The organism is Bradyrhizobium sp. GW821-FHT12B03, from assembly GCF_058807535.1.
The window spans coordinates 1-56,235 of the sequence record NZ_JBXAQU010000025.1 but is presented as its reverse complement, the minus strand read 5'-3'; the positions used below and the strand labels follow the sequence as shown (position 1 = coordinate 56,235).

The 56,235-nt window shown below is 64.7% G+C and carries 51 protein-coding genes (1 of these 51 only partly in view); 19 read left to right on the top strand and 32 right to left on the bottom strand.

The window, feature by feature from the left end; all coding sequences use genetic code 11:
* The 6 genes in view from phnL to phnG are tightly spaced (at most 8 nt apart) and all read right to left on the bottom strand, a layout consistent with a single transcriptional unit that may run on beyond the window.
* A protein-coding gene (phnL, locus tag AC1RUR_RS34045; protein WP_492852250.1) for a phosphonate C-P lyase system protein PhnL crosses the window boundary here: on the bottom strand, positions 1 to 567 show its 5' portion. It extends 132 nt beyond the left edge of the window; the window shows 567 of its 699 coding nt (coding positions 1–567); it begins with the start codon at positions 565 to 567; its stop codon lies beyond the left edge, outside the window.
* 8 nt (positions 568 to 575) lie between these two features.
* Positions 576 to 1,373 (bottom strand): phosphonate C-P lyase system protein PhnK, encoded by a 798-nt coding sequence (gene phnK, locus AC1RUR_RS34040; protein WP_492852248.1) that lies wholly within the window; start codon positions 1,371 to 1,373, stop codon positions 576 to 578.
* A complete protein-coding gene (locus AC1RUR_RS34035) occupies positions 1,366 to 2,262 on the bottom strand; it encodes an alpha-D-ribose 1-methylphosphonate 5-phosphate C-P-lyase PhnJ (RefSeq protein ID WP_492852246.1) in 897 nt (298 codons plus the stop codon). Before AC1RUR_RS34035 ends, phnK begins: the two co-directional genes overlap by 8 nt.
* On the bottom strand, positions 2,259 to 3,362 hold the full coding sequence (locus AC1RUR_RS34030) for a carbon-phosphorus lyase complex subunit (protein ID WP_492852244.1): 1,104 nt from the start codon (positions 3,360 to 3,362) through the stop codon (positions 2,259 to 2,261). Before AC1RUR_RS34030 ends, AC1RUR_RS34035 begins: the two co-directional genes overlap by 4 nt.
* 3 nt (positions 3,363 to 3,365) lie before the next feature.
* The gene (phnH, locus tag AC1RUR_RS34025) at positions 3,366 to 3,974 is read right to left on the bottom strand and encodes a phosphonate C-P lyase system protein PhnH (protein ID WP_492852242.1); all 609 of its coding nucleotides are present in this window, start codon (positions 3,972 to 3,974) and stop codon (positions 3,366 to 3,368) included.
* A gap of 4 nt (positions 3,975 to 3,978) precedes the next feature.
* A complete protein-coding gene (gene phnG / locus AC1RUR_RS34020; RefSeq protein ID WP_492852240.1) occupies positions 3,979 to 4,443 on the bottom strand; it encodes a phosphonate C-P lyase system protein PhnG in 465 nt (154 codons plus the stop codon).
* A 118-nt stretch (positions 4,444 to 4,561) separates the two neighbouring features.
* Between phnG and phnF the strand changes: the two genes are divergently transcribed.
* A complete protein-coding gene (gene phnF, locus AC1RUR_RS34015) occupies positions 4,562 to 5,293 on the top strand; it encodes a phosphonate metabolism transcriptional regulator PhnF (RefSeq protein ID WP_492852238.1) in 732 nt (243 codons plus the stop codon).
* Positions 5,294 to 5,452: 159 nt separating this feature from the next.
* Here the strand turns inward: phnF and phnE (AC1RUR_RS34010) are convergent, their stop codons facing one another.
* From phnE (AC1RUR_RS34010) to phnC, 4 genes are all read right to left on the bottom strand, one after another.
* Positions 5,453 to 6,301: a phosphonate ABC transporter, permease protein PhnE gene (gene phnE, locus AC1RUR_RS34010; RefSeq protein WP_492852236.1), complete on the bottom strand. Its 849-nt coding sequence runs from the start codon at positions 6,299 to 6,301 to the stop codon at positions 5,453 to 5,455.
* The gene (gene phnE, locus AC1RUR_RS34005; protein WP_492852234.1) at positions 6,298 to 7,182 is read right to left on the bottom strand and encodes a phosphonate ABC transporter, permease protein PhnE; all 885 of its coding nucleotides are present in this window, start codon (positions 7,180 to 7,182) and stop codon (positions 6,298 to 6,300) included. The genes phnE (AC1RUR_RS34010) and phnE (AC1RUR_RS34005) overlap by 4 nt, the downstream gene beginning before the upstream one ends.
* A 77-nt stretch (positions 7,183 to 7,259) precedes the next feature.
* Positions 7,260 to 8,195, bottom strand: coding sequence for a phosphonate ABC transporter substrate-binding protein (gene phnD, locus AC1RUR_RS34000; protein ID WP_492852232.1), 936 nt, complete (start codon positions 8,193 to 8,195; stop codon positions 7,260 to 7,262).
* A gap of 63 nt (positions 8,196 to 8,258) precedes the next feature.
* Complete coding sequence (gene phnC / locus AC1RUR_RS33995; RefSeq protein ID WP_492852230.1) at positions 8,259 to 9,068, bottom strand: phosphonate ABC transporter ATP-binding protein; 810 nt, start codon at positions 9,066 to 9,068, stop codon at positions 8,259 to 8,261.
* Positions 9,069 to 9,252: 184 nt separating this feature from the next.
* Between phnC and AC1RUR_RS33990 the strand changes: the two genes are divergently transcribed.
* The 3 genes from AC1RUR_RS33990 to AC1RUR_RS33980 are packed head-to-tail and all read left to right on the top strand — an operon-like array spanning position 9,253 to position 11,822.
* Complete coding sequence (locus AC1RUR_RS33990) at positions 9,253 to 9,915, top strand: transferase hexapeptide repeat family protein (RefSeq protein WP_492852228.1); 663 nt, start codon at positions 9,253 to 9,255, stop codon at positions 9,913 to 9,915.
* Positions 9,912 to 11,105, top strand: coding sequence for an alpha-D-ribose 1-methylphosphonate 5-triphosphate diphosphatase (locus AC1RUR_RS33985; RefSeq protein WP_492852226.1), 1,194 nt, complete (start codon positions 9,912 to 9,914; stop codon positions 11,103 to 11,105). The genes AC1RUR_RS33990 and AC1RUR_RS33985 overlap by 4 nt, the downstream gene beginning before the upstream one ends.
* A gap of 18 nt (positions 11,106 to 11,123) precedes the next feature.
* The gene (locus AC1RUR_RS33980) at positions 11,124 to 11,822 is read left to right on the top strand and encodes a DUF1045 domain-containing protein (RefSeq protein ID WP_492852224.1); all 699 of its coding nucleotides are present in this window, start codon (positions 11,124 to 11,126) and stop codon (positions 11,820 to 11,822) included.
* Positions 11,823 to 12,000: 178 nt separating this feature from the next.
* On the opposite strand, the gene AC1RUR_RS33975 is transcribed toward AC1RUR_RS33980, so the two are convergent.
* From AC1RUR_RS33975 to AC1RUR_RS33955, 5 genes are all read right to left on the bottom strand, one after another.
* Positions 12,001 to 12,942 carry a dihydrodipicolinate synthase family protein gene (locus AC1RUR_RS33975; RefSeq protein ID WP_492852222.1) on the bottom strand — a complete coding sequence of 314 codons (942 nt, stop codon included), beginning with the start codon at positions 12,940 to 12,942 and terminating at the stop codon, positions 12,001 to 12,003.
* 126 nt (positions 12,943 to 13,068) lie between these two features.
* A complete protein-coding gene (locus AC1RUR_RS33970) occupies positions 13,069 to 15,150 on the bottom strand; it encodes a methyl-accepting chemotaxis protein (protein ID WP_492852220.1) in 2,082 nt (693 codons plus the stop codon).
* A 125-nt stretch (positions 15,151 to 15,275) separates the two neighbouring features.
* A complete protein-coding gene (locus tag AC1RUR_RS33965) occupies positions 15,276 to 16,046 on the bottom strand; it encodes an enoyl-CoA hydratase (RefSeq protein WP_492852218.1) in 771 nt (256 codons plus the stop codon).
* Positions 16,047 to 16,057: 11 nt separating this feature from the next.
* Complete coding sequence (locus tag AC1RUR_RS33960; protein WP_492852216.1) at positions 16,058 to 16,540, bottom strand: MarR family winged helix-turn-helix transcriptional regulator; 483 nt, start codon at positions 16,538 to 16,540, stop codon at positions 16,058 to 16,060.
* A gap of 45 nt (positions 16,541 to 16,585) precedes the next feature.
* Positions 16,586 to 17,194, bottom strand: a complete 609-nt coding sequence (locus AC1RUR_RS33955; protein ID WP_492852214.1) for a TetR/AcrR family transcriptional regulator — start codon at positions 17,192 to 17,194, stop codon at positions 16,586 to 16,588.
* 157 nt (positions 17,195 to 17,351) lie between these two features.
* Between AC1RUR_RS33955 and AC1RUR_RS33950 the strand changes: the two genes are divergently transcribed.
* The 3 genes from AC1RUR_RS33950 to AC1RUR_RS33940 all read left to right on the top strand — a co-directional run bounded on the left by AC1RUR_RS33950 (position 17,352) and on the right by AC1RUR_RS33940 (position 21,990).
* Positions 17,352 to 18,599, top strand: a complete 1,248-nt coding sequence (locus tag AC1RUR_RS33950; RefSeq protein WP_492852212.1) for an HlyD family secretion protein — start codon at positions 17,352 to 17,354, stop codon at positions 18,597 to 18,599.
* The gene (locus AC1RUR_RS33945) at positions 18,547 to 20,160 is read left to right on the top strand and encodes an MDR family MFS transporter (RefSeq protein WP_492852210.1); all 1,614 of its coding nucleotides are present in this window, start codon (positions 18,547 to 18,549) and stop codon (positions 20,158 to 20,160) included. The genes AC1RUR_RS33950 and AC1RUR_RS33945 overlap by 53 nt, the downstream gene beginning before the upstream one ends.
* 111 nt (positions 20,161 to 20,271) lie before the next feature.
* Positions 20,272 to 21,990 carry an ATP-dependent Clp protease adaptor ClpS gene (locus AC1RUR_RS33940; protein ID WP_492852363.1) on the top strand — a complete coding sequence of 573 codons (1,719 nt, stop codon included), beginning with the start codon at positions 20,272 to 20,274 and terminating at the stop codon, positions 21,988 to 21,990.
* Between the two features lie 32 nt (positions 21,991 to 22,022).
* On the opposite strand, the gene AC1RUR_RS33935 is transcribed toward AC1RUR_RS33940, so the two are convergent.
* The 6 genes from AC1RUR_RS33935 to AC1RUR_RS33910 form a co-directional block, all read right to left on the bottom strand.
* Positions 22,023 to 23,687 carry a tannase/feruloyl esterase family alpha/beta hydrolase gene (locus tag AC1RUR_RS33935; protein ID WP_492852208.1) on the bottom strand — a complete coding sequence of 555 codons (1,665 nt, stop codon included), beginning with the start codon at positions 23,685 to 23,687 and terminating at the stop codon, positions 22,023 to 22,025.
* An 83-nt stretch (positions 23,688 to 23,770) separates the two neighbouring features.
* On the bottom strand, positions 23,771 to 25,015 hold the full coding sequence (serA, locus tag AC1RUR_RS33930; RefSeq protein WP_492852206.1) for a phosphoglycerate dehydrogenase: 1,245 nt from the start codon (positions 25,013 to 25,015) through the stop codon (positions 23,771 to 23,773).
* Positions 25,016 to 25,137: 122 nt separating this feature from the next.
* Positions 25,138 to 26,370, bottom strand: coding sequence for a rhodanese-like domain-containing protein (locus AC1RUR_RS33925; RefSeq protein ID WP_492852204.1), 1,233 nt, complete (start codon positions 26,368 to 26,370; stop codon positions 25,138 to 25,140).
* 101 nt (positions 26,371 to 26,471) lie between these two features.
* Positions 26,472 to 27,761: a DUF1963 domain-containing protein gene (locus tag AC1RUR_RS33920; protein WP_492852202.1), complete on the bottom strand. Its 1,290-nt coding sequence runs from the start codon at positions 27,759 to 27,761 to the stop codon at positions 26,472 to 26,474.
* 150 nt (positions 27,762 to 27,911) lie between these two features.
* A complete protein-coding gene (locus tag AC1RUR_RS33915) occupies positions 27,912 to 29,105 on the bottom strand; it encodes a PepSY-associated TM helix domain-containing protein (protein ID WP_492852200.1) in 1,194 nt (397 codons plus the stop codon).
* A gap of 63 nt (positions 29,106 to 29,168) precedes the next feature.
* Complete coding sequence (locus AC1RUR_RS33910; RefSeq protein WP_492852361.1) at positions 29,169 to 31,484, bottom strand: TonB-dependent siderophore receptor; 2,316 nt, start codon at positions 31,482 to 31,484, stop codon at positions 29,169 to 29,171.
* Positions 31,485 to 31,936: 452 nt separating this feature from the next.
* Here AC1RUR_RS33910 and AC1RUR_RS33905 point away from each other — a divergent pair, with 452 nt between their 5' ends.
* From AC1RUR_RS33905 to AC1RUR_RS33890, 4 genes are read left to right on the top strand one after another with little or no spacing between them, the layout of a single operon-like run.
* Positions 31,937 to 32,389 (top strand): MarR family winged helix-turn-helix transcriptional regulator, encoded by a 453-nt coding sequence (locus AC1RUR_RS33905; protein ID WP_492852198.1) that lies wholly within the window; start codon positions 31,937 to 31,939, stop codon positions 32,387 to 32,389.
* A 55-nt stretch (positions 32,390 to 32,444) separates the two neighbouring features.
* The gene (locus tag AC1RUR_RS33900; protein WP_492825859.1) at positions 32,445 to 33,014 is read left to right on the top strand and encodes an isochorismatase family protein; all 570 of its coding nucleotides are present in this window, start codon (positions 32,445 to 32,447) and stop codon (positions 33,012 to 33,014) included.
* The gene (locus AC1RUR_RS33895) at positions 33,011 to 33,340 is read left to right on the top strand and encodes a hypothetical protein (RefSeq protein ID WP_492852196.1); all 330 of its coding nucleotides are present in this window, start codon (positions 33,011 to 33,013) and stop codon (positions 33,338 to 33,340) included. Before AC1RUR_RS33900 ends, AC1RUR_RS33895 begins: the two co-directional genes overlap by 4 nt.
* Positions 33,337 to 34,566: an MFS transporter gene (locus AC1RUR_RS33890; RefSeq protein WP_492852194.1), complete on the top strand. Its 1,230-nt coding sequence runs from the start codon at positions 33,337 to 33,339 to the stop codon at positions 34,564 to 34,566. The genes AC1RUR_RS33895 and AC1RUR_RS33890 overlap by 4 nt, the downstream gene beginning before the upstream one ends.
* A gap of 8 nt (positions 34,567 to 34,574) precedes the next feature.
* Here the strand turns inward: AC1RUR_RS33890 and AC1RUR_RS33885 are convergent, their stop codons facing one another.
* The gene (locus AC1RUR_RS33885; protein WP_492852192.1) at positions 34,575 to 35,459 is read right to left on the bottom strand and encodes a dihydrodipicolinate synthase family protein; all 885 of its coding nucleotides are present in this window, start codon (positions 35,457 to 35,459) and stop codon (positions 34,575 to 34,577) included.
* Positions 35,460 to 35,636: 177 nt separating this feature from the next.
* Between AC1RUR_RS33885 and AC1RUR_RS33880 the strand changes: the two genes are divergently transcribed.
* Together AC1RUR_RS33880 and AC1RUR_RS33875 are read left to right on the top strand one after the other, a co-directional pair.
* Positions 35,637 to 37,049, top strand: a complete 1,413-nt coding sequence (locus AC1RUR_RS33880) for an FAD-binding oxidoreductase (RefSeq protein WP_492852190.1) — start codon at positions 35,637 to 35,639, stop codon at positions 37,047 to 37,049.
* Between the two features lie 8 nt (positions 37,050 to 37,057).
* Complete coding sequence (locus tag AC1RUR_RS33875; protein ID WP_492852188.1) at positions 37,058 to 37,735, top strand: GntR family transcriptional regulator; 678 nt, start codon at positions 37,058 to 37,060, stop codon at positions 37,733 to 37,735.
* A gap of 6 nt (positions 37,736 to 37,741) precedes the next feature.
* Here AC1RUR_RS33875 and AC1RUR_RS33870 read toward each other — a convergent pair whose 3' ends face one another.
* Positions 37,742 to 37,906, bottom strand: a complete 165-nt coding sequence (locus AC1RUR_RS33870; RefSeq protein WP_492852186.1) for a hypothetical protein — start codon at positions 37,904 to 37,906, stop codon at positions 37,742 to 37,744.
* 190 nt (positions 37,907 to 38,096) lie between these two features.
* Positions 38,097 to 38,384, bottom strand: a complete 288-nt coding sequence (locus AC1RUR_RS33865) for a hypothetical protein (RefSeq protein ID WP_492852184.1) — start codon at positions 38,382 to 38,384, stop codon at positions 38,097 to 38,099.
* A 194-nt stretch (positions 38,385 to 38,578) separates the two neighbouring features.
* Here AC1RUR_RS33865 and AC1RUR_RS33860 point away from each other — a divergent pair, with 194 nt between their 5' ends.
* Positions 38,579 to 40,600, top strand: coding sequence for a YgiQ family radical SAM protein (locus AC1RUR_RS33860; protein ID WP_492852359.1), 2,022 nt, complete (start codon positions 38,579 to 38,581; stop codon positions 40,598 to 40,600).
* Between the two features lie 15 nt (positions 40,601 to 40,615).
* Here the strand turns inward: AC1RUR_RS33860 and AC1RUR_RS33855 are convergent, their stop codons facing one another.
* Positions 40,616 to 40,909, bottom strand: coding sequence for an antibiotic biosynthesis monooxygenase family protein (locus AC1RUR_RS33855; protein ID WP_492852182.1), 294 nt, complete (start codon positions 40,907 to 40,909; stop codon positions 40,616 to 40,618).
* Between the two features lie 381 nt (positions 40,910 to 41,290).
* Positions 41,291 to 41,545 carry a type II toxin-antitoxin system Phd/YefM family antitoxin gene (locus tag AC1RUR_RS33850; protein WP_492852180.1) on the bottom strand — a complete coding sequence of 85 codons (255 nt, stop codon included), beginning with the start codon at positions 41,543 to 41,545 and terminating at the stop codon, positions 41,291 to 41,293.
* A gap of 111 nt (positions 41,546 to 41,656) precedes the next feature.
* Here AC1RUR_RS33850 and AC1RUR_RS33845 point away from each other — a divergent pair, with 111 nt between their 5' ends.
* Together AC1RUR_RS33845 and AC1RUR_RS33840 are read left to right on the top strand one after the other, a co-directional pair.
* Complete coding sequence (locus tag AC1RUR_RS33845) at positions 41,657 to 42,679, top strand: LLM class flavin-dependent oxidoreductase (protein ID WP_492852178.1); 1,023 nt, start codon at positions 41,657 to 41,659, stop codon at positions 42,677 to 42,679.
* Between the two features lie 271 nt (positions 42,680 to 42,950).
* Positions 42,951 to 43,232, top strand: coding sequence for a helix-turn-helix domain-containing protein (locus AC1RUR_RS33840; RefSeq protein ID WP_492852176.1), 282 nt, complete (start codon positions 42,951 to 42,953; stop codon positions 43,230 to 43,232).
* An 18-nt stretch (positions 43,233 to 43,250) separates the two neighbouring features.
* Here the strand turns inward: AC1RUR_RS33840 and AC1RUR_RS33835 are convergent, their stop codons facing one another.
* The gene (locus AC1RUR_RS33835; protein ID WP_492852174.1) at positions 43,251 to 43,847 is read right to left on the bottom strand and encodes a TetR/AcrR family transcriptional regulator; all 597 of its coding nucleotides are present in this window, start codon (positions 43,845 to 43,847) and stop codon (positions 43,251 to 43,253) included.
* 86 nt (positions 43,848 to 43,933) lie between these two features.
* Between AC1RUR_RS33835 and AC1RUR_RS33830 the strand changes: the two genes are divergently transcribed.
* Positions 43,934 to 45,244, top strand: coding sequence for an MFS transporter (locus tag AC1RUR_RS33830; RefSeq protein ID WP_492852172.1), 1,311 nt, complete (start codon positions 43,934 to 43,936; stop codon positions 45,242 to 45,244).
* A gap of 50 nt (positions 45,245 to 45,294) precedes the next feature.
* On the opposite strand, the gene AC1RUR_RS33825 is transcribed toward AC1RUR_RS33830, so the two are convergent.
* The 4 genes from AC1RUR_RS33825 to AC1RUR_RS33810 all read right to left on the bottom strand — a co-directional run bounded on the left by AC1RUR_RS33825 (position 45,295) and on the right by AC1RUR_RS33810 (position 50,159).
* The gene (locus tag AC1RUR_RS33825; RefSeq protein ID WP_492852170.1) at positions 45,295 to 47,325 is read right to left on the bottom strand and encodes a methyl-accepting chemotaxis protein; all 2,031 of its coding nucleotides are present in this window, start codon (positions 47,323 to 47,325) and stop codon (positions 45,295 to 45,297) included.
* Between the two features lie 306 nt (positions 47,326 to 47,631).
* Positions 47,632 to 48,675 (bottom strand): zinc-binding dehydrogenase, encoded by a 1,044-nt coding sequence (locus AC1RUR_RS33820; protein ID WP_492852168.1) that lies wholly within the window; start codon positions 48,673 to 48,675, stop codon positions 47,632 to 47,634.
* Positions 48,676 to 48,688: 13 nt separating this feature from the next.
* Positions 48,689 to 49,375, bottom strand: a complete 687-nt coding sequence (locus AC1RUR_RS33815) for a class I SAM-dependent methyltransferase (protein ID WP_492852166.1) — start codon at positions 49,373 to 49,375, stop codon at positions 48,689 to 48,691.
* Positions 49,376 to 49,502: 127 nt separating this feature from the next.
* Positions 49,503 to 50,159, bottom strand: coding sequence for a glutathione S-transferase (locus AC1RUR_RS33810; protein ID WP_492852164.1), 657 nt, complete (start codon positions 50,157 to 50,159; stop codon positions 49,503 to 49,505).
* A gap of 114 nt (positions 50,160 to 50,273) precedes the next feature.
* Here AC1RUR_RS33810 and AC1RUR_RS33805 point away from each other — a divergent pair, with 114 nt between their 5' ends.
* Complete coding sequence (locus AC1RUR_RS33805; RefSeq protein ID WP_492852162.1) at positions 50,274 to 50,837, top strand: TetR/AcrR family transcriptional regulator; 564 nt, start codon at positions 50,274 to 50,276, stop codon at positions 50,835 to 50,837.
* 204 nt (positions 50,838 to 51,041) lie between these two features.
* Positions 51,042 to 53,336, top strand: coding sequence for an MHYT domain-containing protein (locus AC1RUR_RS33800; protein ID WP_492852160.1), 2,295 nt, complete (start codon positions 51,042 to 51,044; stop codon positions 53,334 to 53,336).
* 132 nt (positions 53,337 to 53,468) lie between these two features.
* Here AC1RUR_RS33800 and AC1RUR_RS33795 read toward each other — a convergent pair whose 3' ends face one another.
* Entirely contained in the window at positions 53,469 to 56,174 is a 2,706-nt protein-coding gene (locus tag AC1RUR_RS33795) for an ATP-binding protein (RefSeq protein ID WP_492852158.1), read from the bottom strand.
* Positions 56,175 to 56,235: the final 61 nt, after the last annotated feature.

Below are 56,235 nucleotides of genomic sequence, written 5' to 3'. Positions count from 1 at the left end.
GGCGCGGTTGGCGGCGTCAAGCGATGCGGTCGGCTCGTCGAGCAGCAGGATCGGCAGGTCCGAGATGAAGCCGCGCGCGATGTTGACCCGCTGTTGCTCACCGCCGGAGAAGGTCGCGGGCGGCAGCTGCCATAGACGTTCGGGGATGTTGAGGCGATGCAGCAGGGTACCCGCGCGCTGCTGCGCCTCGGCTCGGGCCATGCCGTTCACGATCAGCGGCTCGGCGACGACGTCGATGGTCGCAACCCGCGGCACCGCACGCAGGAACTGGCTGACATAGCCGATGGTCGCGCGGCGCACGTTGAGGACCTGCCGCGGCTCGGCGGTGGCAAGGTCGATCAGCGCGCCGCGATGGCGGATGCCGATGCGGCCACTATCGCAGCGATAATTGCCGAAGATCATCTTCAGGATCGACGACTTGCCGGCGCCTGATGGCCCTGACAGCACGACGCATTCGCCCGGGTTGACGTGAAAGGTCACGCCGCTCACGACCGGCAATTCGATGCCGCCCTGCAGGTGCATCGTAAAGGTCTTCCGGGCGTCAGTGATGTCGATCATGGCGGTCATCGGTGGACTCATGGCGGCAGAATCGAGGAGACGAGGAGTTGGGTATAGGGCTCGCGGGGATCATCGAGCACCTGGTCGGTGAGACCGGTCTCGATGACGCGGCCGCCCTTCATCACCATCACGCGGTGCGACAATAGCCTGGCGACCGCAAGATCGTGGGTGACGATGACGACGGCGAGGTTCAGCTCGGCGACGAGGCTGCGCAGGAGATCGAGCAGGCGGGCCTGCACGGAGACGTCGAGGCCGCCGGTCGGCTCGTCCATGAACACCAGCCGCGGCTCGGTGACGAGGTTGCGGGCGATCTGGAGACGCTGGCGCATGCCGCCGGAATAGGTTCGCGGCGCATCGTCGATGCGCGCGACATCGATTTCCACACGCGTCAGCCAGTCGGAAGCGGTGTCGCGGATGCGGCCGTAGTGATTCCAGCCCACCGCCATCAACCGCTCGCCGACATTGGCGCCGGCCGAGACCGCCATGCGCAGGCCCTGCGCGGGATCCTGATGCACAAATCCCCAATCGGTGCGGAACAGAAAGCGCCGCTCGGCTTCGCCCAGCGTGGCGAGATCGCGGGTGACGCCGTCGCGCATGCGGTAGGACACCTGACCAGCGCTGGCCGCGAGCTGGCCCGACAAGAGCTGGAGCAGCGTCGACTTGCCCGAACCGGATTCGCCGACGATCGCCAGCACCTCGCCGGGATAGAGCGCGAACGACACGTCGCGGCAGGCGGCGATGCGGCCGTAGGACTTGCTGAGCGACTCCGCGACCAGCAGCGGCTCATCGTTTTCCAGCATGTCTCGATCAGCCATTTGCTTCCCCTTGCGCCTTCTCCTTGTACGGCGCAGCGCTGAGGCTGCCGTGATGGCCGGCGGCCTGACGACCCTCGCAATAGTCGGTATCGGAGCAGACGAACATCCGTCCGCCCTTGTCGTCGGTGACGATCTCGTCGAGGTAGGAATTCTCGGCGCCGCACAGCGCGCAGGGCGCGTTGAAGCGGTAGGGCTCGAACGGATGATCCTCGAAGTCGAGCGACACCACCTGCGTGTAGGGCGGGATCGCATAGATGCGCTTCTCGCGGCCGGCGCCGAACAATTGCAGCGCCGGGCAATTGTCCATCTTGGGATTGTCGAATTTCGGCGTCGGCGACGGGTCCATGACGTAGCGCGCGTTCACCTTCACCGGATAGGCGTAGGCGGTCGCGATGTGGCCGAAGCGCGCGATGTCCTCGTAGAGCTTCACATGCATCAGTCCGTATTCGGCGAGCGCATGCATGCGCCGCGTTTCGGTCTCGCGCGGTTCCAGGAAGCGCAGCGGCTCCGGGATCGGCACCTGATAGACCAGCACCTGGCTTTCGTTGAGCGCCGCCTCGGGGATACGGTGACGGGTCTGAATCACCGTCGCCTGCTCCGTCGCCGTCGTGGTGGCGACGCCCGCTGTCTTGGCAAAGAATTTTCGGATCGAGATCGCGTTGGTGGTGTCGTCGGAGCCCTGGTCGATCACCTTCAGCACGTCCGCGGGGCCGAGGATCGCGGCGGTGACCTGCACGCCGCCGGTGCCCCAGCCGTAGGGCATCGGCATTTCGCGGCTGGCGAACGGCACCTGATAGCCGGGGATCGCGATCGCCTTCAGGATCGCGCGGCGGATCATCCGCTTGGTCTGCTCGTCGAGATAGGCGAAATTGTAGGCGGGCGCGTTCATTCCGCGGCCTCCTTCATGGCATCGGGCGCATTGGCCTCGGCAAACTCCTTGCGCAGCTTGCGCAGCAGGCCGAGCTCGGACTGGAAGTCGACATAGTGCGGCAGCTTCAAATGCTCGACGAAGCCGGTCGCCTGAACGTTGTCCGAATGCGACATCACGAATTCTTCATCTTGCGCCGGCGCGAGTGCCTCCTCACCCAGCTCGCGGGCACGCAGCGCGCGGTCGACCAGCGCCATCGACATGGTCTTGCGCTCGCTCTGGCCGAAGGCAAGGCCATAGCCGCGGGTGAAGCACGGCGCTTCGGTCGCGGAGCCCTTGAACTGGTTGACCATCTGGCACTCGGTGAGCTCGATCGAGCCGAGCGGCACGGCGAAGCCGACCTCCTCGGCGAAAAACTCGACCTCGACCTCGCCGAAGCGGATCTCGCCGGCGAAGGGATGGTTACGGCCATAGCCGCGCTGGGTCGAATAGCCCATCGCCAAAAGGAAGCCTTCGTCACCGCGTGCGAGATTTTGCAGGCGCAGATCGCGGTCGGCCGGGAAATTCAGCGGCTCGCGGGTGAGATCGCCGACACTGGCGCCGTCCTCGGCCTGCGGCGAGGATTCGATCAACCCGTCGCGACCCAGAATATCCGTCACGCGCGGCGTCGGCGCCGCCTCGGCTTCGGCCGTCGCCGGCGCTTCCGGCACGAAGCCTTCGGCGAGCGCGGGATCGAGCAGGCGATGCGTATAGTCGAAGGTCGGCCCGAGAATCTGGCCGCCGGGAATGTCCTTGAAGGTCGACGAGACCCGCCGCTGCACGCGCATCGCACCGGTGTCGACCGGCTCGCTGGCGCCAAAACGCGGCAGCGTGGCGCGGAAGGCGCGAACCAGGAAGATCGCCTCTATCAGGTCGCCGCGCGCCTGCTTGATCGCCAGCGCCGCAAGCTCACGATCGTAGAGCGAGCCCTCGCTCATGACGCGGTCCACGGCAAGGCCGAGCTGTTCCGAGATCTGGTCGAGGGTGATTTCCGCAACGCCTTGATCGCCGCGCCGCGCATTGGCGAGCAGGCGATGGGCATTCTCGATGGCGCGTTCGCCGCCCTTGACTGCGACATACATGCTTCAGCTTCCCTTGCTCACGACGCGCGTGGTGCGGGGGATCGCGACCACGGCATCATCGGCGACCAGCACCACGTCGATGCCGCGCGGAAACAGCGTTTCGTTGACACGCAGGCGCTCGAACAGGTCAAAAGGCTTGATCGACGCATTGAGCGTGGCGACGCCGTCGATGCCGGGGCCACGCAGCTCGAAGCAGCGTCCGCCGTTCAGGCTCTCGACCTGAAGGATCAATGTGGTCGAACGATCCGGATATTCGTTCGTGCCCAGCGCGAAGCCTTCGAGCGCCGGCAGCAAGCCACCGTCGCTGATCAGCGCAAAGCTGGCGATCGAGGAATCCTGCACCACCGGCGCGCCGGTGTGGAACTTGAGCCATTTCACGACGTCGGAACTCTCCGCCATCCGCGCATCCAGCCAAAGCGGCGTGTCGTGATCGAACAGCGTCAGGGCGATCGCGGCGGTGCCGCGCATCATCGTATCTGGCGCTCCCGCCATCGGCACGATGCGCTGGACCGAGCCCGGCCGCGCCATCGCGTCCATGACCGAACGAAAGGTCGATTGCGCCGACAATACCTTGTCGACGAACCCCGGCGGCAGTTCCGCAATCGTGGTCATGATCTCACCCCTCACCGCGCACCATGGTGTAGAAATCAACCTTCGTCGCGGCGGTCTCTTCCGCCGCCTGCTTGCGCCTGACCATAAGCTGCTCGCGCAACGGTGCGATAACGTCACGCTCCACCGTTCCGCCAAAATCACGGGACTGCACCAACGCATCGCACAGGGCGATCAGCCGGGCCTTCTCATCGTTGCGTCCGAGCGTATAGCCGAAGCCGACCTCGCCGCTCGCAAGCCGCACCGCGGCCCGCGACACCGTGGCTTCGCCGAGGTTGAACGGCGCGCCGTCGCCGCCGACCCGGCCGCGCAGCATGACGAGGCCGTGTTCCGGCGCGCGCAGATCCTGATGGCCGGGCAGGGCGAGAGCGCGGAGGCGAGCGGCGATCTCGCCCGCCTCCGCGTGCGCCAGCACGGCCATCGCGGCCTTGCGCTGGGCTTGCTGGGTATTGTGCTGGGTCACCAAATTCACCGAACTTCCGACAGACCTTGCAGAATTGAAGTTGTCTATGATACTAGACAACTTGATACGCAAGCGCCATGACTGTTTCGTGACAAAGGTGTGATTTCCGGAGTAGGTTGCCGGCGATATGAGCATGCAGGACACCGCCTCCTCGGGCGTCGCGCTGTGGCGCCTCGTTGCCGACGGCATCGAGCGCGGCATCGCCGACGGCCGCTTTGCCGCCGGCGACAAATTGCCGGGCGAGATGGAAATCGCCGAAACCTATCGGGTGAACCGCCATACCGTGCGGCGCGCGCTGGCAGCGCTTGCCGAGCGCGGCATCGTGCGTGCCGAGCGCGGCAGCGGAACCTATGTCGAGGCGCAGCGCCTCGCTTATCCCTTGCGCTCGCGCACGCGGTTCTCCGAGATCGTCGGCGCGGATGGCCGCGAACCGCATGGCCGGCTGATCGAGGCGTCCGATGACGTCGCGACCCGTGAGCTCGCGCGCGAGCTGCGGCTGAAGGCCGGCGCGCCGCTGGTGCGGATCGAGGCGATCCGCCTCGCCGACCGCACGCCGATCTGCGTCTCCACCACCTGGCTGTCGGCGGAGTTGTTTCCCGGTGCCGGCGACGTGTTTGCCGCGACGCGCTCGATGACGAAGCTGCTCGGGCATTATGGTGTCCGCGACTATCGCCGCGGCGCGACCCGGATCACCGCCGGCATCGTCGACGCAACCGACGCCGCGCGGCTCGATCTGCCGCTGGGACGGCCGATTCTGGTGGTCGATGCGACCGATCACGATCTCGACGGTAGGCCGCTGATGACGAAGCACTCGCGGTTTGCAGCCGAGCGTGTGGAGTTTCTGGTGGAGAACGGGTGAGCGGGCGACCACGCAGGGCTCGTAGGGTGGGCAAAGGCGCACTTGCGCCGTGCCCACCATCTCACCGAGATATCTAAACAGCAGTGGTGGGCACGCTTCCGCCTTCGCTCTTCGAGCTACGGCGGACAAGTCGCTTTACCCACCCTACGGCAGTTGCGATCAGGCGACAGCCCGCCTTCCAATAATGGCAAACCGCAGCTTGCCGGAAACAAAATCGATCGCGGCGACCGCGACCAAAATCATCAGGATCAGGAACGACACCCGCTGCCATTCCAGCACGCGGATCTGCTCGGCGAGTTGGAGGCCGATGCCGCCGGCGCCGACGATGCCGATGATGGTGGCCGAGCGCGTGTTGGACTCGATGAAATAGAGCACCTGGCCGGCGATCACGGGCAGGACCTGCGGCAGCAGGCCGAAGCGGATTTCATGCAGCGGGCTGCCGCCGGAGGCGCGAATGCCCTCGACCTGCTTCTGGTCGGCGCCCTCGATCGCCTCCGAGAACAGCTTGCCGAAGGCACCGAAATCCGACACGGCGATGGCGAGCACCCCGGCGAACGGCCCGAGCCCGACGACGTTGATCCACACCAGCGCCCAGATCAGCGTGTCGACGCCGCGGATCGAATCGAGGAAGCGCCTGATGGGAAAGCGCAGGATCTGCGAGGGGATGACGTTGCGCGCGGCCAGCAGGCTGACCGGAAGCGCGAACACCGCCGCCAGCGTCGTGCCGAGCAGCGCGATCGACAGCGTCTCGCCGAGCGCCTTCAGATAGACCGGCAGCGAGGTGCCGGGATCCGGTGGAATCATCATCATGCTGATCCAGCCGAGCTGGCTGAGGCCGGCGACGAAGCGCGACGGCGAGAAATCGAGATCGACGAGGCCGTAGACCAGGATCGCGAGCGCCGCGGCGATCGTCGCCGGCATCGCGAGCCGCGCCGAGGCGGGTCGGTTGAACACTTCGGGGTAGCGCGCGCGAAGCTGCGCCGTATCGACGTCCTGCAGCCGCGTCACGTCCGCGCCTCCTTGCCGAACAGGCGGCCGCGCAGCCAGCCGGTGCTGATGTCGATGATGAAGACGGTGACGATGATGGTGAGCAGGATGGCGCTGACGTCGGAGTAATAGAATTTTCGAATGGCGACGACGAGCTCCTGGCCGATGCCGCCGGCGCCGACGAAGCCCATCACCGAGGCTTCGCGGACGTTGATCTCGAAGCGCAGCAGCGCGTAGCTGGCATAGCCCGCGGTCACCTGCGGCAGGACGGCAAAGCGCATGCAGGCGAGCCAGCTCGCGCCGGTCGAGCGGATGCCTTCGACCGGCTTCATGTCGGCATTCTCGACGATCTCCGAGAACAGCTTTCCGAGCGCGCCGGTGGAATGGATCGCGATCGCCAGCACGCCGGCCATCGGCCCGAGCCCGAAAGCGATGACGAAGATCAGCGCGAAGACGATGCCCGGAACGGTGCGGGCGAATTCGAGCAGGCGCCGCACGGTGAAGCGCAGCCAGGGCGCGGGCGAGGTATTTTCCGCCGCGAAGAAGTTCAGGACAAAGGCGAGGACCGCGCCGATCAGCGTGCCGACATAGGAGATCAGCAGCGTCTCACCCAGCATCTTCAGCCATTTGCGCCAGCCCCACAGCCACTCGCCGACATCGGTCCAGACCCGCTGGCCGTTGTCGAGCGTGAGGATGCGATCGAAATAGCTGATGAAGTTGCCGAAATAGGTGAACAGCGTGCGCAAATTCACTTCGGCGCCGATCGCGGCAAGAACCAGCGCCGCCGCGAATATCGCAACTGATAACAGCAGGCGCAGCCGCTTGCGCGCGACCGCTTTGTCATAAGCGGCGTTCAGCGCGGCCAATTGCTGCTCGGGAAGGATCGAAACCGCGACGGTCATCTGGTCAGGAGAAGTGGCCGGTCATAAAGAGAAAGAGCCGGGTCCATCGACCCGGCTCCAGTGACGTCGCCCTGAGATCAGGACGCCTTCTTTTTGCGCAGCGCGTCGACGAACTTGATCAGCTCGATCGTGCCATCCCAGTCCTTGGTGGTGGCGTGATTAAAACCCTTCTTCTGGCCGTCCTGGAGGCGATCGAATGCCGCCTTGTCCTTGGCCGGCGCGTCGAAGAAGGCCTTCGCGATGGCCGCCTTGGCGTCGTCCGGCAGGTCGGAGTTGTAGGCGTAGGGACCGTTGATGATCGGTGCCGACTTGTGGATGATGCGGAAGTCGTCCTTCTTCATCGCCGAGCCGTCGGCATTCTTCAGCATGCCCTTGGTCAGCATCTGCGCCAGCGTCGAATCGTCGTCGGTGGTCCACTGGTTGGCCGCGACGTCGACCGTGCCCTGCGCCAGCGCCAGCATCGCGTTCTCGTGGCTGCCGGTGAAGACGACCTTGCTGAAATAGCCGTCGGCATCGGGGATGCCCATCTTGTCGAGCTCGAAGCGCGGCACGTTGTTGCCGGACGTCGAGTTGGGATCGACCAGGCCGAGGTTCTTGCCCTTGAGGTCGTCGATCTTCTTGTAGGCGCTGTTCGCCTTGACGAAGAACACCGAATAATAGCCGGTCGAGCCGTCGGCATTGATGTCGTTGGCGAAGGCGTCGGTCTTGACGCCGGTCAGGCGGGCGCGGGCAAACGACGCCGAGCCGTAGCTGGCGATGTGGATGTTGCCGGCGCGCTGGCCTTCGATGACGGCGGCGTAGTCGTTGGCGATGCGCAGCGTGACCTTCACGCCCAATTCCTTGGAGAGATAGCTCATGAACGGTGCCCAGCGCTCGGTGACGCCCGAGGCGTTCTCGGCCGGAACGACCGCAAAGGTCAGCTCGGGATATTTGGTTTTCCAGTCTTCGGCGAAAGCCGACGAGGTGAACGCGAGCGCGGCGGCGCCGGCGAGAACTAATCTGCGAGTAATCATGATACCCTCTTCATCGGTTGGGGTCGGTTGACGCAAAACTGGCAACAAAACAGATGGCCGCGCTCAGGCGGCGGCCGCCGTTCCGAGCGCCGGAATGCCCTCGGGCGCGGGGACAGGCGTTCCGCCCATCACGTCGGTGGCTTCGAGATCGTAGAGCTCGCGCGCGACACGATCGGTCAACTCGGCCGGCGCGCCGTCGAACACCACGCGGCCCTGCGCCATGCCGATCAGGCGATCGCAATAGCTGCGCGCCAGGTCGAGCGAATGCAGGTTACAGAGCACGGTGATGCCGAAATGCTTGTTGATGCGCAGCAGCGCGTCCATGACGATCTTGGTGTTGCGCGGGTCGAGCGAGGCGATCGGCTCGTCGGCGAGAATGATGTCGGGCTGCTGCACCAGCGCACGCGCGATCGCGACGCGCTGCTGCTGGCCGCCGGAGAGCTGGTCGGCGCGCTGGGCGGCGAGCGCTGCGATGTCGAACTGCTCGAGCGCGGACATCGCCAGCGCCTTGTCCTGCTCGGGCCAGACCTGCGACAGCGAGCGCCAGGCCGGCATCGTCGCAAGACGCCCCATCAGGACATTGGTGAGAACGTCGAGCCGGCCGACCAGATTGAACTGCTGAAAGATCATGGCCGAGCGCGCGCGCCACTGCCGCAATTCCCTGCCGCGCAGCGCGGTAACGTCGAGGCCGTCGAACAGGATGCGGCCCTGCGTCGGCGTCGCGAGGCGGTTGATCATGCGCAGCATGGTCGACTTACCGGCGCCGGAGCGCCCGATCACACCGACGAAGCCGCCGGGGGAGATTTGAAAAGAAGCGTCGTCCACCGCGGCTTTTGCGCCAAAGCGGCACGTCAGACCTTCAACCACCAGCATGCAGGGCTCCAGAGTAGCTGGGACCCACCGCTAACGCCGACGCTTGACACTTGTGTGACAAGCTCGCTGCGGTGCGGCGATCCAACACACCTCGTCCCCTGCTCATCCCCTGTCATCGCCGCGTCATGATGATGTCATCAAGCCGCTCGAAGAGGAGCGCCTGCCCTCACGCTTCGGATGCAACATGGCCGCCAAAATTCTTTCGGTCCAGCCGACCATAGATCCCTCGGCCAAGCTGCATGAGACCAGGCTCGGCGCCTATACCGAGGTCGGTGCGCGCACGATCTTGCATGAAGTTACGATGGGCGATTACTCCTATGTCGTGAACGATTCACAGATCACCTACGCGACGATCGGGAAGTTCTGCTCGATCGCGGCGATGACGCGCATCAATCCGGGCAATCATCCGATGCAGCGCGCGACGCAGGCGCATTTCACTTATCGTTCGAGTGCCTACTTCCCGGGCGAGAGCGACGACACCGACTTCTTCGACTGGCGGCGCCAGCATCACGTTCATATCGGCCATGACGTCTGGATCGGCCATGGCGCGATCGTGCTGCCGGGCCGCAACATCGGCACCGGCGCGGTGATCGCGGCCGGCGCCATCGTCACCAAGGACGTGCCGGCCTACAGCATCGTCGCCGGCAATCCGGCGCGCATCGTGCGGCGGCGTTTCTCCGAAGAGGTCGCCGGACGACTTGCAAGGCTCGCCTGGTGGGACTGGGATCACGACAAATTGCGTGAAGCCCTGCCCGATTTCCGCAAGCTCGGGATTGAAGATTTTCTCGCGACATATGAAGCACGGACAGGCTCCCCTCGCAGCAACAAACGAAACGAGGTCGCGTGACAGAGATCTTTCTTGAAGGCGGCCGTGCCCTGATCGGCTCGGAGATCGTCGAGACTTCACTGAGCGTATCAGGAACAGACATTGCGCAGGTCGATGCGTCTCGCGACCGCGCGCGGCTGGCGATCGATGCGCGCAATCTGCTGGTGCTGCCCGGCATCGTCGATCTGCATGGCGATGCCTTCGAGCGGCAGATGATGCCCCGCGCCGGCGTCGACTTCCCGATCGACGTCGCGCTCGCCGACAGCGACCGCCAGGCGATCAGCAACGGCATCACCACCGTGTTCCACGCCACGACCTGTTCGTGGGAGCCGGGCCTGCGCAGCGCCGACAATGCGCGCGGCCTGATGGAAGCGATCGAGCGGCAGCGTCCGCAATTCGCCGCCGACACCCGCTTCCATCTGCGGCACGAGACCTACAATCTCGACGCCGAGGCCGAGATCAGCCAGTGGCTCTCTGAGGGCCGCGTCGACCTGTTCGCCTTCAACGACCACATGGACGGTACCGTCGCCGACATGACCAAGCCGCGCAAGCGCAACCGCATGGTGGAGCGCACCGGCCTGTCGAGCGAAGAGTTCGACAGACTGGTCGCGCATATCGTTTCGCGCGCCGCTGAAGTCCCGGCGTCCGTGTCGCGGCTGGCTGCGGTGGCGCGCACGGCCGAGGTCCGCATGCTCTCGCATGACGACGCCACGCCGACGATGCGCCAGGAGTTCCGCGAGCTGGGCGCCTTGATTGCCGAGTTTCCGATCAACGAGGAGACGGCGCGGGCGGCGGCAAGCCATGGCGATGCCATCGTCTACGGCGCGCCCAACGTCGTGCGCGGCGGCAGCCACACCGGCTGGACCAGGGCGTCCGACATGATCGCCAAGGGGCTCTGCTCGGTGCTGGCCTCGGACTATTACTATCCCGCGCAGCTGCTCGCCGCGTTCCGCCTCGCCGCCGACGGCGTGCTGCCGCTGGCAAAGGCCTGGGATCTGGTCTCCGCCGGACCCGCGCGCGCAACCGGCCTTGCCGATCGCGGCATCCTTGCTACGGGGCGCCGTGCCGATATTCTGCTGGTCGACGACACCGCGCCGCTGCGGCCGCGGCTGATTGCCGTGATATCAGGTGGCAAGCTCGTGCATCTCACCGATGCAACGCGGCTGCTCAGCGCGGCGGCGGCGCCGCGCGAGGCTGTCGTTGCGGCATGAATTGGCTATGCTGACGCGATGACAGGCTTTCCCCGCTACGCGATCTATTTTGCCGCAGGCGGCAACAGCGTCCTCTCCCGCTTCGGCGCCGCACTGCTCGGCTACGACGCCTACACAGGAAACGAAGTGCCGTTTCCGCGTGAAGCTCTGGATGTCGCGCCGGACTGGCGCGATATCAGCGCCGATCCCCGCAAATACGGCTTTCACGGCACGCTGAAGGCGCCGATGGCGCTCGCGCCCGGCAGGACCGAGGCAGAGCTGATCGCTGCCTGCGCCGCGTTCGCCGGCAAGGCGCGGCCTGTCCCGATAATCCGCCCCGTCGTCGATGCCATCAGCGGCTTCATTGCCGTCATCCCGGCCGAACCGGTCGATGCGCTTCGAGAGCTCGCTGCCGATTGCGTCCGCGACTTCGACCCTTTCCGCGCTGCGCTGACCGCCGAAGATCGCGCCCGCCGCAAGCCCGAAAAACTCACCGAACGGCAGCGCGATTATCTCGACCGCTGGGGCTATCCTTACGTCATGGAAGAATTCCGCTTCCACATGACGCTGACGGGGCGGCTGGATGCGGAGCGGCGTGGGCCGATCCTGGAGATGCTGCGGGCGCGGTTTGCGGCGCTCGGTCTCGACACGCTCGCGATCGATCGCATCGCGCTGTTCAGGCAGGATGATGGCAAAGCGAGATTTCGCATTGTCGGCGAGTGGATGCTGGCGAGTTAAGCGAGCGCTGCCCCCTCAATGTCGTCCCGGCGAAGGCCGGCACCCATAGCCACAGGACGTAGTCTGGCGAAGACTCGGAGTTACAAGCTCGCCCCATAACCACTCCCTGGGGTTATGGGTCCCGGCCTTCGCCGGGACGACGACGGAGATGGTTAGTTGGTAGCGAGCAAGCGCCGCCCTACTTCCCCCACCGCAGCGCCAGCGCATCGCGCTCCTTGGCGAGTTCCAAGAGCCCCGCCCGCGTCGCCGGATGCAGCGGCTGCAAGGGATGGCGCACGGCGTCCGATTTGATCACGCCGCCGGCCTGCATCATGACCTTGCAGGCGATCAGGCCGCATTGGCGGTTCTCGTAATTGATCAGCGGCAGCCAGCGCTCATAGGCGGCTTTCGCCTCCTCGCGCTTGCCGGCGAAATAGGGATCGATGATCTGGCGGATGCCGTCGGGATAGCCGCCACCGGTCATGGCGCCGGTGGCGCCGGCGTCGAGATCGGCGAGCAGCGTGATCGCCTCCTCGCCATCCCACGGCCCTTCGATATCCCTGCCGCCCGCCTCGATCAGGCTGCGGAGCTTTGCAGCGGCGCCCGGCACCTCGATCTTGAAATAGCGGACGTTGGAGAACTCGCGTGACAGCCGCGCCAGCAACTCGACCGACAGCGGCGTACCCGCGACCGGCGCATCCTGGATCATGATGGGAATGTCGATCGCGCCGGAGAGCACCTTGAAGAATTCGACGATGCCTTTCTCGGGGACGCGGAACGTCGCGCCGTGATAGGGCGGCATCACCATCACCATGGCGGCACCGGCCGCTTCGGCCTGCTTGCTGCGCGCGGCGCACACGGCCGAGCTGAAATGCGTCGTGGTGACGATGACGGGAACCCGGCCTGCGACATGTTCCAGCACCGCATGCATCACGGTCTCGCGCTCGGCGTCGGTGAGTACGAACTGCTCGGAAAAATTAGCGAGGATGCAGAGGCCGTGCGAGCCGGCGTCGATCATGAAATCGATGCAGCGGCGCTGGCCCTCGAGGTCGAGCTCGCCGCGCTCGTCGAAGATGGTGGGCGCGACCGGGAACACGCCGCGATAGGGGCGCTGGGCCTTGTGGTGTGGCGTGACCGGCATCGAACTCTCCATCCCTGATGTGTCTTACGTCTGTTGCCGCATATTTGCACGGCGCGACAGATGTAGCCGTCGCGCGGACCGGCGGCAATGCCGATCGCGCGACGTCGGGATGGAGAATGCGCGAAGCTACGCGGTCTTCACGGCGCCGAGGAAACCTTCGACCGCGGTGCGGAGACGATCGGCGTCGGCCGACATCTTCTTGACGGACTCCGACAGCACCGTGCCGGCATTGCCGGTCTCCTGGTTGAGCTTGGCGACGCTGCCGATGGTGTCGGTGACTTCGCGCGTGCCTTGGGCTGCCTGCTGGAAGTTGCGCGAGATCTCGGTGGTGGCCGCGCGCTGCTGTTCGACGGCCGCGGCAATCGCGGTCATCTTCTCGTCGATGCCGCCGATCGAACCGCCGATCGAGCGGATGGCGGCGACGGCCTGGCCCGTGGCGGCCTGGATCTCCTCGACCTGGCGCGAGATTTCTTCCGTTGCGGTTGCGGTCTGTGCCGCGAGGTTCTTGACCTCGCCGGCGACCACCGCAAAGCCGCGGCCCGCTTCTCCGGCGCGCGCGGCTTCGATGGTGGCATTCAGCGCCAACAGGTTGGTCTGACCGGCGATCGCATTGATCATCTTCACGACCTCGCCGATGCGGCTCGCGGTCTGGTCGAGGATCTCGACCGTGGCGTTGGTCTGCTCGGCCTGCGCCACGGCTTCGCGCGCCTCACGCGCGCTCGACTGCACCTGCGCGGAAATCTCGCCGACGGACGCGGAAAGCTCCTCGGTCGCGGCCGCGATGGTCTCGAGATTGTTGGTGGCCTGTTCGGCAGAGGAGGCGACCGCCGCGGTCTGGCTGCTGGATTCCGAGACCAACGTGCGCACGTCGGTCGCCGTCGCGTCGAGCTCCCTCGCCGACGCAGCAACGCTCTGAATGACGGCCTGCACGGTGTCGTCGAAGCTGCGGCAGGCGGCATCGACGGTGCCGGAGCGGGCAAGCTGCAGCGCCTGCTGCGATTCACGCTCCTGACCGAGACGCTCCGCCGTCGCCGCACTTTCGCGGAGGCTTTCGAGTGCGGCCGCCATGGTGCCAAACTCGTCGGGATAGCGGGATTGCGGAACCGGCGTCGCATAGTCGCGCGCACCGATGCGGGCGATGGCATCCAGAATGGCGCGCACCGGGCGCATGAGGCGATTGCGTACCACATAGACGCCTGCAAGGGTCACGGCGAGCGCCAGCAGGAACGCGAGCGACTGCACCACCAGATTGGTGAGCGCCTTTTCCTGAACGGTCTCCGCGCGTGCGATCGACTGGTCCAGGGCCTTGTTCGCGACCGCGACGATGGACGCGAACGGCGACTGGCACAGCACGTTCCACTCCGAAGCAGCCATCGCGGGCTTGCCGCTGCCGTCAAAATTCTTGGTGAGATCGCCGATCTGCTTGAGGACGCCGTCGGTCTTGGCGCGCGCGTCCTTCGCGGCATTGACCATCTCAGCAGCCACGTCAGGCGCGGCCAGCAATTCGCCCATGCCGGCCCAACCGGCGGCGATGGAGCCGTTCCAGCTTGCAATGGTCTGCTTCTGGGTCTCGTCGAGCGGCTTGCTGGCGTTGACGTTCGGACGCAAGGTCGAGCACTGGATGCCGTAGCGGTCGCGCACCTGCCAGGCGAAGCGGCGGACCTGGATCATGCGGGCGATGAAGGGATCGTTCATCCAGGCACGATTCGACACCGCGGTCGACGCCAGATTGGCGGTGTCGATGACCTTGGTGACGGCATCGTACCAGGCATTGGTACGCTCCATCTTGCGATCGGCGCGCGGAAGCTTGGCCTCGTCATAGAACAATTGGAACTGCGGCGCGGCTTCGTTCCAGCGCTGCTTCAGCGTATTCGCAAGCTCGTCGCGCCGGTCGAATTCGATCGTGGAGAGCGCCGAGGTAATGGATTCATAGCCGGCCTGTTCGGCCTTCTCGGCGGCACCGAGCTTGGTGCGCGGCTCATCCTCGCCGAGCAGCGCGCTCTGGGCATCGCCGCGATTGTTGCGCAGCGACAGCACGCCATGGAAGATCGTCTTGTCGGCGGCGGCAAGTCGCGCGGTTTCAAGACTGTCGCTGTAGCGGCCGAAGGCCCCGACCATCTGGATCGCCGTGGAGGCCAGCGCGCCGGCCGCCAGCAGGGCCATCAAGGTCAGGAGAAGCGAGCTTACCGATTTCTTAAACATTACCATGGGGTCAAGGGGCCTACTCTGCACGAGAGGCCACCTTGCCCTGTGACATGCCAAGGATCGGTTAAGGTTTTAGTCAAATTGCCGGGAACTCACGGCCTGCCAAGGCTTTGAGCGGACTGCGGATGTCACGCAACCCTGGTGAAATCCGGCGGGCGGCGTTCTGCAAACGCCGTAAACGCCTCGCGCGCTTCCGCCGTGCGCAGGCGCTGGGCAAATTGCTCGCCTTCGGCCTGCATCTGCGCGACCAGCGCCTCGCCATTACGCATCAGCTTCTTGGTGGCGGTGAGCGCGCCGGCCGGCTGGCGAGCCAGCCGCTGCGCCAGCGCAAGGGCCTCGGCGTCGAGCTCGTCGAGCGGCACGACGCGGTTGGCGAGGCCCCATTCCAGCGCGGATTTGGCCGGCACGATCTCACCGAGCGCGAACATCTCGTAGGCGCGGGCATAGCCGATGCGCGCCGGCATCAACAGGCTGGAAGCGGCTTCCGGCACCAAGGCGAGGCTGACGAAGGGCGTCGAGAGCTGGGCGTTGTCGGCGAGCACGACGAGGTCGCAATGCAGCAGCATCGTCGTGCCGACGCCGACGGCACGGCCCTGCACCGCCGCCACCAGCGGCCGGGTGCAGCGCGCCAGCGACTGGATGAAGCGTATGACGTTACGGCTTCCTTCCGACTTGCCGCTCGCGACGGCTGCGAACTCGCCGACATCGTTGCCGGCGGTGAACATGTCGCCCTCGCCGCGGATCAGGATCACGCGGGCAGACGGATCGAGCTCGGCGGATTCGATGCTGTCGGCGAGCTTGCCGTACATCGCATCGGTCAGCGCGTTCTTCTTGTCGGGGCGCGCCAGCGTAAGCGTCAGAATTCCACCGTTGTTCTCGATCCGGACATGCTCGGTCATTGCTCTGCTCCCTATTGTTCGTCTGAGGGTCTCGAATCTGAAAGTCTTGAATCAGAAAGTCTTGGAAACTTGTCCTGAATGCTCGTCAGCCAGCGCGCGACGATGTCGATCTCCGCGCTGGTAAAGCCGTCCGTCAGCGCCGCGTTGATCTCCGCGGCCGAGATTTTCGCCTGCGCCAGCGCGCTACGCCCCTTCGGCGTCAGCCACACCCGCCAGGCGCGCCCGTCCTCGCGATCGGCCCGCCGCTCGATCAGCCTTGCGGCGGCGGTGCGGTCGACGAGGCCGGAAATGCCGGCCGGCCCCATATCCAGCGCCGCGCCCGCCTCTCCCATCAGAACGCCATCCTGCCGACCGAGGATGAACAACAGCCCGGCCTGCGCCGGTGTCACCTCGCTCTCGGGCTGCGCCGCCATCCAGCGCTGCAACCGGCGTTGTGCGGCGCTCAGCAGGTAGATCAGCCGGTGATGCCTCGCTGCGGGGGCATTATTTCGCATGCGAAGTATCTAGTCTAACGGAAGCGGTTTGTCAAAGGACGGTGGCTAGGTCGATGTGCCGCGGCAGCCGTCCAGGAACAGGGCCGCGCAGGTCTGCACGCGACGCTCGATCTGCTTGCGCGTCGGTAGCGGCATGCCGCCATAGATCGCCGCACGTTGCGGCGCCGATGCGACCATGCCGATCAGCATGCCGGCAACTTCCTCCGCATCGTCGATCACGATGCGCTTGCGCCTGACTTGGACGCGCAGCCAGCCGGCGAGTGCCGTCACGGTGCGGGAGATGCCGTTGTTGTAGAAGTTCGCGGCAAGCTCGGGGAATGCGGCGGACTCCTGCAGCACCATGCGCTGCAACGCGACGACCTCCGGATCGAGCCCAAGATCGGCGCAAGCCATCAATGCGGCGCGCAGGCCCGTCTCGATATCGACGTCGTCACTACCTTGCAGATCGACCGCGGAGAGCAGCCGCTCGAGCCTGTCGGCACACATCGCCTCGAACAACGCGGCCTTACCCGGGAACAGACGATAGAGCGTCTTGGTCGAGATGCCGGCGCGGCGCGCCAGCTCTTCGGTGCTGGTCGCGGCAAAGCCCTCGCCGGCAAAGGCGTGCCGCGCGGTTTCGAGGACGATCCGCTTCGTCTCCTCGTCGCTGCGCACCGGCGGCCGCCCGCGCGGACGGCATTCCGCCGAAGATCCTGCACTTTCCGATTTCGCCCGAGCCATGACTTTAAATGATGCCTGTCATTCCATTGACAATTCCAAAGCTAATCACATTTTGGAAATTATCAAGTTTCCTAATTCAGGGGAGCCGGCCATGACCGTCCACACCACCCCATCCGCAGCCGCCCAGACCGCCGTTGCAGCAACCGCGCTGGAAGGCGTCCTGCCCGCGGCCCCGGCCCGGGTCAGCCGGCAAAAACTCAATCTTCGCAAGCTGTTGCTGATGGGGGCTGCGGCCGTCGTGCTGGCTGGCGCGAGCTGGTACGGCTACGATTACTGGACCGTCGGGCAGTACCTCGTCTCCACCGATGACGCCTATGTGAAGGCCGACAACACCACCATCGCGCCGAAGGTCAGCGGCTATCTCAACCGGGTGCTGGTCGCAGATAACGAGCATGTGAAAGCCGGCCAGGTGCTGGCTGGGATCGACGACCGCGATTTCCGCGTCGCGCTCGACCAGGCCAGGGCCGATGTCGCTGCCGCAAATGCCACGGTGGCCAGCAAGCAGGCGCAGCTCGAGGTTCAGCAGGCGGTGATCGCCGCGGCCAAGGCGACCATCGACGTCGACACCGCCGCGAAGACCTTCGCAAGCCAGGAGAACGCGCGCTACACCAACCTTGCCGCAACCGGTTATGGCAGCGTGCAGAATGCGCAGCAGGCGCAGGCGCGCGACGCCGGCGCGGACGCCGCGATCGCACGCGACAACGCCAACCTCATCTCCGCACAGAAGCAGGTCGACCTCCTGAAGGCCGAGATCGTGCAAGCCAAGGCCGCCGCCGCGCGCGCCGCGGCGATCCAGCAGCAGGCAGAGCTCAATCTCGGCTACACCACGATCGTCTCGCCGATCGACGGCGTCGTCGGCAACCGCTCCTTGCGCATTGGCCAGTTCGTGCAGGCGGGCACGCAGCTGATGTCGATCGTGCCGGCCGAGGGCGCCTATGTCGTCGCCAATTTCAAGGAGACGCAGCTCACCCACGTGCAGGCCGGACAGGCCGTCGACATCGAGGTCGACATGTTCCCGGGCCAGATCGTGCACGGCCGCGTCGATTCCATCGCGCCGGCCAGCGGCCAGGAATTCGCGCTGCTGCCGCCCGACAACGCCACCGGCAATTTCACCAAGGTGGTGCAGCGCATCCCGGTCAAGATCGCACTCGATGCCGCGCATGGACCTGCGATCGCGCTGCGGCCCGGCATGTCCGTGATCCCGACCATTGCAACACGTTCGGCCGCACCTGCCGCGAATGCGGCCGTGACGCCCAAAGCGAAGCTCGTCTCCGGAGGATCGTGCCATGTCAAACAGCCTGTCACTTTCGACGTCAGCAACACCGGCCGCGACGCCTGAGCGCGCCGCCAGCGATCCCAACCAGGCGAGCCTCGCGACCTGGATCGCCGTGCTCGCGGCCATGATCGGCTCGTTCATGGCGATCCTGAACATCCAGATCACCAACGCCTCGCTGCTCAACATCGAGGGCGGCATCGGCACCGGTGCCGACAACGGCTCCTGGATCTCGACGTCCTATCTGATCGGCGAGATCATCGTGATCCCGCTGACCGATTACCTCAGCCGCGTGTTCTCGTTCCGCCGCTACATGCTGGCGAGCGCGACGCTGTTCGCTGCGTTCTCGGTCGCCTGCGCCTTCACCCATGATCTGCCGTCGATGATCGCGATGCGCGGCCTGCAAGGCTTTGCCGGCGGCGTGCTGATCCCGATGGCGTTCACGTTGGTGCTGACCAAGCTGCCGAAGCCGCAGCAGCCGGTGGGGCTCGCGATCTTTGCACTGTCCGTGACGTTTGCCCCCGCGATCGGCCCGACCATCGGCGGCTATCTCACCGAGACCTACGGCTGGCGCACGATCTTTTTCGTCAACGTGATCCCGACCGCCGCCATGGTGGCCGCGCTTTACCTCACGCTGGAGAAACAGAAGATGCAGCTCGGCCTTTTGAAGGAGGGCGACTGGGCCGGCATCTTCACCATGGCGATCGGGCTGTCGGCGCTTCAGGCCGTGCTCGAGGAAGGCAACAAGGACGACTGGTTCTCCTCGCCCTTCATCGTCAAGCTGGCCGTCATCGCGGCCGTCAGCCTGACGCTGTTCGTCGCGATCGAGCTCAGAATCGAGAAGCCCTTGATCCGCTTGCGCCTGCTGACGCAGCGCAATTTCGGCTTCGGCACCGTCGCGATGACCATGGTCGGCTTTGCGCTGTTCGGCTCTGTCTACATCCTGCCCGCCTATCTCGGCCAGGCCCAGGGCTACAACGCCGAGCAGATCGGCAACGTGCTGGCCTGGACCGGCCTGCCGCAACTCGTGCTGATCCCGCTGATCCCGAAGCTGATGCAGCGCTTCGACACGCGGTATATCGCCATCACCGGCCTGCTGATCTTCGCCTATAGCTGCTTCATGAACACGGCGATGTCACCGGACTATGCCGGCGACCAGCTCTGGATCCCGAACATCGTCCGCGCCGTGGGACAGGCCATGGTGCTGACACCGCTGACCTCGGTGCTGTCAGGCGGCATCGCGCCGCAGGACGCGGCCGCGGCCTCCGGCATCAGCAACATGTTCCGCAACCTCGGCGGCGCCATCGGCACGGCAACGCTTGCGACCATCATGACCAAGCGCGAGCAGTTCCACTCCAACATCATCGGCCAGTCGGTCACGCTCGGCCGCGAGGAGGTCCGCAGCCGCATCGCGCAGATGACGGACTACTTCATCGCGCACGGCGTGCCCGACCCCAACGCCGCGCGCGAGCAGGCCATCATCGCGCTCGGCAAGACGGTGAAACGCCAGGCGCTGGTGATGGGCTATTCCGACACCTTCGCGGTGATCGGCGCAGTGCTGGTGCTCGCCGCGATCGCGGTGCTGCTGACGCGGCGGGTGAGGGCGGCGAGCGGGCCGGCGCATTAGGATCTCGCCCATCGATTGAAATTTGTCGCAGCCGTCACGCTTGACGGCCGCGTTCTTTTATGTTCCTTATTTGTTCTATTCAATCATAGATTGTTCCGGAGACCTTTCGTGATGAATAGTATGCGTAGCGAAAACCAGCCGGCTCAGCTCGTCATTCATAATGACGACGATACGCCGGACCAATTCGTGGTGGATCTGCTCCGTCAGGTTTTCGGCAAATCGGAGCGTGAAGCGACCGCGCTGATCACTCAGATCGAGCAGAAGGAAAAGGCAGTTTGCGGACCTTATCCGCAATCCGTCGCCGAAGCCCTTTTCAAATCTGCGCAACAATCCATCGGCTCGGCCGGCCACCGATTGCAGGTCACGCTTGAGGCGATCAAGACGTCTTGCGAACTCTGTGGCAAGCCCGAGGGACAGACGGCCGTTCGGATTGGCAATCGCACCGTCTGGCTGTGCAGCGAATGCATGCGTGCATCGGACGAGCCCCCAAGCGGACAGGAAGAAGATTTCGACTTTGCTTGCGACGTTCTGGATTGGCACTTTGCCAGCACCTCACGCAGCAAACTCGTGACCACGATCCGCCAATTTCCCGGCCACATGCGGGTCGATGTCCAGGCAGCGGTCGATCGGCTCTTCGGCAAGGCCATCCGGTTGTTCGGACTGAACGAAGAGCAGCGCTACGAAACGCTGTCGATTTCGCGGCTCCTCAAGGAGGGCCGCTATGCGGTCGCGATTGCCCCGCTGCAGTATTCCGACGTCGACGTCGGCGAGAAGAGCCCGGTCAAGTGTCTGGATAACGGACTATGGCTGTGCGAGCAGGATGGTCTCCGCTATGCGGTTCTGCTGTGCGCACACCGTGAGTACAGCCGCGAGCCCGGAATTCGGATCGAGATCCTGGTGCCGTCAGGCACCGCGGGCGCAGCGCTCGTCCAGCAATGCTTCGGTGAACTGGAAGAGGCCGTGCAAACCGCGCGGACCTATCGCGGCAGGATCCTGTCGCTCGATGCCGACTCCGACTATCGCGGACGCTCGCGCGGCATCACCGTGCATCGATTGCCTGAAGTCGCGCGCAACGAGGTGATCCTGCCGGAGCAGACCCTGCGGCTGCTCGATCGCAACGTGCTGAATTTCGTGGGCATTCGCGATCAATTGCGGCGGCTTGGCCAGTCGACCCGCAAGGGCATCTTGCTTTACGGACCGCCCGGAACCGGCAAGACCCACACGATCCGCTATCTTGCAACACATTTGCCCGGGCATACGACGCTGATCATCACCGCCGAGCAAATCGGCCTGCTCGGCGCCTATATGAGCCTGGCACGGCTGCTGCAACCGTCGATGGTCGTGATCGAGGATGTCGATCTCATCGCCCGCGACCGGGACGACATGGGGCCGTGCGAAGAATCCATGCTGAACAAGTTGCTCAACGAAATGGACGGGCTGAAAGCGGATGCGGACATCCTGTTCGTGCTGACCACCAACCGGCCGGAGGACCTCGAAGGCGCCCTCGCCGGCCGCCCCGGCCGCATCGATCAGGCCATCGAAGTGCCCCTTCCTGATGAAACCGGCCGCGGCAAGCTGGTTCGGCTCTACGGCAAGGGATTGCCGATCGAGGACGCCGTCGTCGCGGAGGCTGCGCGACGCAGCGAGGGCACAAGCTGCGCGTTCATCAAGGAATTGATGCGACGGCTGGCGCAGGCCAGCCTCGCGCGCGACGGGGGCAATTCCGTCGTGTCAGCCGACATCGACGAGGCGCTCGACGACATGCTGTTCTCCGGCGGCCGGCTCAATGCGCGGTTGCTTGGCGGCGCACAGGCGATGGCGGCGGGGTAAACCCACCACCACGGCGCCCTGCTCGCATGACCTTACGGCGCGCAGGTAAAGCTTGCGGCCTCCGCCACCGGGCCGCTCTTGTAGTGCGGCCAGGACGGCCAGCGGCACAACGGCAGCGCTCGCGCCACCGCAAACGACGGCGCTTCGACCTTCTGCTCGGTGACTTCCAGATCGCCGGGCGCCTTGCCTTTCTCGACCCAGTCGACCAGCGCGCTCAGCATGTCGACATTGGCGGGCGCGCCGGAGCCGACATGATCGACGCCGGGCGCGGTGTAGAGCCGCGCGAACTCCGCGGTCTCCGCCTTGCCGAGCTTGCGCTCGACGCTTTCGAAATAGCGGATGCCGGCATAGGGACTCTGCGCGTAGTCGGCCATGTGCTCGAGCATGATCAGCCGGCCGCCGCGCCCGCGAAAACGGCTGAGATCGGGATCGGTCGAATCCATCAGGCTGGAGACTTCGAGCAACCGCGCCTTGTGGTCCTCCACCTTGTAGGTGGTGACGTCGAGCTTGGGATCGCGCGCAAACACATATTGGATGCCGCCGGCACCGTAGATCCACGCGATTCCGTTGTTCGGTGCGGGCGGTTGCGCCGGCGGCGCGGTGCCGAGCCACCACGCCGTCCAGCCGCCGGTCGGGCCAACCGCGGGCGTATCCTCACCCGAAACGCCCCAACCCGGATAGTCGTCGAGACCATTGGCGAGCGGAAACGGGAATTTGTAGGTCGCGTGCAGCGTGTTCACGGCCTTGATCTGTGTGTCGGTGAGACACTGGTCGCCCGTCTTGCCGGCCTCGCAGCGCAGCGTCTCGACCTTGAATGACGCCTTGCAGGCGACGGGATCCTGCACCAGCGCGTCGTCGGAGCCGTCTGCCTTGTCGCACGCGGCACGCACCGCGTCGCCGACGAGCTTCACCTGTGCCGGATTGATCCAGCCGTCACCCATGGTCGCAAGCCCCGAGCGGGTGCCGGCATGCTGGAGGCCGACCCAGTTGATCACGGGCACGCGGGCGAAGATGCCGTCGAAACCATCGGGGTAGCGCTGCGCCATGGTCAGGCCCTCGCGGCCCCCCTCGGACGAGCCCATGAAATACATCTTCTCCGGCTTCCTGCCGTAGGCGCGCTCCATCAGCGCGACGGCAGCGTCGCGCACCTTCTTGTAGGCGCGATGGGCAAAGTTCTCGAAGGCCTCGTCGTTGAGCGCGAACACCTGCGGCGGCTCGCCCGGCTTGGTCTCGTGACCGGAATCGGTGCCGTAGGTGACGAAGCCACGGGCAAGCGGCGACGGCTTGTCGAACGGATAGGCCGGCGGCAGCGCAAGACCCGTGATCAGCACGCCGTTGAACCCGCCGCCGCCATATTGCACCGACCGTCCGTTCCATTCGACGGGAAGGTTGACCTGGAATTTGATCGGCGGCGCCTTGGGATCGACGGGATCGATATGTCCGAGCACCTTGCAAAAGCCGGGATTGGCCGGCGTGATGCGCCCCGATGGCGTCGGCCCGCGTTCTGCAACAGCCAGCGGCGAAGGCGCCTGCAAGGTCGTGGAATCGATTTTCACGGCATCGGCCCCGCCGGCGAGACCTTTGCAGACCGTGTCGGCGTCCTCGATCAACGTCGTCGCGGTTGCGGCGCGCACGCCTGCCAGTGCCGTCACCAGGCCTGCGAGCAGCAGGCACAGCTTCGCTTCAATTCGCGCCATCGTTTCCACCCGGCTTTCGTTGTTATCGTTTTCAGTCCACGGCCGCATTCAATGCGACCGTGCGCCGGGCGTCAACAAAAGCTCTAGTGTTCGAATACCAGCCGCGCGCCGATTGTGCCGTCGAGGGCGCGGATTTGCTGGAGCAGCGTGCCTGAATCCTGGCCCGCAAGGTCCGCGTCGAGCACGACGTAGCCGAGGTCGCCGGCGGTCTCCAGATATTGCGCGGCGATGTTGATGTCGCGCTGGAGGAAGACTTCGTTCAGCCGCCGCAGCATGCCCGGCACGTTGCGATGGACGTGGCTGAAACGCGCGCCGGAGGGCCGCAAGTGCAACTGCACCTCCGGGAAGTTCACCGCGCCCATGGTCGATCCCGTGATGAAATAGTCGACCAGCTTGCGCGCGACCTCGCCGCCGATGCGCTCCTGCGCCTCCTCGGTCGAGCCGCCGATATGCGGGGTGAGGATGACGTTGCCGAGGCCCTGCACCGGGCTCTTGAAGCGATCGGAATTCGACGACGGCTCGACCGGAAACACGTCGATCGCCGCACCGGCGAGATGGCCGTCGCGCAAGGCGCGAGCCAGCGCGTCGAGATCGACCACGGTGCCGCGGCTGTTGTTGATCAGGAACGAGCCCGGCTTCATCGCCCGCAGCTCCTTCTCGCCGATCATGCCCGCGGTCTCCGGCGTCTCCGGCACATGCAGGCTGACGACGTCGCTCTGCGCCAGCAACTCCTCCAGCTTCTCGACCGGCTCGGTGTTGCCGTGGCGAAGCTTGTCGGTGCGGTCGTAATAGATCACGCGCATGCCCATCGCCTCAGCAAGAGTCGAGAGCTGCGAGCCGATATTGCCGTAGCCGATGATGCCGAGGGTGCGGCCGCGCACCTCGCGGCTGCCGGTCGCGGACTTGTCCCAGCCTCCGTCATGGGCGGACACGGAGCGCGGAAAAATCTGCCGCAGCAGCATCACGATCTCGCCGATCACGAGCTCGGCGACGCTGCGCGTGTTGGAGAACGGCGCGTTGAAGACGGGAATGCCGCGCTTGCGCGCCGCCAGCAGATCCACCTGGTTGGTGCCGACGCTGAAGCAGCCGACGGCAAGGAGCTGATCGGCGGCCGCCAGCACCTCATCGGTGATCTGGGTGCGCGAGCGGATGCCGAGCAACGACACGCCCTTGAGGGCCTGTCGCAGGTGCTCGCCGTCCAGCGCCTTGGTGAGCCGCTCGACATTGGTGAAGCCCGCGCTCCGGAACAGGTCCATGGCGCTGTCGTTGACGCCTTCGAGCAGCAGCGCCTTCGCGCTCCGCTCAGGGTTTTGGCCTGGGGCTGGCATAGAATCTCCATCAGTGGCGGCTTTGCCGCGTCTCATAGACCGCGGGGGAGGCCCAGCACAATAGGGGTCGGATACGGGAACAAGATGGCGCGAGGATAGGCGCTATGACGCCATCAGCCCCGTCAAATCACATAAAACCCGTGCGTGCCGTCGAGACGGAGCTGCTCGACGAGGCCGTATTCCCAATCGAGATAGGCTTGCATCGCGCGTTCGGCGACGTCGGTACCTTCGTAGGGCCGGCGGTAGCGGTGGGCCGGATCGGGTCTGGGCAGCACGAGCGGCGGACCGACCTCGAGCGCGCCGTCATAGCCGCCCTCGAGCACATGGACCTCCCAACCCATCTGCGCGAGCCAGGATGCCGTCATGTCGGCGCGGACGCCCTTGTCGTCGGTCAGGAGAATCCGCGCGCCGCGCACGGGCGCGGCCATGTCGGTCTCCTGCACGAGCTGACCGCCCGGATAGTGCCGGAAGCCCGGGAGATGACCGGCCGCATATTCTTCCGCCTCGCGCACGTCGAAGCGGTAGAGCGTGCGGTCGACATCCGCCGCAAGCGCGGCGGCTTCGCGCGCCCCAATGTGGCGCACACCGGCGCGATAGGCGACGTCGCGGGCATTGGCCGGACCGCCTTTGAACGGCCCGATCGCGCCGCGCCGGTCGGCGCCGTGGTTGAGCGCATGCCGCGCCAGCGTCCAGCCGATGGTGCCGTTGCGCAGTGCCCGCACCTTGTTTGGCACGCCGGCATTGATCAGCGACTGGGTGCCGATGATCGAGCGCGTACGCCCGGCGCAATTGACGATGATGGTGGTGTCGGGATCGGGCGCGGCCTGGCCTGCCCGCAGCACCAGCTCCGCGCCGGGCACGCTGACCGAGCCCGGAATGTTCATGGTCGCGTATTCGTCGAAGCGGCGGACGTCGAGGATGGCGATGTTGGCCTTGTCCGCGATGAGTTTCGCAACCTCGTCGGCGCTGAACGAGGGCGTGTGCCGCCGCGACTCGACCAGCTCACCGAACGCTTTCGAATAGGAGTTGACGTCCTCGAACACCTGATAGCCGGCAGCGCGCCAGGCCTTCAGATCGCCTTCGAGCGCACTGATATTGGTATAGCCGAGAGCTGCAAGCCGCTCGGCGCCCAGCGCAACAAGCCCCTCACCGTCATCATACAGCACGACCGCCACGTCCTTGCGCGGCAGTCTGACCTCGGCCTCGATTGCGATCCGGTCCGCGGCCATGTTCGCCGCGAACAGGGGATGGCCGGTGGCGAAGGCGGCCTCGTATCTGAGATCGAGCAGTGCAATCTCCTCGCGCAGCAGCAGCGCGCGGCGGATATCGGCGGGAGTGACGGTCGGAAGCTTCATGGCGGAAACCTTGAGGGGACCAGAAGCTTTTGAACCATTGTCGCGGCGTTGACTAGTCATACCTGGCAACAGCGCCGTCGCCCTACTGCGCGGGCATCGCCCTAGTCGCATTCATATGTGGCAGTAACGCGCGAAAAATCGAGTTGGGTGAGTGCATCCCGGTCGATCCAGAAATGAAGCGCACACCCGGTGTTGGAATGCCAATTGAAAAAGGCAGGATCGCCTTGCACCTGGAGCAACAACATGTCTTCAAGATGCACCTCCGTCGCATCTTGCGGACCACTGCCATATCCCAGCATCTGATGAAGTGCCGTTTCAAAATGCCGGCGTTGCCCGTCTTTCACGGTTGGCGTCTTCCAGTGGTTCTGCCGCTCAAGATTCGCAACATAGCGGAGAGGAGCATCCTCGGACGCATCGTCATCCTGGGTCGCCATGCAACGGATCGTGTGGTTGATGACATGCCCCAGATCCGCCCCCAAAATGAACGGATATGTGGCAACCTGTTCCTTCATCTTCTCATAGGCCCGCATGACATCGATCCACCAAGATCTGAAGGCCGTTTTTACCTCGGGATCGACGCCGTCCATTGGTGTCAGTGCTCGGCAACGTTCCAGCCAACCGATCGCGCCGGCGCGTAAGCGCTTCAATTCCGCACCCGCGTCGCCGGTGGGCGGCGTGTAATAGGTTCCAGGGGTCAGATCGCGCTGAGCATGCAGCAAGATTGAGCGGACCACATAGGTGATCAAGAGCCAGTTGAAGGGCCAATCCTCGTCTTTCTCGTATTCGGCCACTGCCCGGAACTCAAGCAGATCACTTTGCTGCGGCTCACCCGGACCCAACGCCTTGCACAATTCTTCGATCATGAGTTCGCCTCCAGTGGGATCCCCGTCGAAGTAAAAGTCACGGAATGGCAGGAATGAAAGCGGGTACTTGAATTCGACCTTGGAATGAAAATCGAGCGCGGGATCGAGCCACCTGACCTGAGCGTCTCCACCAGCACCCGCCAATGGCATGAGATTTGGTGGTGGAGCACGGTCTGGATACGCACCGCCATCGGTCGGACTATAGAGGACGCGGCAAGGTGGATGCCCTACACCAACAAACACCGAGCTGCAGAAGAAATAGAGTGTGCCCTGCTTCGGAAGCGGCGACCAACCGGCACCAGGCACTTCGGCCAAGTCGATCTGGGCGACGAAGGTGAGAGCCACAGTCTCTGGCGTCACGTCCGCCGTGACGTCAGCCACAGGCCACTCGAACTGCGGTGGAAGCCTGGGAAGTCCGCCAAAGAAACTTCGCGCCGGATGAGTGAGCGGCACGGGCAAGTCGCTACGCCTCACGAGGACTGCCGGTAATGCTGTTTCTTCAAGCTCGTCTCGTTCGGATCGCGCCATCAGGCCCCACCACTTCAGCGTGCACCATCTGAATCGATGCCATTTCGCGAAGCCGCCGACAAGCGTTTCTTGTCGCCGCGGCATAAGCTTGTCTGCAACCGCTGTGATGGACTGCCGAGCGCAATGGGCCGTCGGCCGGGCCGTTTGCAATCACTCGCCCGGAACGAGTCGCCCGAGCGGCGGCCGTACCGGGCGCCGCAACCTGCGACGCGATAGATAGAGCAGGATGCCGGTGACCGCGAACAGCGGCATCAGCGCCGCGGCCATCATGAACACGAGCTTGCCGGGCCAGCCCAGGACGGCGCCGCGGTGGATGTCGAGCAGGTTTGCGATGATCTTCTCGCCGAACGTCTTGTCGGCATAGCGCTCCGCGGACACCAGCTGGCCGGTCACCGCATCGATGCGGAATTCGTCGCGCGTGGTATCGAGCGTCGCGTCCTTCCCCCACGAACGGATCCGGATCGCCGTACCCTGTCCGGCCGGGAGCGTCAGCAAGGCCCTGGAGAAGCGGTCACCCTCCTCGCGCCGGAACGTCGTCCATGCCTGATCGAATCCGACCGGCTGGACCGAGTCAGATCCGGCGGATGCGCGCGACGTCTTTGCAGGCATCTTGGGCTGCATCTTCGCAGCAGTGACCTCTGGACGCGACAGCAGCCAGACGACGCCGTCCTTGTACCAGTCGAACGAATACCAGAGTCCGGTGAGCGTCATCACCAGATAGACCGGAAGGACCCAGGTGCCGATGACGGCATGCAGCGACCGGTGCAGCCCGCGTCCGCTGAGCCCGAGATTGGGCTTCAGCCATATCTTCACGCTGCCCCCACGACGCGGCCAGCGCAGCACAAGGCCCGAGACCAGCATGACGATCAGCCCGAGCGCGGCGACGCCGGTGATCTGGCGGCCCCATCCCTTGGCATCGCCGGGGATGAGCAGCCAGCGATGCAGCTTGCGGACGGTCGCGAAAAACTCTTCGCCGCGCGGCGCACCGAGCACGTGCGCGTCATAGGGATCGACATAGAGCGAATTCGGCCGCGTGCCCTGCTCGTCGCGCGCGAAACGGACGCGCACGGCGGCAGCGGGGTCGCTCGACAGCATGACGGCCGAAACCTTGCCGAGGTCCTGCCCCGCCTTCAACCGAGCCACCAGTTCGTCCGGCATCAGCGCTGGCGTCTGACGCAGTGCAACCCGCATGATGCCGGCGTTGAGATGATCGACGATCTCGTCCTCGAAACTCATGATCGCGCCGGTCAGCGCGATCAGGGCGATCAGCAGCGCGAGCACGAGGCCCGCGATGGAATGGACCTGGAGCAGGACGGACTTGATGGTCTGCCCTGCCCTACTCATCGCAGTCGGCCTTCATGATCGGCCCGATCGGCAAACCAGCGTGGGTGTGCCGCACGGCCATCGCTAGAACTTCACCGTTGCCGACAGCGACACCCGGCGCGCGTCGCCGATCGCGACGTTCAGATTGTTGACGGCGGAGGGATAGTAGACGGTGTCGAACAGATTCTTGACGTTGAACTGATAGATCACCGGCGTGTTCTGGTATTTCGTCTCATAGGTCGCAAAAATATCGGCGACCACGTAGGACGGCAAGAAGAAGGTATTGGTCGAATCGCCGGGGCGGTCGCCGACATAGCGCGCGCCGCCGCCGAGGCGAAGCTGGCCGGGCAATGCGGTGCCGAAGTCGTAGACCAGATAGAGCGATGCGGTGTTCAGGGCGACGTTCTGGAGCTTCTTGCCGAGCAACGTCAGATCCTCGGATGCCGTCACGCGAGCGTCAGTATAGCCATAGCTGCCAATCAGCGCCCAGCTGTCGGTGAGCCTGCCGGTGACGTCCAACTCGACGCCACGCGAGCGGGCGCGGCCAACGGTGTGGAGTTCCACTACGCCTGCACTGTTCGTCTTCGTCGTCTGTACGTTCTTCTTGTCCAGGTCGTAGAGCGCCAGCGTGCCGGAGATACGCTTGTTCAGATCGAACTTGACGCCAGTTTCGTATGACACGCCTTCTTCCGGCGCGACATTGGAGTCGATCACGACGCCGATCGGCGCAATGGTCGAATTCGGCTTCAGCGATTGGGTGTAGCTCGCATAGAGCGAGATTTCGTCGGTGAGCTTGAAAATGGCGCCGCCAAGCGGAAGCACCTTGTCCTGGGACACATTGGTGTTGGTGACGAAAGGTTTCCCGCGACCGGCGATCTGGTCGTAGTCCATGTAGCGCACACCGCCGACCAGCGCGAAGCGTTCGGTGAGATGCAACGTGTCCTGGAAGAACAGCGACCACTGGCCGAGCTTGTCGGTCTGGGCACTGTCGGAATTTGACGGCGTCGTCCCCGGCCCGATCAACCCGTAGACGGGGTTGTAGACATTGAAGGCCGGAGTTGACTGCCGGATCAAAGTGTCTCGGTAGATGGTGCGATACTGACCGTCGCCACCGAACACGACGTCATTGCGCATGTTGCCCAGCCAGAAGCCGCCGGAAATGTAGGAAGTTCCGTAGCTGACATTGCTGAGCGAACTCCCCGTGCCATCATTGCTGCGCGTCTCGGCGCCGGTCGTGAAGTTGATGCCGGTGATGCGGAGCTGGTTGGCGCTGAAGGTTTCGGTATTATAGCTGTAGCCGGCGTAGAGCTTCCAGTCCTGATTGAAGCGATGCTCGACCGACGCTTGGATCAGATCCGACGTGCCCCATGTGTTGTTGAAGGGCTCGTCGAGCCGGCGAGTTGCGGGAACCGCCAGCGGAGCTTTCGTCACCGGATTGAACGCTGTACCGCGATCGAACGGATAGATGAACTCGCGGTGCTCGTAGTTGAGCTGCACCGTGGTATCCTGGCCGTACCAGGCCAGTGACGGCGCCACCAGCATCTCGCGGTGACGGCCGAAATTGCGCCAGTAATCCTCGCTAACGCCGTAGCCGATGAAGCGATAGGCAAGGCCCTGGTCGCCGATCGGACCAGTGACATCGAGCAGGCCGTCAGCACCGGTTTTGGAGGCACTGAAAGCGGAGCCGAGCAGCGTGACCGAGCCGTGCTGATAGAGCTCGGGCCGCTTGCTGATGGTGTTGACGATGCCGCCGGGGTCCATGATGCCGTAGAGCAGCGAGGCCGGTCCCTTCAGCACCTCGACGCTTTCGACCGCGGGATTGAAGCTACGGCCCTGCACCAGCGGCATGCCATTGCGCATGATCGAGCCGTCGCGGTTGTCGCCGAAGCCGCGGCGGATCACCGCGTCCTGGCTGCCGGCAAGCGTGTTGGTCTGGGTGATGCCGGAGACATTGATGAGCGCATCGTCGATGTTGCGCGGGAGCTGGTCCTTCAACACCTGTTCGGGCACGACGTTGACCGCCTGCGAGGTATTGAGCGGCGAGGCACCACTGCGCAGCGTGGTCGCGCTCGGCATCGCGCGGTAGCCGAGCTTGGCGGCTTGCTGTGCGGCGGCTTCAGCCGCGGCGCGCTCCGACGGCGTCGGTGCTGCGGGTGCGGGATTGCGGCTGGGCTGGCGGCGCGCGGCGGTCTGCGTGCGGCGTGAAGACTGCTCCGATGCGCGCGCCGGCCTCGGCCGCTGCGCCGGCGCCTCCACCGTCACCGGCGGCAGCGCCGATTGCGCCTGTGCGGTCGTCGTGCTGGAGGGGCATTCGGCGAGCAGCACGGCTGCTCCGATGAGAAGACCTGCACGGCTTCCGCCGGCACGAGTTCGGTGGCCGCTGACGCGCTGGCCATCCATAAAGGCACGCACTTTCGATTCACTTCCAAGTCAGACACAGCATTGAAGCTGGCGCGTCTAGCAGCCGCTGTGAACGAAGAGAACATACCGACGATTTGAATCGCTCTAGTGTTGAATCGTTCTAATTGCGGTCGCGGCTGCATGACGACGAGTCGACTCGGATTGCGATGCTTCCGTGAGCACGAATCGGGTGTCGCAAGTGGAACTCCTGTAAAATGAGCAGGTCTGCACATTGTCGATGCCGACCACGTGTCGCTGGCGGCGCGGCAGCGTCAACGGGCCCGCGGCGACGCGACGCCTTGTCGCACAATCATTCCGCGGCGCGCAGCATCTCCCACGATTTGTCCGTGCCGTGATTGCGGCAAGCGATGCTCCCCGCTCACGTCTTTTTGTTCAGACGAACTGTACAGTTAATCTTTACAGACTACCTGTATATCTATACTCGGTTCGGCATGATCAGTTCCGCAGACCAACGCCCATCCGCGCGCGCCGGAGCGCTCGCAGAAGACCTTCGTTCGCTGGTCGGGAAGCTGAAGCGCCGGCTTCGCGAGCAGACAGGCCCCGAGGAACTGACGCCGTCCCAGGTATCCGTGCTGCTGCGCCTGGAAAAGGATGGCCCCGCGACGGTGTCGAGCCTGGCGCGATCGGAAAAGATGCGCCCGCAATCGATGAGCACCGCGGTCGCTGTCCTTCTGGACGCGGGCCTGGTCAACGGCGCCCCCGATCCGGAAGACGGCCGTCAGACCATCCTGTCGCTCACCAAGGCGTGCCGCGACCGGATCCGGGTCGGCCGCGCCGCCCGTCAGGACTGGCTCTCGCGCACCATTTCGGCGCGGCTTTCATTGCGGGAGCAGGACGAACTGGCCGCCGCCGTCGCCTTGCTCAAGCGACTGGTCGACGATTGATGCGGCCCCGCAGCATCCGCGGCGTGGAACTTGCGTTTGCGGACAGGACATCATCATGGCTCTCACAACGCTCGACCCGATCACTGCCCTCATTGTCGTTGACCTGCAACGCGGCATCGTCGGCTCATCTTCCGTCCATGCCGTGGGCGACGTCGTGGAGCGTGCCAGCACGCTGGCTGCTGCGTTTCGGCGGCATCGCCTGCCGGTCGCGCTGGTCAACGTCGATGGTGGAGCGCCGGGCCGCACCGAGCGGCCGCGTGCCGGCGGACCGTTTCCCGACGGATGGACCGCTCTCATTCCGGAGCTCGATCAACAGCCCGGCGATATCGCCGTGACCAAGCGGACATGGGGCGCATTCGCCAGCACCGATCTCGAAAGCCAGTTGCGATCGCGCGGCGTCACGCAGGTCGTCATTGCGGGCGTCGCCACCGGCACCGGCGTCGAGTCCACCGCGCGCCAGGCCTACGAGGCGGGCTTCAACGTCACCCTTGCCACCGATGCGATGACCGATCCGCGTCGCGAGGCGCACGACTACAGCATCGCAAGCGTCTTTCCGCGGCTCGGCGAGAGCGGCTCGACGCAAGCGATCATCGACTTGCTGGCAACACGGAGCGCGCAGGCATGAATTGGCTTCACCTGGTTTCCTATTTCTTTGGCGGCGCCTTTCTGACGAACGCCATTCCGCATCTCGTCAGCGGCCTGCGAGGCGAGCCGTTCCAAAGCCCATTCGCGCAGCCGCGCGGAGAAGGGCTATCCTCGTCGACGGTCAACGTGTTCTGGGGCTTCTTCAACGTGATCGTCGGATATCTCCTCGTCTGTCGTGTCGGGGAGTTTGCCCTGATGGACACGCGCGACGTCGGCGCGCTCGGACTTGGCGCCCTGCTCCTCAGCCTGTTTTGCGCGCGACACTTCGGCCGGTTCCACGGCGGCAACACGCCGACAGGTTCGTGAGCGTGCCGGCCGCGGGCACGTTTCGCTCACTGCGCAACTTCAATTACCGCGTCTGGGCTGCGGGCGCGCTGGTGTCCAATACCGGAACGTGGATGCAGCGCGCCGCCCAGGACTGGCTCGTTCTCACCGAGCTCACACGGCACAATGCGTCGGCTGTCGGCGTAGTGATGGCGCTCCAGTTCGGACCGCAGCTTCTGCTGATGCCGTGGACGGGTTTCGCGGCCGACCATTTCAACCAACGACGGCTTCTGATCGCGACGCAGGCGACGATGGGCGTGCTGGCCCTGGTCCTTGGTCTTCTCACCGTCACTGGCAAGGTAGAGCTCTGGCACGTCTACGTATTCGCCTTCCTGTTCGGCTGTGCCGCCGCCTTCGACGCCCCGGTGCGCCAGACATTCGTGGCCGAGCTCGTCGGCGACGGCGACCTCTCCAACGCCATCGCGCTGAACTCGACGTCTTTCAACGCCGCACGGATGATCGGGCCCGCAATCGCCGGGATCGTCATCGCCTCGATCGGCACCGGATGGGCGTTCCTGATCAACGCCGCATCCTTCATGGCGGTGCTTGGCTCACTCTCTCTGCTGCGCGCCTCGGAGCTTCGCCCAAACGCGCGGGCTCAGCGGGCCAAGGGCGGCATGACCGAGGGCTTTCGCTACGTCTGGGCGCGCGCGGATCTCAGGGCGATCATGATCATGCTGTTCCTGATCGGCACGTTCGGGCTGAACTTCCCGATCTTCATCTCGACCATGGCGGTCACCGTTTTCCACACCGATGCGCGCGGCTTTGGCCTGCTGTCGTCGACGATGGCGATCGGCACCATCTCCGGCGCATTGCTGGCCGCGGGGCGCGCCGAGCCGCGGTTCGTCTCGCTGCTGCTGGGGGCCGCGACTTTTGGGGCGGGCTGCACGCTGGCCGCGCTTGCACCCAGCTACTGGCTGTTCGCGGGCGCGCTGGTCGTGATCGGCGTGGCCGCCCTCACGGTCACCAATACGTCGAACAGCCTGATGCAACTCTCGACCGAACCGAGGATGAGGGGACGCGTGATGGCGTTGCGCCTCGGGGTGGCGCTTGGCGGCACGCCCATCGGTGCACCGATCGTCGGATGGGTGGCGGACAATCTGGGCCCACGCTGGGCGCTCGGGGTCGGTGCCGCGGCCGGCTTTGCGGCCGCACTCGTGGCGGTCCGCACGATGTCAGCCCCCACCTCGGACGATTGCCTCGAATGAAGGGCGGCCTAGGCGATGGCGGGAGTCGTCAACTCGTCCAGCTTCTGCTTGAGCGCCGTCCCATCAGCCAGGGCGCGCAGCGGCGGGCGCACACGGAGCCAGCCTGCATCGCCGGTCTGCGCCGCGAGGATCGCCTTGAGCGTTGGGAGGAAGGATGGTGACTTCACCACGATGTCGACCGCGGCTTGCATGCGCACTTCGACATCCTTGCCGTCGATCATCGCCTTGACCAGTTCCGGCGCGATATTGGCCATGCCGCAAATAGTGCCGGCTCCGCCGCCGGCGATCGCGCGGGCGATGTCGGTTTCATTGCCGACGGTGATGGCAAGCTCCGGCGCGGCTGCGCGGAATGCCTGGAACTGCTTGAAATCGCCACTGGAGTCTTTCAGGCCCGCAACCAGCTTACCGTAACGCTTGCGCAAGCTTGCGGCGACCGTAGTCGGGATCGCGACGCCGGAGATCTGCGGGATGTGATAGAGATAGGCGCACAGGCGATCGTCGGCGACGCCGTCGATGATTGCCGCGAAGGCATCCTCGATACCCTCGGGCGTGACGCTGCGATCGAAGTAGGGCGGCAACAGCAGCACATGGCGCAGGCCGAGGCCGAGCACGGCGCGCGTCAACGCGATGCTGTCGCTGATGGCGGGAAAGCCGCCGCCGATTCCGATACGTTCCGGCGCAACGCCGGCCTTGAGCATGGCCTCGATGGTCGCGACGCGTTCGGTGACATTGAACGAGGTTCCCTCGCCGGTGGTGCCGAACAGCACGACACCATCGACGCCTTTGGCGAAGAGCTGCTTGGCGTGCGCCGCAAGCTTTGCAGAATCCACGCTGCCGTCGGTCGCCAGCGGTGTCGCCGACGCCACCCAGAACCCGCCAATTGCCTCCGTCATCACACCACCCTTTGCTGCGGTCTCACGCTAAGTCACTGATCCATAACGATCTTTTTCGCCTAACGGAGCCATGTTTTTGCTTTACTTTCTACCTTGTACCTTACATACAAGAAGGACGCAAATCCCTGTCGCAGCAGGCGCGCGACAGTCGCGGCCGGATTTTTGAGGAGGTCTTGCATGGACATGGTGACCCCCGCGGAGCGTCCCGACCAATTGCTCGGCGCCTTGCGCGACAAGCTCGGCGCGGCCGCCGTGCTGATCGGCGCGGATGTGCCGGCGCGCAATTGCAACGACTGGAGCGCGAGCCTGCCGCAGACGCCGCGCGCGGTGATCCGTCCGCTCGACGCGCAGGGCGTGGCCGATGCGGTTACGACCTGCCGGCAGGCGCACCTGCCGTTCGTGCCGCAGGGCGGATTGACCGGACTGTGCCGCGGCGCCTCGCCTGAAGCGGGCTGGGTCGCGATCTCGCTGGAGCGCATGACCGGCATCGAGGAGATCGATCGCGCCTCGATGACGATGACGGTGAAATCAGGCACGCCGCTGGAGACGATCCAGAAGGCCGCGGATGAAGCCGGCTTCTTCTTTCCGCTCGATCTCGGCTCGCGCGGCTCCTGCGCGATCGGCGGCAATCTCTCCACCAATGCCGGCGGCAACCGCGTGATCCGCTACGGCATGACGCGCGAGCTGGTGCTCGGCCTCGAGGTGGTTCTGCCTGACGGCACCATCATCACCAATCTCAACAAGCTGATGAAGAACAATGCGGGCTACGATTTGAAGCATCTCTTCATCGGCTCGGAAGGCACGCTCGGCATCATCACCCGCGTGGTGCTGAAGCTGTTCCCGAAGCCGCGCTCGACCATGGCGGCGCTCTGCGCGCTGAAGGATTACGCGGCGGTGATCGACTTGCTCGGGGCCGCACGCAGCGGGCTCGGCCCGCTGCTGTCGGCGTTCGAGGTGATGTGGCCGGATTATTGGGACGTGATCACCACACGCGCCGGCGTGAAGCCGCCGGTCGCCGCGGGTCACGGTCTTTACGTGCTGGTGGAAGCGCAGGGGACTGACGAGAGTGTCGATGCGCCGCGCTTCCAAAGCTGGCTCGAAGAGCTGATGGAGCGCGGGCTGCTGGCCGACGCCGCCGTGGCGCAATCGCTGGCGCAGACGCAGGCCTTCTGGCGCGTACGCGACATCTGCGCCGAGTTCGGCCAGGTGCTGGGCCCGCACATCTCCTACGACATCGGCCTCGCCGTGGCGCGGATGGACGAGTTCGCCACGCGCTGCAAGGCAGCGTTGGCCTCCGGCATCAAGGGCTGCGAGAGCGTCTATTACGGCCATATCGGCGACGGCAATCTGCACCTCGTCTCCTGGGTCACCGGGCTCGCCGTCGCGCAGCAGCCGAAGGAGGAGATGGACGCGATCATCTACGGTCTCGTGCGCGAGATGGGCGGCAGCGTCTCCGCCGAGCACGGCATCGGCACGCTGAAGAAGAAGTGGCTGGGCCATGCCCGGAGCGAGCCCGAGATCGCGCTGATGCGGACGCTGAAGGCCGCGCTCGATCCCGATCATCTGCTCAATCCCGGCAAGGTGATCTGAGAGCAGCCATGCGATCGCTGAAGCTCGATACGCCGAAATCGCTGTCGCAGCGGGTGATGCAGCGGCTGCGCCAGGCGATCATCGACGGCGAATTCGCGCTCGGCGCTGCGATCTCCGAGGAGATGGTGGCGAATTCCTTCGGCGTCAGCCGCACGCCGGTGCGCGAGGCGATGGGCCAGTTGCAGGCGCAGGGCCTCGTGGTGATCCGCCCGCAGGTCGGCAGCTTTGTCTTCACGCCGAGCGACGAGGACATCACTGCGCTCTGCACTTTCAGGATCGCGCTGGAGCCCAAGGCCGCCGGGCTCGCGTTCGATCACGATCGCAACGGTGCGGTCGCGGCCATGACCGACGCGATCGCGGCGATGGAGCCCGCGGTCGAGGCGAGGGACAACATCGCCTATGGCCGGGCCGATGCCGCCTTCCACGAGGCGCTGTTCACCCATTGCGGCAACCGCTACCTCGTCGAAGCCTACCAGCTCGCAGCCAGCCGCGTCGCGGCGCTGCGCACCAATTTGACCTCGCCGATCGACGTGCGCACCCGCACGTCATTCGACGAGCACCGCGCACTGCTCGATCTGTTCGCGCGCGGCGAGCATGCCGCGTTCGAAGCGCTGATGACCACGCACATCACCAATTCGGGCGTGGTCTACGCCCGAGCCTTGAAAGTCGAGGCGAAGGTGGGCTGAGCTCTTCTACCGCCCGTCGTTCGGACCCGGCCTGTCCAGGAAGTCCAGCGCGGTGTTGACCTGCTCGAGCTGCTGCTCGATCCTGTCGCGGTCCTCGACGGCTTGCGCCTTCTCGAGCTCCTCCACGAGTTTCTGCTTCCGCGCCAGCAGGTTCTCTATGACCGTACTCACAAGTCCCCCATCACCCCGAAGCGAGCGTCAAGGCAAAAATCCGGTTGCGGGCACTGGCGCCGGGATCGTCCGAGCCGCGCGAGCAGAGCGCGCGCCGGTGCCTAGATCAGAATGTTCGCGGGCGAGGTTGGTTCCTTCAAATGAACCACGGCGCGGGGCCGATGGAACTATTGGCGCAGGCTGACCGCCGTCAGAAATTTCCTTGCCCATGAAGCAATCGCAGATCCGATGCCGGCCGCGGTGAGAGCCCGGACGACGGCTCGCTGAAGAGCATGCGCGGCGCGCGCGGTGTTTCGGGGGCTGAGGCGATGCTCGTGAGCGACACCGACACAACAGGGGCGCGGGTGACGGAGACCGAGAACACCGCCAGCAGCGCGCAAAGCATGCAGAGCCTCATCCGCACCGTCCTGCGATCAGTGATCGGCAGAAGCAGGAAAAACAACATCGCCAGGATCAGCAGCGCATCGAACAGAAACATGGATCTCTCCCTTGCAACGGATGGGAGGATGACGCGGCGCGTATCGGCCCGTATGTGGATCGTGTCACAGTCCGGCGACGCAGCCCCGCGCGCGATTGGCGCTGCCGAATTGCGCGCCACGCGGGAACCGGAATCGGAGGGGACAGCCCATCGATCGGTTGTATTCGCGGCCCCGGAGTCCTATGCGTATGCGCATGGACACCCAGATCATCATCGCCGAAAAGCCCCTGATGGCCCAGGCGCGCCCGCGCAAGCCGGCGCCGTTCCTCCCCATGAGCCGCGTCGAGATGGACGCGCTCGGCTGGGATGCCTGCGACATCGTGCTGGTGACCGGGGACGCCTATGTCGACCATCCGAGCTTCGGCATGGCGATCATCGGCCGGCTGCTGGAGGCGCAAGGTTTTCGGGTCGGCATCATCGCGCAGCCGGACTGGCACTCGGCCGAGCCCTTCAAGGCGCTCGGCAAGCCAAGGGTGTTCTTCGGCGTCACCGGCGGCAACATGGACTCCATGGTGAACCGCTACACCGCGGACCGCCGCATCCGCAGCGACGATGCCTATACGGCGGGCGGCGAAGGCGGCAAGCGGCCGGACCGCTGCACCATCGTCTATGCCCAGCGCTGCCGCGAGGCGTTCAAGGACGTGCCGGTCGTGCTCGGCGGCATCGAGGCCTCGCTGCGCCGGATCGCGCATTACGACTACTGGTCCGACAAGGTGCGCCGCTCGGTGCTGGCCGACGCCAAGGCGGACCTCTTGCTCTACGGCAATGCCGAGCGTGCCGTCGTCGAGGTCGCACAGCGCCTGGCCGCCGGCGAGACGCCGCGCGAGCTCGACGACATCAGGGGCGTCGCGCTGTTCCGCCGCGTGCCGGAGGACTATTCGGAGCTGCACGCCGACGACCTCGATTCCGCCGATGAAGGCGCTTCGCGGACGAAGGGCCTGACCGTGATCCGGCTGCCGGCGCTCGAGCAGGTCGAGCAGGACAAGGAAGCCTATGCCCGCGCGTCACGCGTGCTGCACCGGGAGAGCAATCCCGGCAATGCGCGGCCGCTGGTGCAGCGTCATGGCGACCGCGATCTCTGGCTCAACCCGCCGCCGATCCCGCTGACCAGCGACGAGATGGACGCGGTCTACGACCTGCCTTACGCGCGCGCCCCGCATCCGTCCTATGGCGACGCGAAGATTCCCGCCTGGGACATGATCAAGTTCTCGGTGACGATCATGCGCGGCTGTTTCGGCGGCTGCACCTTCTGCTCGATCACCGAGCATGAAGGCCGCATCATCCAGAACCGCTCGGAAGGCTCGATCCTGCGCGAGATCGAAAAGATCCGCGACAAGACGCCGGGCTTCACCGGCGTGATCTCCGACATCGGCGGCCCCACCGCCAACATGTACCGGATGGCGTGCAAGGACCCGAAGGTCGAGGCGGCGTGCCGGCGGCCATCCTGCGTCTTCCCGGAGATCTGCCCGAACCTCAACACCTCGCATGACGATCTGATCCGGCTCTATCGCAAGGTGCGCGAGACCAAGGGCATCAAGAAGGTGATGGTCGCCTCCGGCGTGCGCTACGACCTTGCGGTCGAGAGCCCCGAATACATCAAGGAGCTCGTCACCCATCACGTCGGCGGCTATCTGAAGATCGCGCCCGAACATACCGAGCGCGGCCCGCTCGACAAGATGATGAAGCCCGGCATCGGCGCCTACAACCAGTTCAAGCGGATGTTCGATGCCGCGGCCGAGCAGGCCGGCAAGAAATATTACCTGATCCCCTATTTCATCGCGGCGCATCCGGGCACGACCGACGAGGACATGATGAACCTCGCGCTCTGGCTCAAGAAGAACCGCTACCGCGCCGACCAGGTGCAGACGTTCCTGCCCTCGCCGATGGCGACGGCCACCGCGATGTACCACACCGGCGTCAATCCCTTGCGCGGCGTGCGCCGCGGCGGCAGCGACAAGGTCGAGGCGATCAAGGGCCTGCGCCAGCGCCGCCTGCACAAGGCCTTCCTGCGCTACCACGATCCCGACAATTGGCCGGTGCTGCGCGAGGCGCTGAAGGCGATGGGCCGCGCCGACCTGATCGGCTCCCGCCCCGACCAGCTCGTCCCCGCGCACCAGCCGCCCGGCACCGGCAAGGCCGCCGGCACACGGCGACCCGTGCGCCCCGGCGACAAGACGCAGCGGTTCACGACCAAGGGCCTGCGGGTGATGAAGTAGCGGGCCGCCCGCCTCCTAGAGATCGAGCACCACCGTCCCCGACACGGCGTCCGTCACGCCGCGTCCGCCACCCTGGTCCTCGAGCACCGAGCGGAAACCATCGAGTGTCTTGATCATCGCGGGCCGCGCCGCGACCATCGCGTCCTGGCTGGACCAGGTGCCGATCAGGCAGAACGTCTGCTCGCCGGTCTTGATGATGACGCCGTGCTCCAGGCCCGGCCATTTGGCCTTGCCGTTGCGGTGCGCGTCGAGGAAGGCGGCTTCCTCACCCGGCTTCACCTTGAACCTGACCACGTTATAAACCTGCATGGTGCGCCTCCTGAAAATGAACGGATGAAAACGGGCACCGCGCCACAGGACGAAAAATCCATACGGTCGCCCTGACCGAATGTGCCCCTCGCGCGCGGGGCCGTCACCGTGACAAATCATCATGGCGACCAGGGTCCGTTGGTGCCCGCCACAACAAGAATGTCGAAAACAACCCCATGCACAGTAGCCGGGGATAGCGAAATCAAAGACTTAAAGCGCAACGCGCTCGGGATCGGCCGTCATCGCCTTCAGCTCATCGTTCCAACGTGACATTTCCGAAAAACCGCAATTTCGCTTGACCCGTCGGGCAAAACAGGGGCATGATGGCATCGTCGGGCGTATGGGACGAGCAAGCCCCGGCGCTACTCCGTATCGATATCCTCAAGCTTCACGCCGCGGCCCGCGCAGGCTGCTTCGTGCCTGTTCAACGCGTTGCAGGAAACGAGGATCGTACTCCAATCGGTAGTCGGAACAGTCGTACTCCGATTCAGATCCAATTAGCTCGCCGGCCGGCTTGCCGTGACGCGTGATGACGATCTCCTGCGTCTCGGCCTCACGAAGGTAGCGAGACAAATCGTCCTTGATCTCGGAGAGCGGGACCTCTTTCACTCCGGATTTCCGAACTGTGCGAGCCATGATCTGGCCTCAGGTGGTGTCGAGGGCACTATGGCCAATTGTAAACCCGAACTTCCAGCTCGCCCAAATGTCAGAAGACTAATCTCGCCAGATCCTCCATAGATACCGCCCATGAAAAAAATCGGATTCCTGTCCTTCGGCCACTGGACGCCCTCGCCGCAATCGCAGACCCGCTCGGCGAGCGACACGCTGCTGCAATCGATCGAGCTTGCCGTTGCGGCGGAACAACTCGGCGCGGACGGCGCCTATTTCCGTGTGCATCATTTCGCGCGGCAGCTTGCCTCGCCCTTTCCGCTGCTGGCGGCCGTCGGCGCCAGGACCAGCACAATCGAGATCGGCACAGCCGTGATCGACATGCGCTACGAGAACCCGCTCTACATGGTGGAGGATGCCGGCAGCGCCGATCTCATCGCCGGCGGGCGGCTCCAGCTCGGCATCAGCCGCGGCTCGCCGGAGCAGGTGATCGACGGCTGGCGCTATTTTGGCTACCAGCCGGCCGAGGGCCAGAGCGACGCCGACATGGGCCGGCGCCATGCCGAGGTGTTTCTCGACCTCCTGCGCGGCGAGGGTTTTGCAAAACCCAATCCGCAGCCGATGTTTCCGAATCCGCCGGGGCTGCTGCGCCTCGAGCCGCATGCGCAGGGCTTGCGCGAACGGATCTGGTGGGGCGCAGGCTCGAACGCGACCGCCGTGTGGGCGGCGAAGCACGGCATGAATTTGCAGAGCTCGACGCTGAAGAACGACGAGACCGGCGAAGCCTTTCACGTGCAGCAGGCCGCCCAGATCCGCAGCTATCGCGCCGCATGGAAGGAAGCCGGCCACGCCCGCGAGCCCCGTGTGTCGGTCAGCCGCAGCATTTTTGCGCTGATGAATGATCGCGACCGCGCCTATTTCGGCGGCGAGCGCGGTGGCGAAGACCAGATCGGCTTCATCGATCCGCAAACGCGCGCGATCTTCGGCCGCTCCTATGCCGCCGAGCCCGATGTGCTGATCGAGCAGCTGCGGCAGGACGAGGCGATCGCGGAGGCGGATACGCTGCTGCTGACGATCCCGAACCAGCTCGGCGTCGCCTATTGTGCGCATGCGATCGAGGCGATCTTGACCCACGTCGCGCCGGCGCTGGGGTGGCGGTGAGACGACACTGCTGTACGTGTTCCGCCTGTCGTCGGCGAGAGGCAAATCAGCAAAAACGGCGCGCCGCAGCCGACGAAGGCTGTTCAACGGAACTTGCGCGATCGGCCGAAGAGTCGTCGTCGTACGCGCGTTCAGAACGAAGACGCAAGAGACTCCACGCGCCGAAATCGAGCTCGCGTTACGGAGAGCCAATGAGATCACATGACGATCCCGTTCGAACAGCCGGCTGATCTTGTCGTGGGGCGATTGTGCCCAATTGAAAGGAAGTTACATGACAATCCCGTTCGAGAAGCTCAAGGCTCGCCTTCTGGCCAACCCAAAGGTCAAGGCCGAGTATGACGCGCTCGCTCCGGAATTCGAGATCGCCGCTGAGCTGCTCAGGGCACGCTTGCGGGCTGGTTTCTCGCAGTCCGAATTGGCTGCCCGAATGGGCACCAGCCAGTGGACGATTGCCCGACTCGAGAGCGGGCAAACGCTGCCGAGCACGAAGACACTCTTGCGTTACGCCGAAGCGACCGGCAGCAAGTTCCGCGTGCGGTTATCGGCGGCCTGATCTGCTATCCAGCCACTCTCACCCCGCCTTCACACCCGCATCAATCAACATCTGCGCCGCCGCAAGCGCCGACTGCGCCGGGCCGTCTTCCGATTGCTGGCCGGTGACGTAGATGCCTTCGATCAGCAGCAAGAGCGCATCGCCGAGCACGGCCGGCTGGCGCGCGCCCATGGCGGCGGCGAGTTCGCGCAGGCGCTTGCGAAAGACTTTCTTGTGGGCTTCGGCGACCTGGCGGGCCGGATTGTCGCGCGAGGGATATTCCACCGCGGCGTTGCTGAGGCCGCAGCCGCGATAGCCCTTGCGCACGGCGCGCGACGATAGCTCGCCGATATAGGCGAGCACATGGTCGCGGGCGTTGGCGTAGGATTTGCCGCCGGGGCGCTCGAAATTCTCCCAGAAGCTCAGATCGTAGTCGCGCAAATAGGCGGCGGCGAGATCGTCCTTGGAGGCGAAGCTGCGATAGAGGCTGGGCTTGGTCACGCCGGCCCGGTCCACCACCTCGTCGACGCCGACGGCGCGGATGCCCTCGCGGTAGAACAGCTCGCTGGCGGAGGCGCGGATCCGGTCGGCGGCCCGGAGCGGCGGATCCGCCGGCGCTTCGACTTTCTTCTTCATCGGTTTCGCTGCCTTCCAGATGGGCTTGACAATGTTACTGACCGGTACGTACGAATGCCGCATCGCAATACGTACCGGTAAGTAACATGCCCCCTTCCTCCGTTCAACCTGCCTCCGTTCAATCCGCCGCCGTCTCAAGGCGGCCGTTCGGTCCGAACTACGCCTTCGTGGTCGTCGCCGTGATTTTCCTGGCGCTGCTCGCCGCCGCCGGCCTGCGCGCGACGCCGGGCGTGCTGATGCTGCCGCTGCAAAAGGCCTTCGGCTGGGACGTCAGCGTGATCTCGTCGTCGGCAGCGGTCGGCATCTTCCTCTATGGCCTCGCCGGTCCCTTCGCCGCCGCCGTGATGCAGCGCTTCGGCATCCGCCGAACGGTGCTGGCTGCGCTGGCGCTGATGTCGGCATCGACGGCTGCGAGCTATTTCATGACCGCGCCATGGCAATTGTTCCTGACCTGGGGGCTGCTCTCCGGGATCGGCTCGGGCGCGGTCGCCAACGTGCTCGGCGCCACCATCGTCAACCGCTGGTTCACCAGCAATCGCGGTCTCGTCATGGGACTTTTGACCGCGAGCACCGCCACCGGCACGCTCATCTTCATGCCGGGCCTTGCCGCGCTGGTCGAATGGGGCGGCTGGAGGCCGGTGGTGCTGACGGTGGCCGCCTGCTGCGCGGCGCTGATTCCGCTGGTGTACGTTCTGGTGCCGGAGCGGCCCGCCTCGATCGGCCTGCGCTCCTACGGCAGCCCGCATGAGGATCAGCCGGCGGCGCAGGCGCAGGGCAATCCGTTCGTCGCGGCGATCAGCAACCTCGTCCGCGCGGCGAAGACGCCGACCTTCTGGTTCCTGTTCGCGACCTTCTTCATCTGCGGCTTCACCACCAACGGCCTCGTCGGCACTCACCTGATCGCGTTCTGCGGCGACCACGGCATCTTCGAGGTGCAGGCCGCGGGCCTGCTCGCATTGATGGGGTTCTTCGACCTGTTCGGGACCACGCTGTCGGGCTGGCTCACCGACCGTTTCGATCCGCGCAAGCTGCTGTTCTTCTATTACGGCCTGCGCGGGCTCTCGCTGATCTACCTGCCCTACTCCGACTTCTCCCTGGTCAGCCTGACGGTGTTCGCAGCGTTCTACGGGCTCGACTGGATCGCGACCGTGCCGCCGACCGTGCGCATCGCCAACGAGACGTTCGGCGACAAGAACGCGCCGCTGATCTTCGGCTGGGTGGTCGCCGGCCATCAGTTAGGGGCGGCCAGCGCCACTGTCTTCGCCGGCTTCATGCGCTCGGCGCAGGGGGATTATCTGCAGGCCTTCATGATCGCGGGCGCAACCGGCGTCGTTGCGGCCGTGCTGTCGCTGATGATCGGCCGGCGGCCGGTGCAGCCGGCGCTCGCCACGGCGTGAAGGTTTACGCGGATGATCCGAGGTGCTTCGGCACCTCGGGCTGCGCCCCCTCAGGCCGCCCGGACCGAGTCCAGGAATTTGCCGACTTCGAGCTTGAGCCGATTGCTGTCGCCGGACAGCGACCGCGCCGCAGACAGCACCTGCGAACAGGCCGAGCCGGTTTCGGAAGCGCCACGCTGCACGTCGGTGATGTTGGCGGAAACCTGCTGGGTGCCGTGCGAAGCCTGCTGCACGTTGCGGGAGATTTCCTGGGTCGCCGCGCCCTGCTCCTCCACCGCGGAAGCGATCGTCGATGAGATCTCCGACAGCTTTTCGATGGTTCTGCTGATGTCCTGAATGGCTCCGACCGATTCTTGCGTCGCGGTCTGAATGCCCGCGATCTGCTGGCCGATTTCGCCGGTGGCTTTCGCGGTCTGCTCGGCGAGCGCCTTCACTTCCGACGCCACGACCGCGAAGCCGCGGCCGGCCTCGCCGGCACGCGCCGCCTCGATGGTGGCGTTCAGCGCCAGCAGATTGGTCTGGCCCGCGATCGTATTGATCAGCTCGACGACGTCCCCGATGCGGCCTGCCGCCTTCGACAGCTCGCTGACCCGCTCGTTGGTGATGCGGGCCTGGCCGACCGCATCGGTGGCCATTCGCGCCGATTGCTGCACCTGGCGGCTGATCTCGGTGACGGATGACGCCATTTCCTCGGTAGCGGCGGCGACCGACTGCACATTCGTGGACGCTTCCCCGGACGCGGCGGCGACCATCGTGGTGAGGCCCTGTGCACGCTCGGCGGTCGAGCTCAGCGTCGAGGCGGAAGCTTCCAGTCTGGTCGCTGCCGACGACACGGTTTCGACGATCTCGCCCACGGCGGTTTCGAAGGTGTCGGCGAGCTTGATCATGTCGGCCTTGCGCTGCCCCACGGCGCGCTTGTCCTGATCCGCCTTGGCATCGGCTTCATCCCGCGCTCTCCGTTCGGCATTCTCGCGGATGACGACGACCGTCTTGGCGACATCGCCGACTTCGTCGCCGCGATTTGCGCCGGGGATTTCGATCGTCAACTCGCCGCCCGCCATCTTGCCGAGTGCGCCACTCAGGCGAGTCAGGGGCCTTGAAACGCCGACGAAGGTAAAGATCACCGAACCGATGAGCGACAGCATCATGATGATGGCCATGACGAAACTCAGACGGTTCGCCTGGCCGAGCTCGGCCGCGGCCTGCGCCTTGGCTTCTCCGGCGCCCTTTTCGGCGACGTCGACTGCCGTTCGCATCAACTCCAGGATCTGGTTCGCAACCGGCAGTGCCTTGACCTCGACGAGCTGTTTCTTGCCGGCTTCCGCCTGAATCGCCTCGTGAGTCGCTGCGGAAAATTTCTTCACGATGGTCGCGAGCGAACCGATGGTGGCGAGAAGTCCCGCGTCGCTGACGATGCTCCTGGCACTGTCCAGCGTGTCATCCAGTCCGCCGGTACGATTGTCGATCACGTTCTTCTGGCTCTCGTCGCCGGTTGCGATCAATTGCCAGGTCGCCGAACGAACCGAATTGAACATTGAATCGGCTTCGTTCAGAACCTTTTCGACGTCGGTCCGGTTTGCCGCGCGTATCAGCGCCGACGACAGCAGCAGGTCTTCAAACGTCTTGGTCCACTCGGCGGAGCGGTCGTTCCGCCTCTTGGTGATCTCGAAGATCCTGAGCTGGGTCTTTCCGATGTCCGCGGCCTGGTTGTCGTATTCGGCGGCAAGGGATCTGATTTTCTGCAGCCGGTCCTTGTCGGGCGGATTGGCGACATTGCCGATCGCAACGTCGAGTTCCCTGCTCACGGCGGTAAAGGCGGCGTTGAGGTCGCCCAGACCCTTCTCCAGCTCCGACGGATTCTTCGACTGCCTGATATCGCGGACCGCCAGCTCCATGCCCCGCAAGCCAATGTTTGCTTGAAGGGTGTGATCGGCGATCGTCTGCTGCAGGCTGGCGCGGTGCTGGGCTGAATTGATGGTCGCCTCCGAGACCATCTGGTTGGCGACCATGGCTCCCGAAAGGAGAATGCCGAACAGGCCTACGGCGCCAAGTTTGTAACCAATGCGATTGAGCTTGAGCATGTTGGCGAACTGTCCCCATTCTGAATGACAGACGTTTTCGGGTGAGCGGACCAAGCCCCACGAGCCGCAATCAGGCGGCGGGAAGCTTAATCGGCCGGCATTATTTTATGGTTAATTCGGCTTCCGTAGACTGACGGGCCAGAACGCCGGCGCAGGACAACCGTTCGTCCGCGGGCGACCACGGCATCCTCGAGGTGCAGGCCGCGCGCCACGACGTGATCGCACGCGAGAGGCTCCGATGCGTTGACGCATTCTGCGATGGCGCGACTTGAGGTCGCGATTGACTTCAGCCGGAAGCCGCAGCGCTCAGCTGATGTTGAGCAGGATCCGCCCCGACTCGCCGCTGCGCATCAAATCCAGCGCCTCGTTGATGTCATCGAGCGCGAACTGGTGGGTCACGATCCCGCGGTAACTGACCTTGCCGGCCTCGTCGAGGCGAACGAGGCGCGGGATATCGCGCGCCGGTTGGCATTGCCCGCCTTCCGAGCCCTTCAGCACCTTATCGAAGTGCAGCGGCAGCGTGTAGATCTCGACCTTCTCGCGGGGAACACCGACAAGGATGCAGCGGCCCTTCTTGGCGGTGACCTCGTAGGCGAGCTCGATCAAGTTCCTGACGCCGGTGGTCTCGACCACCTTGTCGGGTCCGTCGGCCCCCGTGATGGACCGAACCGCGGCGGCGACATCCTTCACCGCCTCGGAGTTGATGGTGTGGGTGGCGCCGAACTGCCTCGCCATCTCCAGCTTGTTGTCGAGACGGTCGATCGCAATGACCGGATGGGCGCCGACCATGGCAGCGAACTGCACGATGTTCAGCCCGACGCCGCCGACGCCGAACACGACGACGGCTTCGCCGATGGCGATCTGTGCATCGTTGTTGACGACGCCGAGCGCGGTCGTCACTGCGCAGCCGAGCAGCGGCGCGCTCGTGCGATCGATCGAAGAGGGAACGGGCGTGACGCGATTTTCTGACACCACGGCATATTCGTTGAAGGTGGTGACCCAGCCCGCGTTGAGACGCCTGCCGCGCCAGGAATAGACCGGCGTATTGGACTGGACGCCCTTGCCCGGCCGCCAATGCATGACGACGGTGTCGCCCCGCTTGCAGGAGACGACGCCGGGGCCGGTCTCGACGATGGTCGCCAGCGCTTCGTGCCCCAGAAGGTGCGGCAGGAACTTGTCGACGCCCTTGACGGCGTCGATCTCGTTGATCTGTGCGCCGCAGATGCTCGACGTGTGCACGTGCGCAAGCACCTGGCCGTGCTCGAGCCTGTCAGGCAAGGCAAACTCGTCGACGATCAGCGGCTTGCCCGATTCGACGAGAATCGCCGCCTTGGCGGTCTTGATATCCATGAGCCGCGCCCGGTCACTCGAAATAGATGAATTCGTAATCGCCGGTGTAACCAAGCTTTCCGTACAGCCAGATCCATTCGGAGGTGTGCAGAATGGACTCCGCCGTCAGCGCCCAGCATTCGAGGTTGTGCAGTTCGGCAACGGTCCGGTAGCCCTCGACCATGACGTATTTGTTCTTGCCGACCCGCTCGATCTCCTTGAGCGCGGCATCGAGCTCATAGAGCCTGAGATTGTGCAGGGTGCCGAGCGAGATGACGAGGTCGAAGCTGCCGTCGCCATAGGGATAGACGTCCTGGGCGCGATAATTGAACAGATACGGCCTCACCTGCTCATGCGAATTCGCCAGACCGTGCTTGGAGATATCGAAGCCCGTGACCTTCAGGCCCGGCAGGATCTTCTGCATCTCGTACAGCAGGAAGCCCTTGCCGCAGCCGACGTCGAGCACGCTGGACTCATTCGTCAGGCCATAGGTCTCGATCAGCGCCTTGGCGACCGGCGCCCAGCGCCCCTCGATGAAGCGGTAGCCGCCATAGCCGAAGCGGCGGTCGCCATCCCAGTAATCGGCCTCGTATTCCCGCGCCTTCAGCGAGCAGCCGATCTTGTCGTCGTTCATGCGGCCCATGTAGTCGCGCTTGGTCGCAGTATGCAGCGGCGTCACGATATTCAGGAGTCGTCCCATTGAGCCCTCGGATTCCAGCACGCGAAGATCGCCTCGACCAGCCTGGGGAGCGCTGCGTCGTGAGCTACGACTCACTACCACTTGTGCTGAAGATGATCATTGTTTCAGATCAACCATCGTAGGGCGGGCCGGTGGCGCAGCGCCGATGTCACGCCGACGCTTTGGCCGGCTCCGACATCGTCACCCGGTTCCTGACGCTGGGTCGTTCCTGCATCCTGACGTACCAGGCGCGAAGGGCCTCGCACTCCGCGGGCACCGGCAGCTTCAGCAGCTCCGCAAAGATCAGGCCGCCGATGACCGCGATGTCGGCCATCGAGAAGGCCTCGCCGGCGACGAACGGTTGCTTCTTCAGAATGCCGTCGAAGTAGTGCATGCCCCTGAAGGCCTTGTCGCGCTGACGCAAGCCCCATTCGGCGTTCTGATAGATCTCGACCTCGGGCCCAAGCCCCGGCGTTGCGTGATGAAAGTACACACTGATCGCGTCGAGCAGCTCCAGCTCGGCGCGCTTGTTCATCATGTGGATCATGCCCTTTTCGCGCGGCGTCCTGCCGGTGAGCACGGGCGCGCCGTCGAGCGCGTCGAGATATTCGGTGATGGCGGTGCATTCGCTGATGAATGTGCCGTCCTCGAGCTCGAGCACCGGCAGCGTGCCTGAGTAGTTCTTGGCGAGGAACTCGGGTGTCTTGTGCTCGCCCTTCCACAGATTGACCGACACGAAGGTGATGCGCGGCCGCAGATTCTTCTCGGCAATGGCGATACGGACGCGGGCCGGGTAAGGGCCGGTGGCCCAGTCATGGATCTTCATCGCGGAACCTCTCTGTTTATCTACCTGCCACTTGGTAGATAACCATAACCTTCCAAATCGTGCAGTCAAAGCCTATCTGTCACTTGGTAGATAACGAAGCGGTGAGGCGCCGACATGAGTTCCAGCGCGCGGGAAGCCATCATGGCGGCCGCCAGACGCACCGCACAGGCGCACGGCTATGGCGGCCTGAACTTCCGCGATCTCGCCGCCGAGGTCGGTATCAAGGCCGCAAGCATCCACTATCATTTCCCGAGCAAGGCCGATCTCGGCGCCGCAGTCGCCAGACGCTATTGGGAAGACACCGCAGCGGCGCTCGACGCCATGCTGGTCGAAACCCCGGATCCCCGGCGCTGCCTGCACCGCTATCCCGAAATCTTTCGCAAGGCGCTCGAGAACGGCAACCGCATGTGCCTGTGCAGCTTCATGGCTGCCGAGCATGACGACCTGCCGGACGCGGTGAAGCGGGAGGTGCAGGCCTTTGCCGATGTGAATATCGCCTGGCTGGGCAAGGTCCTGTCCGCCGCGGCGCTGGCCGGCCCCGGGGAGAGCGAACCGCGCGCCCGCGCGATCTTCGCCGCCATCGCCGGCGCCCAGCTCCTTGCGCGGAGCCGCTCGGATCTCCCGCTCTACGACGCCTTGATCGACAGCTACCGCGCGGCCGGTCTGCTGCCGGCATGACGGACGGTTCCCGCGGGATCGCCCCGATGACCCCACGAGGGTGGCGGCAAGAGAGTGGCGGCAACGCACGATTGCGTGCACCATGACGGTCGATTCGAACTTCGTGGACGCCTGCGGCGCTCACTCTGGTGTCGCGGACGATTTCGGTGTCGGGGAGGACTTCATGCGTAAGCCCGAACGCAAGCTCGGCTAGCGTTGGCCGAAATGCATCATCATGCGGCGTTTCACGATCCCGTTCTGGTCGCGTTATCGATTCTGATCGCGGCCCTCGCCTCCTATACAGCGCTGGACCTGGCGACCCGCATGCGGGCTGCTTCAGGACGGGCACGTCGATCCTGGCTGGTCGCCGCGGCGATCGCCATGGGCGGCGGCATCTGGTCGATGCATTTCGTCGGCATGCTGGCCTTCAGCCTGCCTGGAATCGAGATCTCCTACGATCCAATCCTGACTCTGCTCTCCCTGGTCATTCCGATTGTCGTCGCCGCTGCCGCCTTTGCCGTCGTCGGACGACGCCCGCAGGCGCTGCTCGCATCCGGCTTCGCGATGGGACTTGGCATCTCCGGCATGCACTATACCGGCATGGCCGCGATGCGGATGGCGGCCCTCATCCAATATGATCCCCGCTGGGTCGTGGTCTCGATCCTGATCGCGATCACCGCCTCGATCGTGGCGCTCTGGCTCGCCTTTCGCAACACCAACGCGGTCCAGCGGCTGTTCGCGGGCCTGGTGATGGGCCTCGCGGTCTCGGGCATGCACTATTCCGCGATGGAAGGCGCCATGTTCCTGCCGACGGGCATCATGGCCCGGCAGGCGGGACATCCCGGCGTCGGTCAGGCGCCGCTGGCGTTCCTGCTCGCCGGCATCACCATCATGATCCTGAGCATCGGGATCGCGGCTGCCGTCTATGACCGGGCATCGGCGGAGCGCGCCCAACGCGAGACCGACGTCCTGAGGCGCAGCGAAGAACGCTTTCGGCTGCTCGTCGAGGGTATCGTCGACCACGCGATCTTCATGCTCGATCCGGACGGGCGCGTGGGCAACTGGAATCTCGGCGCGCGCCGGCTGATGGGCCATGGCGACGACATCGTCGGGACGAGCTACGCCATTTTTCACACCGAGGAAGATTGTGCGGCCGGAGCACCCGCGCGCGCGCTCGTCGAAGCCGAGCGGGACGGGAAGTCCGCCATCGAAGGCTGGCGGGTGCGCAAGGACGGCAGCCGCTTCTGGGCGGAGGCGACGATCGTCGCGGTCCGCAACGACAGCGGCGCCATCGCCGGCTTTGCCAACATCGTGCGCGACGTCAGCGAACGGCGACGGGCGCAGGAAGCACTGGATCGCGCGCGCGAAGCGCTGATGATGTCGCAGAAGATGGAGACCATCGGCCAGCTCACCGGCGGCGTCGCCCACGACTTCAACAACCTGCTCGCAGCCGTTCTCGGCAGCCTCGAGCTTCTGAAGAAGCGACTGCCGACGGACGATCCGAAAATCCAGCGCCTGGTGGAGAACGCGATGCAGGGCGCGGTGCGCGGCGCCTCCCTGACCCAGCGCATGCTCGCATTCGCGCGCAAGCAGGATCTGCGGCCGGCGGTCGTGGACGTCCGCGAGCTGGTGCGCGGCATGGCGTCATTGCTGAAATTCGAGGCCGGAATTGATGTCGAGACGCGCTTCCCGATGCATCTGCCGAAGGTGAAGGTCGACGCGAACCAGCTCGAACTGGCGATCCTCAACCTCGCGGTCAACGCGCGCGATGCAATGCCGGACGGCGGCCTGATCACCATCGCCGCGCGCGAGGAGCAGGGCGAAGGCGGGCTTTCGGGCAGCGGCTATGTTGCGCTCTCGGTGAGCGACACCGGCTGCGGCATGAGCGAGGAGATCCTCAGGCATGCCCAGGAACCGTTCTTCACGACCAAGGGCGTCGGCAAAGGCACCGGGCTCGGCCTGTCGATGGTCCACGGACTTGCCGAGCAGTCCGGCGGCAGGCTCGTCTTGAAGAGCCGTCCCGGAGAGGGCACGACCGCCGACATCTGGCTGCCGATCGCCGAGGAGACCGCGGTGCCAGACCTGCGCATGGCGGCTCCGGCCCCCGTCGCACGGGCCGGCCGGCAGCTGTCCGTGCTCGTCGTCGACGACGACCTGCTGGTGCTCGAGAACACGGCCGCGATGCTGGAGGATCTCGGGCACATCGTGGTCGAGGCGCGTTCGGGCGACGAGGCGCTGGCTTTGCTCCGCCGCACGCGCACCATCGACCTGGTCGTGACCGACTATGCCATGCCCGGCATGACCGGCCTGCAGCTTGCCAGCGCCATCGCCGCGGAGCGCCCCGAGACGGTCATTCTCCTCAGCACGGGATATGCGGACCTCGCCAGCGACGCGCGATCCAGCCTGCCGCGCCTGGCAAAACCGTTCGACCAGGCAGCACTTGCGAAGGCGATCGAGGCGGCGATGGGCGAGGGAGAGCCGACCGGATCCGTCGTCGCGTTCCGGCCGAAGAGCGCGTGAAGGAACCAAGAATGGTCCTTCAATGAAAAGATTTATCGCGCTTTATTACTGCTCTGATGGATGCTGGTCATGGATCGAGATTTATTTTACGGGAAGTGCGAGTTCCGCAATGCCCATTTCAAAGCCCATGGATCATGCTTGCGCTCGCCCGGACTGCTGGGACAACTCAATGTGCCGGCTGACACGATCGCGCAGCGCCATCAGCGCCTTACCACAGACGCGTTCGCGCTCGGCCGAATCCCGCGGAATCACGGCCGGAAGACACAGCTCTTCCCAGATGTCCGTCAGCGCGTCCCGCCTAGAGCTAGCTCCCGGCTCCACGGTGGCGAAGGCAACGACCGTCGATCCGAATCGTTTTGCCAACTGGCTGGCCAGCGACACTCGCACTCCTGTGCTTGCGTCCTCAACTCCCGCGTCATTGCTGCGCCAAGTAAACCCGTCAGCAATACCGACGACTCTGAATGCTTCGTCAACAATGCTCGTCAGTACATGGACTGAAGTCGCTGGAACTACCGCGCGAACAAAATCCCGCATGTGTCTGGTCGCGACCGACCCGCGTGATTCTGGGCCGAAGCCGCCATAGATTTCGAAATGCAAGGGTGCGAGCGCCTGACCCGTCTGCGGCAGATCCAATGAATTGGCCGCGCGCCCACTGAAAGCAACGACAGTGGCTATGCCGGAAGCCGCAATATTGGCCTCACGCCAGGGCAGTAGCCCATCTACAACTTCAATGTAGGGCGGAGCCTCGATCCAGCCATCGCCAGGCGACATACCATCAACGTGCTTCCACATCGGTGCACGAGGCACGACCAAACCCATCGGCGAAGCGGCGCAGGCAAGCAGCCACGCACAGTGATCAAGGAGAAAATCTCGCAGAAGTTGGTCGTGGTAAGGGGCGCGCCCTTCCAGCCGGTCGCGAGTAACAGCTAATGGCAACGTGGCACGACCGTCAAATACCATTACGTCTGCACATTCAAAGGTGCACGGTCCGCCAGTCGAAAATCTCCTCATGAATATCGTTTCTTGTGTGTCCTCGACGAGCAGACCGTTACACCACATCCGTTGGTGTGCGCCCTTCGTTGCCGGACGCCAGTACACACGCTCAAGCCCCTCGAAGGACAGTTGGCACCACTCCCGCCTCGCCAGATCTTCCTCCGACACTGAGACCAATGACGTGAGTGCATTGCCATCAACGACGCGCATAACTCGTGGGGATTGGAGCGCGAACCAATCCCATTTAGCGTGCGCATCCTTTCTTGCCAGAGCGTTGTACACGCTCGCTGGCACCGGGATTCGGATTGACGTGCCGATCGGCGCGGGCACTCGCTGCAGCTCGATCGGTGTGTCCGACAGATGGGCAACAAACTTCGTGCCCATACCGTCGAGTTCAGTCACATGGCGCGACGTCACGTGCACTTCACTGCCTAGGAGGTAAGCTGCGAGCGTTCCGATCCCGAAGCGGCCGGAGCGGAGCATCTGAGCCTGTCTTTGGGCAGGGAAGCGCTGAAGCCAATCAGCGTCCTGGCGCAGGGACGCACCGACCCGAAGAAAATAGTCTCTGATCGTTTCTGGCGTCATGCCAACGCCGCTGTCGACGATCTCAAGCCACCCGTGGCTCTGAGCATCGCCCGGAGAGATCAAGTTTATGAGAACGTCGTAATGCCATTCTCCCAATTTAGATTCGGTAGCCCCTTCGTCCGTTTCAGGCCAATGTTCGCGCTCGCGCACCGCATCGAGCGCATTCTGCAGCAACTCGCGCACGCCAACCTCAGGTTTGTCACCGTATAAGGGTGAGGTCAGCAGTCGAATCAGTTCGCTGGAAGCCGTTCGCAGTCGCGCTAGTTGCGGCACAAAAGGAAGCGTTTTGTCGAAGCGCGCTCGTGCAGGATGCGCGAGTGGTGTGGAAGCCGTACGAAGTTTCAACCCAAAACGACCGTCTCCATACACATCGCCAAGAACAGCCCAACACTCGTCAAGCCGCGACTGGAACGCGCGCGTCCATGCGAGGACTTCTTGATAAACAAATGCAGACGCCGGATGGGCATCGATGTGAAGCACCCGTGAATCAGTCAGGCGATCATGCCTCAGTTCGGTTAGGGAGCGAAGCGTCGATTCGTCGCCAGCGTCCGGAGCGAACTCGGCCGGCTTTGGACGAAGTACATCGCCCGAAACCGAGGCGAATCGATCGAGATGCATCGCGCAGCGCAGGCCGGCGGCAAGCAATGCGGGCTTCGCGCCTTCAACCTCACGTGGAATGGAGCTATTCCCTGAAAACGCAACGAGGAGCTCGCGCAGCGTCCCTTCGTCCGCACGAGCAAGAAGTGGCGCAAGCGACCCCAGGCGGCCCGGTAGTCGCTCGGAAAGTACACGCGGAAGCTTGAATGCGCGGGGCGGGAGCAATGCCGCCTCAAGAGCGAGTCGACCTTGATATTCCGATACAAACCGACGCAACAGAGGTAACACCGAGGTATTGACCGCCACAGGCTCTTCCAGAGCCAAGTCCAGCAGCGCACTCCGCTCGAGTTCGGCGGTGCCGCTATACTCGTAACGGCTGCGCTGTACGAAGTTCTGCCACAGCCGTTGGACTGGCAGGTCGTCCGTGAGCACGATCGGGGGCAAAGCCGAGCGACAGAGCAATTCCTGCAGTGCCGCGAGAGGCATGTAGAGCACGCGCTCGCGCATTACGACTGCGACAATGAGCGTGAAGATGTCTTGCTCTGACAATTGCGACCGCGATACCTCGTCCAGAACCCACTCCGTCAGGTTGAGCAGGCGCCCAACATGGCTTGATCCATGAGCGCGGTCTCTGATCATCAGGAACTGGGCGGATTCAATCACTCGTCGCAACACCCTGTGTATCGCTCACTCGTAGCAATTGGTCGAGAGTTTCCGCCGGTGT

Bases quoted from the DNA above. Each gene is read 5' to 3' on its own strand.
- AC1RUR_RS33830 (WP_492852172.1), top strand. From the start codon at position 43,934: ATGCCCCCTTCCTCCGTTCAACCTGCCTCCGTTCAATCCGCCGCCGTC.
- AC1RUR_RS33910 (WP_492852361.1), bottom strand. From the start codon at position 31,484: ATGGATGGCCAGCGCGTCAGCGGCCACCGAACTCGTGCCGGCGGAAGC.
- AC1RUR_RS33935 (WP_492852208.1), bottom strand. From the start codon at position 23,687: ATGGCGCGAATTGAAGCGAAGCTGTGCCTGCTGCTCGCAGGCCTGGTG.
- phnH (WP_492852242.1), bottom strand. From the start codon at position 3,974: ATGACCACGATTGCGGAACTGCCGCCGGGGTTCGTCGACAAGGTATTG.
- AC1RUR_RS33835 (WP_492852174.1), bottom strand. From the start codon at position 43,847: ATGAAGAAGAAAGTCGAAGCGCCGGCGGATCCGCCGCTCCGGGCCGCC.
- AC1RUR_RS33960 (WP_492852216.1), bottom strand. From the start codon at position 16,540: ATGCGAAATAATGCCCCCGCAGCGAGGCATCACCGGCTGATCTACCTG.
- AC1RUR_RS33980 (WP_492852224.1), top strand. From the start codon at position 11,124: ATGACAGGCTTTCCCCGCTACGCGATCTATTTTGCCGCAGGCGGCAAC.
- AC1RUR_RS33805 (WP_492852162.1), top strand. From the start codon at position 50,274: ATGAGTTCCAGCGCGCGGGAAGCCATCATGGCGGCCGCCAGACGCACC.
- AC1RUR_RS33810 (WP_492852164.1), bottom strand. From the start codon at position 50,159: ATGAAGATCCATGACTGGGCCACCGGCCCTTACCCGGCCCGCGTCCGT.
- AC1RUR_RS33940 (WP_492852363.1), top strand. From the start codon at position 20,272: ATGAATAGTATGCGTAGCGAAAACCAGCCGGCTCAGCTCGTCATTCAT.
- AC1RUR_RS33915 (WP_492852200.1), bottom strand. From the start codon at position 29,105: ATGAGTAGGGCAGGGCAGACCATCAAGTCCGTCCTGCTCCAGGTCCAT.
- AC1RUR_RS33950 (WP_492852212.1), top strand. From the start codon at position 17,352: ATGACCGTCCACACCACCCCATCCGCAGCCGCCCAGACCGCCGTTGCA.
- AC1RUR_RS33925 (WP_492852204.1), bottom strand. From the start codon at position 26,370: ATGAAGCTTCCGACCGTCACTCCCGCCGATATCCGCCGCGCGCTGCTG.
- AC1RUR_RS33865 (WP_492852184.1), bottom strand. From the start codon at position 38,384: ATGTTTCTGTTCGATGCGCTGCTGATCCTGGCGATGTTGTTTTTCCTG.
- phnF (WP_492852238.1), top strand. From the start codon at position 4,562: ATGAGCATGCAGGACACCGCCTCCTCGGGCGTCGCGCTGTGGCGCCTC.
- AC1RUR_RS33905 (WP_492852198.1), top strand. From the start codon at position 31,937: ATGATCAGTTCCGCAGACCAACGCCCATCCGCGCGCGCCGGAGCGCTC.
- AC1RUR_RS33845 (WP_492852178.1), top strand. From the start codon at position 41,657: ATGAAAAAAATCGGATTCCTGTCCTTCGGCCACTGGACGCCCTCGCCG.
- phnC (WP_492852230.1), bottom strand. From the start codon at position 9,068: ATGCTGGTGGTTGAAGGTCTGACGTGCCGCTTTGGCGCAAAAGCCGCG.
- phnE (WP_492852234.1), bottom strand. From the start codon at position 7,182: ATGACCGTCGCGGTTTCGATCCTTCCCGAGCAGCAATTGGCCGCGCTG.
- AC1RUR_RS33800 (WP_492852160.1), top strand. From the start codon at position 51,042: ATGCATCATCATGCGGCGTTTCACGATCCCGTTCTGGTCGCGTTATCG.
- AC1RUR_RS33970 (WP_492852220.1), bottom strand. From the start codon at position 15,150: ATGGTAATGTTTAAGAAATCGGTAAGCTCGCTTCTCCTGACCTTGATG.
- AC1RUR_RS33920 (WP_492852202.1), bottom strand. From the start codon at position 27,761: ATGGCGCGATCCGAACGAGACGAGCTTGAAGAAACAGCATTACCGGCA.
- phnD (WP_492852232.1), bottom strand. From the start codon at position 8,195: ATGATTACTCGCAGATTAGTTCTCGCCGGCGCCGCCGCGCTCGCGTTC.
- AC1RUR_RS33850 (WP_492852180.1), bottom strand. From the start codon at position 41,545: ATGGCTCGCACAGTTCGGAAATCCGGAGTGAAAGAGGTCCCGCTCTCC.
- AC1RUR_RS34030 (WP_492852244.1), bottom strand. From the start codon at position 3,362: ATGTATGTCGCAGTCAAGGGCGGCGAACGCGCCATCGAGAATGCCCAT.
- AC1RUR_RS33880 (WP_492852190.1), top strand. From the start codon at position 35,637: ATGGACATGGTGACCCCCGCGGAGCGTCCCGACCAATTGCTCGGCGCC.
- AC1RUR_RS33990 (WP_492852228.1), top strand. From the start codon at position 9,253: ATGGCCGCCAAAATTCTTTCGGTCCAGCCGACCATAGATCCCTCGGCC.
- AC1RUR_RS33895 (WP_492852196.1), top strand. From the start codon at position 33,011: ATGAATTGGCTTCACCTGGTTTCCTATTTCTTTGGCGGCGCCTTTCTG.
- AC1RUR_RS33840 (WP_492852176.1), top strand. From the start codon at position 42,951: ATGACAATCCCGTTCGAGAAGCTCAAGGCTCGCCTTCTGGCCAACCCA.
- AC1RUR_RS33900 (WP_492825859.1), top strand. From the start codon at position 32,445: ATGGCTCTCACAACGCTCGACCCGATCACTGCCCTCATTGTCGTTGAC.
- phnK (WP_492852248.1), bottom strand. From the start codon at position 1,373: ATGGCTGATCGAGACATGCTGGAAAACGATGAGCCGCTGCTGGTCGCG.
- serA (WP_492852206.1), bottom strand. From the start codon at position 25,015: ATGCCAGCCCCAGGCCAAAACCCTGAGCGGAGCGCGAAGGCGCTGCTG.
- AC1RUR_RS33825 (WP_492852170.1), bottom strand. From the start codon at position 47,325: ATGCTCAAGCTCAATCGCATTGGTTACAAACTTGGCGCCGTAGGCCTG.
- AC1RUR_RS33945 (WP_492852210.1), top strand. From the start codon at position 18,547: ATGTCAAACAGCCTGTCACTTTCGACGTCAGCAACACCGGCCGCGACG.
- AC1RUR_RS33875 (WP_492852188.1), top strand. From the start codon at position 37,058: ATGCGATCGCTGAAGCTCGATACGCCGAAATCGCTGTCGCAGCGGGTG.
- AC1RUR_RS33885 (WP_492852192.1), bottom strand. From the start codon at position 35,459: ATGACGGAGGCAATTGGCGGGTTCTGGGTGGCGTCGGCGACACCGCTG.
- AC1RUR_RS33820 (WP_492852168.1), bottom strand. From the start codon at position 48,675: ATGGATATCAAGACCGCCAAGGCGGCGATTCTCGTCGAATCGGGCAAG.
- AC1RUR_RS33975 (WP_492852222.1), bottom strand. From the start codon at position 12,942: ATGCCGGTCACGCCACACCACAAGGCCCAGCGCCCCTATCGCGGCGTG.
- AC1RUR_RS33860 (WP_492852359.1), top strand. From the start codon at position 38,579: ATGGACACCCAGATCATCATCGCCGAAAAGCCCCTGATGGCCCAGGCG.
- AC1RUR_RS33855 (WP_492852182.1), bottom strand. From the start codon at position 40,909: ATGCAGGTTTATAACGTGGTCAGGTTCAAGGTGAAGCCGGGTGAGGAA.
- AC1RUR_RS33965 (WP_492852218.1), bottom strand. From the start codon at position 16,046: ATGACCGAGCATGTCCGGATCGAGAACAACGGTGGAATTCTGACGCTT.
- AC1RUR_RS34035 (WP_492852246.1), bottom strand. From the start codon at position 2,262: ATGAACGCGCCCGCCTACAATTTCGCCTATCTCGACGAGCAGACCAAG.